At 61.0% G+C, this 48893-nt stretch carries 38 protein-coding genes (1 of these 38 cut by a window edge); 10 read left to right on the plus strand and 28 right to left on the minus strand.

All coding sequences use genetic code 11. The features are described 5' to 3' along the window. From AC1RJ3_RS24730 to AC1RJ3_RS24755, 6 genes are all read right to left on the minus strand, one after another. On the minus strand, positions 1-1655 hold the 5' portion of the coding sequence (locus AC1RJ3_RS24730) for an FUSC family protein (protein WP_493081011.1). 424 nt of this gene lie to the left of the window's left edge; only the first 1655 of its 2079 coding nucleotides appear in the window; its start codon is at positions 1653-1655; the stop codon falls past the left edge of the window. Next, a complete protein-coding gene (locus AC1RJ3_RS24735) occupies positions 1652-2083 on the minus strand; it encodes a MarR family winged helix-turn-helix transcriptional regulator (protein WP_054598214.1) in 432 nt (143 codons plus the stop codon). Before AC1RJ3_RS24735 ends, AC1RJ3_RS24730 begins: the two co-directional genes overlap by 4 nt. Positions 2084-2458: 375 nt before the next feature. Then, complete coding sequence (locus AC1RJ3_RS24740; RefSeq protein ID WP_493081013.1) at positions 2459-2629, minus strand: hypothetical protein; 171 nt, start codon at positions 2627-2629, stop codon at positions 2459-2461. Positions 2630-2838: 209 nt separating this feature from the next. After that, positions 2839-3084 (minus strand): type II toxin-antitoxin system Phd/YefM family antitoxin, encoded by a 246-nt coding sequence (locus tag AC1RJ3_RS24745; RefSeq protein WP_103319493.1) that lies wholly within the window; start codon positions 3082-3084, stop codon positions 2839-2841. Between the two features lie 126 nt (positions 3085-3210). After that, entirely contained in the window at positions 3211-3456 is a 246-nt protein-coding gene (locus AC1RJ3_RS24750; protein ID WP_019691148.1) for a DUF2789 domain-containing protein, read from the minus strand. A 147-nt stretch (positions 3457-3603) separates the two neighbouring features. Beyond that, positions 3604-4065: an aminoacyl-tRNA deacylase gene (locus tag AC1RJ3_RS24755; RefSeq protein WP_054595018.1), complete on the minus strand. Its 462-nt coding sequence runs from the start codon at positions 4063-4065 to the stop codon at positions 3604-3606. A gap of 214 nt (positions 4066-4279) precedes the next feature. On the opposite strand from AC1RJ3_RS24755, the gene AC1RJ3_RS24760 reads away from it, so the two are divergent. Together AC1RJ3_RS24760 and AC1RJ3_RS24765 are read left to right on the plus strand one after the other, a co-directional pair. Then, positions 4280-4816 (plus strand): NfeD family protein, encoded by a 537-nt coding sequence (locus AC1RJ3_RS24760; RefSeq protein WP_054595017.1) that lies wholly within the window; start codon positions 4280-4282, stop codon positions 4814-4816. 2 nt (positions 4817-4818) lie between these two features. Then, a complete protein-coding gene (locus AC1RJ3_RS24765; protein ID WP_493081016.1) occupies positions 4819-5577 on the plus strand; it encodes a slipin family protein in 759 nt (252 codons plus the stop codon). Positions 5578-5690: 113 nt separating this feature from the next. Here AC1RJ3_RS24765 and AC1RJ3_RS24770 read toward each other — a convergent pair whose 3' ends face one another. From AC1RJ3_RS24770 to AC1RJ3_RS24800, 7 genes are all read right to left on the minus strand, one after another. Further along, a complete protein-coding gene (locus tag AC1RJ3_RS24770) occupies positions 5691-6680 on the minus strand; it encodes a sulfotransferase family protein (RefSeq protein WP_493081018.1) in 990 nt (329 codons plus the stop codon). Then, positions 6668-7459, minus strand: a complete 792-nt coding sequence (locus AC1RJ3_RS24775; protein WP_493081060.1) for an aspartyl/asparaginyl beta-hydroxylase domain-containing protein — start codon at positions 7457-7459, stop codon at positions 6668-6670. The genes AC1RJ3_RS24770 and AC1RJ3_RS24775 overlap by 13 nt, the downstream gene beginning before the upstream one ends. Next, positions 7456-8061: an adenylyl-sulfate kinase gene (gene cysC / locus AC1RJ3_RS24780; protein WP_103319487.1), complete on the minus strand. Its 606-nt coding sequence runs from the start codon at positions 8059-8061 to the stop codon at positions 7456-7458. The genes AC1RJ3_RS24775 and cysC overlap by 4 nt, the downstream gene beginning before the upstream one ends. Next, a complete protein-coding gene (locus AC1RJ3_RS24785; RefSeq protein WP_054595013.1) occupies positions 8045-9559 on the minus strand; it encodes a TolC family protein in 1515 nt (504 codons plus the stop codon). The genes cysC and AC1RJ3_RS24785 overlap by 17 nt, the downstream gene beginning before the upstream one ends. A 42-nt stretch (positions 9560-9601) precedes the next feature. Further along, positions 9602-18115, minus strand: a complete 8514-nt coding sequence (locus AC1RJ3_RS24790) for an Ig-like domain-containing protein (RefSeq protein WP_493081021.1) — start codon at positions 18113-18115, stop codon at positions 9602-9604. Between the two features lie 52 nt (positions 18116-18167). Beyond that, positions 18168-19013 carry a sulfotransferase family protein gene (locus AC1RJ3_RS24795; RefSeq protein WP_103319940.1) on the minus strand — a complete coding sequence of 282 codons (846 nt, stop codon included), beginning with the start codon at positions 19011-19013 and terminating at the stop codon, positions 18168-18170. Between the two features lie 285 nt (positions 19014-19298). After that, positions 19299-20891, minus strand: a complete 1593-nt coding sequence (locus tag AC1RJ3_RS24800; protein ID WP_493081023.1) for a glycosyltransferase family 39 protein — start codon at positions 20889-20891, stop codon at positions 19299-19301. A 172-nt stretch (positions 20892-21063) separates the two neighbouring features. Here AC1RJ3_RS24800 and AC1RJ3_RS24805 point away from each other — a divergent pair, with 172 nt between their 5' ends. Continuing rightward, a complete protein-coding gene (locus AC1RJ3_RS24805; RefSeq protein ID WP_054595009.1) occupies positions 21064-21684 on the plus strand; it encodes a phage tail protein in 621 nt (206 codons plus the stop codon). 52 nt (positions 21685-21736) lie between these two features. After that, entirely contained in the window at positions 21737-22048 is a 312-nt protein-coding gene (locus AC1RJ3_RS24810; protein ID WP_054595008.1) for a DUF6916 family protein, read from the plus strand. Here the strand turns inward: AC1RJ3_RS24810 and AC1RJ3_RS24815 are convergent. From AC1RJ3_RS24815 to AC1RJ3_RS24830, 4 genes are read right to left on the minus strand one after another with little or no spacing between them, the layout of a single operon-like run. After that, complete coding sequence (locus tag AC1RJ3_RS24815; RefSeq protein WP_347928553.1) at positions 22041-22556, minus strand: GNAT family N-acetyltransferase; 516 nt, start codon at positions 22554-22556, stop codon at positions 22041-22043. The two genes, AC1RJ3_RS24810 and AC1RJ3_RS24815, sit on opposite strands and share 8 nt — an antisense overlap. A gap of 16 nt (positions 22557-22572) precedes the next feature. After that, a complete protein-coding gene (locus AC1RJ3_RS24820; protein WP_493081026.1) occupies positions 22573-24669 on the minus strand; it encodes an efflux RND transporter periplasmic adaptor subunit in 2097 nt (698 codons plus the stop codon). Then, entirely contained in the window at positions 24670-25989 is a 1320-nt protein-coding gene (locus AC1RJ3_RS24825; protein ID WP_493081028.1) for an efflux RND transporter periplasmic adaptor subunit, read from the minus strand. After that, positions 25986-26768, minus strand: a complete 783-nt coding sequence (locus AC1RJ3_RS24830) for an efflux RND transporter periplasmic adaptor subunit (RefSeq protein ID WP_347928550.1) — start codon at positions 26766-26768, stop codon at positions 25986-25988. Before AC1RJ3_RS24830 ends, AC1RJ3_RS24825 begins: the two co-directional genes overlap by 4 nt. A 163-nt stretch (positions 26769-26931) precedes the next feature. Here AC1RJ3_RS24830 and AC1RJ3_RS24835 point away from each other — a divergent pair, with 163 nt between their 5' ends. The 5 genes from AC1RJ3_RS24835 to AC1RJ3_RS24855 all read left to right on the plus strand — a co-directional run bounded on the left by AC1RJ3_RS24835 (position 26932) and on the right by AC1RJ3_RS24855 (position 32027). Beyond that, positions 26932-29100 (plus strand): PA5441 family protein, encoded by a 2169-nt coding sequence (locus AC1RJ3_RS24835; RefSeq protein ID WP_493081030.1) that lies wholly within the window; start codon positions 26932-26934, stop codon positions 29098-29100. 3 nt (positions 29101-29103) lie between these two features. Then, positions 29104-29820 carry a DUF3142 domain-containing protein gene (locus AC1RJ3_RS24840; protein ID WP_493081032.1) on the plus strand — a complete coding sequence of 239 codons (717 nt, stop codon included), beginning with the start codon at positions 29104-29106 and terminating at the stop codon, positions 29818-29820. 109 nt (positions 29821-29929) lie between these two features. Continuing rightward, positions 29930-30640 carry a hypothetical protein gene (locus AC1RJ3_RS24845; RefSeq protein ID WP_493081034.1) on the plus strand — a complete coding sequence of 237 codons (711 nt, stop codon included), beginning with the start codon at positions 29930-29932 and terminating at the stop codon, positions 30638-30640. Further along, the gene (locus tag AC1RJ3_RS24850) at positions 30640-31341 is read left to right on the plus strand and encodes a hypothetical protein (RefSeq protein WP_493081036.1); all 702 of its coding nucleotides are present in this window, start codon (positions 30640-30642) and stop codon (positions 31339-31341) included. The genes AC1RJ3_RS24845 and AC1RJ3_RS24850 overlap by 1 nt, the downstream gene beginning before the upstream one ends. Positions 31342-31427: 86 nt before the next feature. After that, positions 31428-32027 carry a protein phosphatase 2C family protein gene (locus AC1RJ3_RS24855; RefSeq protein ID WP_493081038.1) on the plus strand — a complete coding sequence of 200 codons (600 nt, stop codon included), beginning with the start codon at positions 31428-31430 and terminating at the stop codon, positions 32025-32027. Between the two features lie 5 nt (positions 32028-32032). On the opposite strand, the gene AC1RJ3_RS24860 is transcribed toward AC1RJ3_RS24855, so the two are convergent. The 11 genes from AC1RJ3_RS24860 to AC1RJ3_RS24910 all read right to left on the minus strand — a co-directional run bounded on the left by AC1RJ3_RS24860 (position 32033) and on the right by AC1RJ3_RS24910 (position 46337). Beyond that, a complete protein-coding gene (locus AC1RJ3_RS24860) occupies positions 32033-33640 on the minus strand; it encodes an efflux transporter outer membrane subunit (protein WP_493081040.1) in 1608 nt (535 codons plus the stop codon). Continuing rightward, entirely contained in the window at positions 33637-34707 is a 1071-nt protein-coding gene (locus AC1RJ3_RS24865) for an HlyD family secretion protein (RefSeq protein ID WP_347928547.1), read from the minus strand. The genes AC1RJ3_RS24860 and AC1RJ3_RS24865 overlap by 4 nt, the downstream gene beginning before the upstream one ends. A gap of 25 nt (positions 34708-34732) precedes the next feature. Beyond that, entirely contained in the window at positions 34733-36271 is a 1539-nt protein-coding gene (locus AC1RJ3_RS24870) for an MFS transporter (RefSeq protein WP_493081042.1), read from the minus strand. A 143-nt stretch (positions 36272-36414) separates the two neighbouring features. Continuing rightward, positions 36415-37335 carry a LysR family transcriptional regulator gene (locus tag AC1RJ3_RS24875; protein ID WP_493081044.1) on the minus strand — a complete coding sequence of 307 codons (921 nt, stop codon included), beginning with the start codon at positions 37333-37335 and terminating at the stop codon, positions 36415-36417. Positions 37336-37412: 77 nt separating this feature from the next. Continuing rightward, complete coding sequence (locus tag AC1RJ3_RS24880) at positions 37413-38279, minus strand: ABC transporter permease (protein WP_347928545.1); 867 nt, start codon at positions 38277-38279, stop codon at positions 37413-37415. Positions 38280-38298: 19 nt separating this feature from the next. Continuing rightward, positions 38299-39159, minus strand: a complete 861-nt coding sequence (locus AC1RJ3_RS24885; RefSeq protein WP_347928544.1) for an ABC transporter ATP-binding protein — start codon at positions 39157-39159, stop codon at positions 38299-38301. Positions 39160-39164: 5 nt separating this feature from the next. Continuing rightward, positions 39165-40190 carry an ABC transporter substrate-binding protein gene (locus tag AC1RJ3_RS24890; protein WP_493081047.1) on the minus strand — a complete coding sequence of 342 codons (1026 nt, stop codon included), beginning with the start codon at positions 40188-40190 and terminating at the stop codon, positions 39165-39167. A 26-nt stretch (positions 40191-40216) separates the two neighbouring features. After that, positions 40217-41113: a TauD/TfdA dioxygenase family protein gene (locus tag AC1RJ3_RS24895; RefSeq protein WP_493081049.1), complete on the minus strand. Its 897-nt coding sequence runs from the start codon at positions 41111-41113 to the stop codon at positions 40217-40219. Positions 41114-41433: 320 nt separating this feature from the next. Next, positions 41434-42801, minus strand: coding sequence for an HlyD family type I secretion periplasmic adaptor subunit (locus AC1RJ3_RS24900; RefSeq protein ID WP_103319975.1), 1368 nt, complete (start codon positions 42799-42801; stop codon positions 41434-41436). After that, a complete protein-coding gene (locus AC1RJ3_RS24905; RefSeq protein ID WP_347928541.1) occupies positions 42791-44947 on the minus strand; it encodes a type I secretion system permease/ATPase in 2157 nt (718 codons plus the stop codon). The genes AC1RJ3_RS24900 and AC1RJ3_RS24905 overlap by 11 nt, the downstream gene beginning before the upstream one ends. A 37-nt stretch (positions 44948-44984) precedes the next feature. Continuing rightward, positions 44985-46337: a TolC family outer membrane protein gene (locus AC1RJ3_RS24910; protein WP_103319979.1), complete on the minus strand. Its 1353-nt coding sequence runs from the start codon at positions 46335-46337 to the stop codon at positions 44985-44987. 354 nt (positions 46338-46691) lie between these two features. Here AC1RJ3_RS24910 and AC1RJ3_RS24915 point away from each other — a divergent pair. Then, positions 46692-48893 (plus strand): retention module-containing protein (locus AC1RJ3_RS24915; protein WP_493081052.1); only part of this gene is annotated, 2202 nt, incomplete at its 3' end.

Raw genomic sequence — 48893 nt, forward strand, 5'->3', positions numbered from 1 at the left:
CCCAAGTGACGGTGTTCAGCGAGGTTCGCCGGCTCGGTCATGCCGACGATGTCGCGCCAGCTGAAACGGGTCAGACGCTTGGCCGCCAGCTCCGAACCGAAGGGCCGCGCTACGAGAGTCCAGATAAAGGCAAACAACAAGCCCATGGGCCCGGCCAGGTTGGAGTTCGCGAAGCTCAAAAAGTCCGCGTCGTAGGCGCCCTGGATGCTGATAAACGACGAGGTGTTGACGATGGTCAGCAGCATGCCGAGGTAGAAACGCGGCTGTACGGTCAGGGTGCCGACGCAGATAAACGGCACGGCAAACGCCAGCACCAGCATCGGAAAGTCATGCAGGTTCGGCAGGATCAAAAACAGGTAGAGGCTGGCAAACAGCACCGACATCGCGGTCCAGAAAAAGAACCGGTAAATCTGCGGTGCCGGGTCGTCCATCGCGGCGAAAAAGCTACACGCCACCGCCGCCAGAATCACCGCGCTGCCACCGTCGGTCCAGCCGAGCAGAATCCACAGCACCGAGGCGACGATGATCGCCAGCACCGTCGATGCCGCCGAATAGAGCATCAGCCCACGGTCGAGAAACGGTGTCAGCCGGCCCAGCCGCCAATGACGGTAGACCGCACGCCAGTTGTCCTGGCTTTCGCAGCGAATCGCCTCTTGCAGGCTGCGCAGGTCCTGCCACAAATCGATCCATTCACCGAGGCGATACAGCGCGTTGGAAAACAGCAATTGCTTGCGATCATCCAGCGCTTCGGCACTCGGTTGCAGGGCTTCAAGTTGAGCGCGCAGGGCTTGCCAGTGCTCGACCGAAGCGTCTGTGCGGTCAAGCCATTCAACGGTCGCGGCCAGCAGCGGCGCGAACTTGTCCACAAGCTCGGGCGTGCGCCGCTGCAAGGCGTACAGCGCATCGTCCAGCGCATCCACCACCGGCAGCAGGTGAATCATCCGCCCGCGCAGTTCTTTGATGTTGCGCACGGTTTGCGGCCGCGCACCTTCGTGGGGCAACTGGCCGATCATCAATTCCAGGGAGTTGAACGTGGCCACCATCGAGGCGCGCAAGGTGCTGACTTCGTCGGGTTGCACGTTGCGGGTCAGGAAGCGCTGGCTGTAGGTCACCGCGTCGCTGAACCACTTGCTCACCGCACCATCGAACACCGGCGCCAGCCGTCGGGGCCAGAACAGACTGCCAACCACCGCTGCGCAGACGATGCCGAGGAAGATCTCTTCAGTCCGCGCCTCTGCCACATCCCATATCGCCAAAGGGTTATCCACCACCGGCAGGGAAATCAGCGGCAAGGTGTAACCGGCGAGCATCAGCGCGTAGTTATTGGCGGTGCGCAAATGCATCGACAGAAACAACAGGGTGCCGGTCCACAGCGCGATGACCAGCACCAGCACATACGGGCTCTGGACGAACATCGGCACAAACAGCAACGCCGCTGCTGCCCCGGTCAAGGTGCCGATGGCACGGTACAGGGCCTTGGAACTGGTCGGCCCGACGAACGGGCTGGAAACGATGTACACCGTGGCCATCGCCCAATACGGACGCGGCATTTGCATGAGCATGGCGATGTACAGCGCGATCATCGACGCGGCGAAGGTACGCACGCCGTAAAACCAGTCGCGGGCCGGCGGTATGCCGCTAAAAAATCCGTTCATGAGGGGGTCACCGGTAACTGCTGCTCTGCCGTCTCGAACGCGCGAATCACCCGCAGCGCCGCCTCCAGATCCGCCGGATCGATGCCTTCAAGCACCACACGGCGCAAGCGCACCAACTCGGCTTCCACCGCTTGCACCAACTCACGGCCAGCATCGGTCAGGCTCAGGCACTTGGCGCGACGATCAAGGGGATCTTCAGTGCGGCAGACATACCCGGACTGGCACAACTGGTCGAGCAAACGCACCAGCGACGGACTCTCCATCCCCGCCGCCTGCGCCACCGTCACCTGCCGCACGCCCTCGCCCAGCCGCCCGATCATCAGCAACGGGACCGCGCAGGCTTCGGAGATGCCGTAGTTGACCAGCGTGGTCTGGCAGATTTTCCGCCAATGCCGCGCGGCCACCACCATGGCACTGCTGATGTTCATCTGAAGGGCGTCGAGGGTCTGGGACACAGGAGAATTCGCACACTGTTAGTTTGCTAACTATCAATATCGCACTGGAGGGGAAATTCAGTCAAGTTTTGAAACAAATTAGCCTAGCGGGCAAAACACAACACCTGTGGCGAGGGGGCTTGCCCCCGCTCGACTGCGGAGCAGTCGCAATGGCGGCGCCCGTCGTATATGGCTGAAGAAATATGGTGATCGCTCAGGGCCGCTACGCGCCCCAACGGGGGCAAGCCCCCTCGCCACAGGTTTGGTGTTCACCTCGAATGGGGGGGGGCTTAAAGGTGTTGCAGCTCTTCCATAAGATTCAGCCCATCGCGCAATGACATACGCGGCATAGATCAGGCGATAGAAGTCTTAGTCGTTGAGATCGCGAAGGGTGATCGAGGTGAGGGTTTCCAGCAGATCGGTGCCGATGCGGATTCGGCTACAGGCAGTTTCGTGGAGAAAATGGGTCGGTGCGAGGATGTTGTAGGCCAGAACGCAGCCGGGGGTTGGGTTGGTTGTCAGTGGACGATATGGGTGCATAGGGAATATCTCGTAGATAGTTTTAGGAACAGCCTCTACGTAGAATTAGGATCGCCAAATCCTGTCGCCGATGTGTGCAGTGGTCAACTATAGGGGGGGGTCGGGGGGCGCAACCGAGCAAAACCGTTACGGACTTTTCCTATCGTTTTTTAGCCCGTTCGTACACGGGCATTGAGCTCATGCTTGTCGACAGCCCCATCGAAACGAGTTTAAAGATCATCCAACGTTACCGGGACCGGGGTTTCGTGGATTCGAGCCCGAACCAGCTCGGTAAGCTCAAGATCGTCCAAACGTTCCACCATGGACTCGAACTCCTCGGTGGGCACCATGTAGCCCATCACCCGGTTGCGATAGAGCACGGCAACCGACCCACCGTTTGCACCGCTGAGTACGGCAGACGGGTTCTTCTTCAATTCGGAAACGCTGACAGCCTTGTCGGCCAGAACACGTTGCATCATCAAGACCTCTATTCAGACCGTTAATCTGGTCTATCGCTCCCTGTTAAACAACCCCAGAAAAAACTGACAAACACAGTGTTCCCTCAGATTTTTTTACATTTCGCCCTTTTCTCTCAGCTTTTTTTACACCCCCCGTCCCTTCCTCAGCAGCACATCCAGTTGATCCACCACCTCCGCCCAATCGGAATCGTCGAGGATGTCTTCGCGCAGGAAGTCCGCCTGGCTCTTGGTCCAGAAAAACGCGTCGGCCAGGTGCAGCTCGGGTTTGAGTGGTGAGTGAGTGGCGATGAATTTGTCGATGCTTTCGGCGTCGTCGGGCAGGCCGAGTTGTTTGAACAGGTTGGGGAGGCTGTGGGTAGGTGATTCCATGGAAATTGGCTCCTGCGTTTTTAGAGGTCGGGGGGACTGCTTCGCAGTCCATCGCGGGCAAGCCACGCTCCCACACACGGCGGTTTCCTGTGGGAGCGCGGCTTGCCCGCGATGGCGGCGGTGCTTTCACCGCCAATAATGTAATGGCTACTGACTCAACTCGCATACCTCGGCATGAGGCACCATTTTCAGGTACTGGTCCATGCTCAAGTGTACGAGGTTGTTGTGGTTGCCGGCTTCGACGTAGATCTCTTTCTGGCGGGTCAGCATCGGGTCGATGACCATGTCCAGGCCATAGGATTCGCCCAGGGCCGGAACGGCGCCGCGTTCACAGTCGTTGAACAGGTGGGCCAGGGTGCTTTCGCGGGTGACTTGCCATTCACCGCTGCCACGCACTTTGGTCAGGTCCAGATGTCGGCTGGCTGGCAACACGGCCATCAGGTAGTGGCCGTGGTGGTCGTCGAGGATCACCGATTTCGCCACGCGCTCAGCAGGAATGCCCGCGACCCGGGCGGTTTCCAGGCTGCTGGCCGAATGTGGGTGAGAGACTACGTCGAATTCGCAGTGCGCCTCTTCCAGGCTGCGCTGCACGGTTCTTGCCATACGCATGATGCACCTCGGTGTCCGTCGCAAGGCGGGCGGACGATGATTAAACAGGTTGGCGTCTCCTCTAAAGTCTAGGCCTGCTGCCGGTACCCGGTGATAAATCTGCTCACTGGAAACTCGCAAAAAATGATCAAGAATCATCCAGCCAAAGGCTCAACTAGACTATAAGCAGGGCCACCGTGTGGCTCGCGGACGGATGACTCTCCTGGAGGGTCAAGTGAACACTCGCTGGTGGTATGTGGTTGCGCTGTTGTTGGGTTTGAGCGGATCGGCTTTCGCGACAGACACGGTTGTGGTGGTCGTCCCCAACCCGCTTGGCGTCTGGCTGATGATGGTGGGTATCGCGCTGCTCGTGGCGGAGGTGGTGCTGCCCAATTACGGTGTGGTCGGGCTGGGCGGCATCACGATGTTCGTGATCGGCGCGGTGATGGTGAGCAATGCCGACGTCCCTGCGCCACTGATCATCGGTCTTGGACTGATCAGCGCCCTGCTGTTGATCGCCCTGCTGTTCCACGCGCTGAAAACCCGACCGCGCCACATTGTCAGTGGCGATGCCGGGCTGCTCGGCAGCGTCACGCAGGTGACCGCGTTGCAGGGTCACAACACGCACAAGGGCTGGGTGCATTTGCAAGGTGAACGCTGGCAGGTGCACTGCAAGACACCCTTGCATTCCGGGCAACGGGTGCGAGTGGTGGCACGCAAGGGAACGCTGCTGGAAGTGGCCGCGGCTGACGCGGCGCCGCAAGGAGAATGATCATGGGTCTGCAACTGGGTTTTGCCGCGCTGCTGGTGCTGATGATTGCACTGGCAGGATCGACCTTCCGCATCCTGCGCGAATACGAGCGCGGCGTGGTGTTCCAGCTCGGACGCTTCTGGCAGGTCAAGGGCCCGGGGCTGATCCTGTTGATTCCGGTGGTGCAGCAAATGGTTCGGGTCGATCTGCGGACCGTGGTGCTCGACGTACCGCCGCAAGACGTGATCACCCGCGACAACGTCTCGGTGAAGGTCAACGCCGTGTTGTACTTCCGTGTGCTCGACTCGCAGAAAGCGATCATCCAGGTCGAAGACTTCCTCATGGCCACCAGCCAACTGGCGCAAACCACCTTGCGGGCGGTGCTCGGTAAACATGAACTGGACGAATTGCTGGCCGAACGCGAGCGCTTGAATTTCGACATCCAGCAAGTGCTGGACGCCCAGACGGATGCCTGGGGAATCAAGGTCGCCAACGTCGAGATCAAGCACGTCGACCTCAACGAATCGATGATCCGCGCGATCGCCAAACAGGCCGAAGCCGAACGTGAACGGCGGGCGAAAGTGATCCACGCCGAAGGTGAATTGCAGGCCTCGGAAAAGCTCATGCAAGCCGCCGAAATGCTCGGTCGCCAACCCGGCGCCATGCAGTTGCGTTACATGCAGACCCTGAGTTTGATTGCTGGCGACAAGAGTTCGACTATTGTCTTCCCGCTGCCGATCGAATTGCTCAAGGGCATGGCGGAATTGTCGTCGAAGAATTGAGCTGTTGTTTCACCTGCGGCGAGGGAGCTTGCTCCCGCTCGGCCGATCCACGTTCGGGCGAAGCCGTCGTTATTCAGCAGACGAGGTGCGCCTGACAAAATACCGTTGCCAGTTCAGGGCCGCTCCGCGGCCCAGCGGGAGCAAGCTCCCTCGCCACAAGAAGCGGTTCGCCATTGCTCTAATGCTTCGTATGGCCCGCGCGCCCAACACTCAACGCGTTCTCTGAGCTGAGCCGAAGCCTCTTGTTGTTTGCCTTCGCTGTCGGCCACAAACGTTTCGGCCGGTTGTTTGGCGTGCTGACTCACGGCGCTGAACACGCAGGTCCGCTGCTCGGCATTCAACGCAAAAAACGCCGCCAAACGGCCCTCCATGGCGCCCGGCAACTCACGATAGTTGACCGCCAGTCCGGCAAATTCGTGGCAACGTTCAACGCCTAATTGCAGCAGTTTGCCCAAGCGCCGCGCGATGAAATCCTCTCGCCCCTCGAATGCTGCCCCATAGTCCAATGCACTGGTGCCGATCAGCCCTGGCACCATGTGCAGGCCCGGACGACGCAGGTGTGAGACGGCGATTTCCAGCGGATCGCGGTAGACAAACAACCAGGGCGTATCAGGGAAACACTCACGCAACCGCTTCAGCTCACCGATGTTCCAGGCGTCCAGCTTGATCACCAAGCGTTGTTCCACACCTCGGCGCGGCTGGCCATAGGCCGAGAGCAAACCGCGAATCGCCGCGTTGCGTTCTGCAGGCGGAAGTTCGCTGCGTAGCAAGGCATCCAGAGGTGGTGGTTCGGAAATGACGATGTGGTTGTCGAGTTGCGCCAGCATCTGGCTGATCAGCGTCGAGCCACAGCGCGAGGCGTGAAAAATGAACGCACTCGGCACCAGCCCAAGGCTGATCGTCTGCCAATCACTTAGCGTTCTCAGCGGCGTTTGACGGCGGAAGGCCTGGTTGAACGGCAGGCGCAGCGCCTCCTCCACCGCATCGCGGAAAAACGGCTGTCGCAACGGCTGATCACCAAACCAGCACCAATCGACCCGCCACTCCCCGGCCTGCTGCCAGACGCGAATCGGCAACCAGCCGTCGAGGTTCAGGCGCTGCATTGTTCATTCCATTGGCGACGGCCATTGCGCATCGCAGCACGCAACTCTTCACGGGAGAACGCCAGGCCATGTTCGGCAGCCAGCTTCAGGGTGGTGGCGATAAAGGTTTCGTTGTCGGTCACGCCCTGCAAGCTCTTGCAGAGCTGCGGATCGTTTTCCAACAGCCGTCGAAACTGTGCCAGCGCTTGCGCTGCATGACCGACGCCAGGCGCCGGCGTGGTTGAAACGCCCTCGACAATCGCCTGTTCCAACCAAGGGTCGGGCCTGCAATCGATCACCAGATGCACCCGCTCGCGGCTATCGCGATTGTCGACGCTGTGAGGCCGCGACAGGTCGAGAAACCAGCATTCGCCGGCCTCCATCGGCATCCGCAAACCGTCGAGCAGAAAGTCGACGTTCGGTGGGCTGAGTAATGGAATATGCAGCCGCAGATCGGCCTCTGGCCCCTCAAGGTCATAGTCGCGGTGCTCGTGAATCCGACTGCCGGGCCCCAGCTTCAGCAATCTTGCCGAGACGATGTCCAACGGTAATTCCTGCAATGCACGCTGCCATCGACCATCGAGCAGCCACGGCGCTCGCAACACCGGTTTTCCATGGCCAGGGGATAGCTCCGTCAGCGCATCAGCCGCGCTGATCAGCGCCACCCCGCTCCAGTCGCCACTGAAATAGTGGCTGTTGAAATGGCTATGCCAGTCGCTGTCCTTGATTTGCGCCAATGCCTGCAACAGTAACGGCAGAGGCACCGTCACCGGCAGGCGGGAAAACGCCGGTCGAGTCATCGGTGCGGTAGCACCGCGCATTCGCCGAGCCAGGTCAGTAAGCGATCGAGGCAGGCGTCCACCGACAGCACGCCGGTGTCGAGCACCAACGCCGCCGACGCGGGTGGCTCGTAAGGTGCGGAGATACCGGTAAAGCCCGGCAGTTCACCGCTGCGCGCACGGGCGTAATGACCTTTCGGATCACGCTGCTCGCAAACGTTGAGCGCAGCACTGCACCAGACTTCGCGGTAGTCCTCACCCAAACGCCGGGCGAAGATTTCTCGCAGTTCAACCAACGGCGCAATCATCGCCAAAATAACGATTTGCCCATTCTCCACCAGCAACGCTGCGACCTCGCTGGCGCGGCGGATATTTTCCTGACGATCCTTGTCGGCAAACCCGAGGTCGCGATTGAGCCCGACCCGCAGTCCATCGCCATCGAGCACCAGGCTGTGTAGGCCGCGTTCGAACAACGCGGCGTGCAGTGCCTGGGCCAGGGTCGACTTGCCTGCCGCCGGTAAACCGGTCAGCAGGATCGCCGCTCCGCGATGGCCATGGCGCTCTTCGCGTTGCGCCCGGCTGATGCTGGCCGTGGGCGCCAGCAGATTACTTGCTTTGGACATGGGCTGTCGGCACCGTGATGTTGCCGGCGGCCCACGCATCCTCGCGGCTGGCCAGTTCCGTGGCGATCGACTGCACTTGGGTCGACTGCACCTGATCCGGCAGTGGGTCGAGCCCGGCACTGGCGAAGATCTGCCCGTAAGCGTTGCGCAAATCCGCGTACGACAGGTCGCGGCGCAGGTCGGCTTGCAGGGTGTTCAGTTCGCCCTGGATCAGCTCCAGTTCGCCGATGCCCGCGGCCTGATGACGGTTACGCAACTGGCCAAGAATCTGCCCGTCGATGTTCGACAGCTGCTGGTTGGTCTCGAACTGGCGCAGCGCTTCGCGGTAGTTGGCGTTGGCCACGTAGAGCTGCGCCAGCACCGCGATCGACATTGCCTGACGGCGTGCCTTGGCCACTTCTTCACCGGCCTTGGCCACGTCGATGGCGGCCGGGGCGGAAATCACGTTGAACAGGTTCCAGGTGATTTTTACCCCGTAGTCGGCCCACTTGTCGTTGACCAGAAACGAGTTGCTGTCGTAATGCCCGCCAGCCGAGAGTTCCAGCCCCGGCAGCAGCCGCAGCATGGCTTTGCGGGTTTCGGCGGTGCTGATGCGCGTCTGATAATCCTGCTCGCGCAGTTCCGGGCGGCTGGCCAGGGCTTCCTGCTCAAGGCTGGCCATGCCGACCTTGAGTTCCGGAATCGGGTAATCCTCCGGCGTCGCCAACGTCAACTCGGTGCCCATCGGCAGGTTGATCAGGGTCGCCAGTTCGGTTTTCGCCAGCGACAGTGCCCGCCGCTGTTCTTCGAGCTGGCGCGTGGCTTCGATCAGCGAACGTTGGTAACCCAAGGCCTGCACCGGGTCGCCAATACGCTGCTCGCTCATGCTCTGGCTGTTGTCGCGCGCGGCATCGACCCGCGCCATCAGGCTATCGATCTGCTTGAGCAGGCGTTCAGCGGCCACCGCCCGCCAATACGCCGAGCGCACGTCCTGAACGATGGTATTGATGACCTTGCGCCGGCGTTCCTGAACGATCAGCCGTTGATCGCCCTGCTGCTTGGCGTTGATGTAGCTGACGCCGAAGTCGAGGACGTTCCAGACCATGGTCAGGTCGGCGACTCTGCGGTCGCGGTCCTGTGAGGTCGAAGGTTCCAGGGACTGGGTGCCGGTGCGCACGCTCTGGCTGCTGGAGGCGCTGGTGTTGTTTCGCCCCACGTAACCGGCGTCCAGGGCCATGCGCGGCAGCATGTCGAAGCTGGCGAGGTCGAGTTGGCGCTTGGCCAACGCCTCTTCCATGATTTTCAACCGGCCCTCAAGGTTGTATTTCACTGCGCGGGCCATGGCTTGATGCAGCGTCAGTGGGCCGCTAAGGGGCTCCTGATCCTTGTACATGCTCGCCAAATCGCTTCTGGCGCGCTGCTCGCTGACACTGCGTTCAATCGGCTCACTGGTTACCGCACATCCGCTGATTGCAAGCGCCAGCAGGCTGGCGCCGAATAGTTTCTGACTTTTTTTCATCCTTGGACCGCCCCTAGGTACCGCACAATTTCAGGTTTTTAGTCAGGCCTGCATTTCGCTGATGCCAACCTGTTGCAACGCTGCAGCCAACGCCTGGATCTGCTGCTTCTCGGCGTTTTCAAGTTGTTGAAGTTGCTCGCCCAAGGTCAGTGCGCCATAGACACCGTGCAGGCCTTGAGCGGCATCGCCGCCGTGCTGGATCGACTTGTCGCCGAACGCATTGAACGAACTGTCGCCATTGCCCGACTCATGACTGAACAGACTCGACAGCGTGCTGCTGCCAAACACCCCGCCATCACCCCCGCCAAAACCCAGGAAGCCGTGAGCGGAGCCATTCCCGCCGCTGTCGCTGCTAGTGAACACCTGAGCGATATAGCTGGGGCTCAGTGCGCCGCGGTTGATGAAAATATCCCCCAGTGGGCGGATGCCATCGCCCAATACCCGCTGTTCGAACAACGGCGCAAAAGTCAGCGGTGAGCCGAGATTGCCGGTCGGCGGTGCGAAGACAATCGGCTGCAACGGTATGTTCGGAGTACTTTGCGGCGGTGTCGGGTCGCTGACCAAGACCACGACGGCCGGCACCGTGTTGACTGTGAAATTGTTGGAGATCGCGACCCCAGTACCCGCGTTCCCGGCGCGGTCGGTCACGTTGCTGGAGTCCAGCCCGATGAAGTTGGTCGCATCGCTGATGTTGGCCGCCGGGGTCAGGGTGGCAGTCCAGGTCTTGCCGCCGTTGCTGCTGCTCAGGTTGGTGAGGGTGCCATTGGCCACGCTGATGTCGGACAAATCGAAATGCTTCACCGCCTCGCTGAAGCTGAAGGTCACCTGCGAGGTCTGCCCAACGCCCAGGTTCGGGTTGGCGACGACGATGGTCGCGGTGGGGCGATCACTGTCCAGAGCGTAGTTGTTGGAGATGGCCAGCCCCGTCCCGGCATTACCTGCGGCGTCGTTGACATTGCTGTTGTCGAGCACAATCAGGTTGCTGGGGTCGGTCACGTTCGCCGTCGGCGTGAACGTCGCGGTCCAGGTCTTACCGCCATCACTGCTGGCCAGGTTGGACAACGTGCCGTTGGTCACGCTCAGATCGGACAGGTCAAAACCGCTTACCGCTTCGCTGAAGGTGATGGTCACCCCCGAGGTCTGACCGATGCCCAGCAGCGGTTTGGCCACCACAATGCTTGCCGTTGGACGTTGCGTGTCGATGGCGTAGTTGTTCGAATCTGTGGTGCCCACACCAACGTTGCCAGAGGCGTTGTGCACCCCCGTGTTGTCCAGGGTGATCAGGTTGGTGGTGTCGGTAATATTCGCGGCCGGGGTGAAGGTCGCGGTCCAGGTAATACCGCCATCGCTTGAACTGACCGCGCTCAACGTACCGTTGGCGATGGTCAAGTCGGCGTTGGTGAACCCGCTGACCGCCTCGGAGAAGGTGATGGTCACCAATGAGGTTTCGCCCACCTTGATTGCGTTGTCGGCCACCACGATAGTCGCCGTTGGACGCACGGTGTCGATGGTGAAGTTGGCGGAATCGGTGGTGCCGCTACCGGCGTTACCGGCCAGGTCGGCCACTCCGGTGTTGGCCAGGGTGATCAGGTTGGTGGTGTCTTTTATGCCGGCAGTCGGGGTGAAGGTGGCCGTCCAGGTGATGCCTCCATCGCTGCTGCTGACGCTGGTCAGGGTGCCGTTGGGCACGCTCAGGTCACTGTTATCGAATCCAGTCACCGCTTCGCTGAAGGTGATGGTCACCAACGACGTTTCACCGACCGTGAGGGTACCGTCAGCTACAACAATGGTCGCGGTCGGACGCGCGGTGTCGATCGCATAGTTGTTCGAGTCGGAGGTCCCGCTACCGGCGTTGCCAGCCAGATCGGCCACGCCGGTGTTGTCCAGGGTGATCAGGTTGGTCGCATCGGTGATGCTGGCGCTCGGGGTAAAGGTCGCCGTCCAGGTGATCCCGCCGTCGCTGCTGCTCACGGCGCTGAGGGTGCCGTTGGCGATCGTCAGGTCGGCGTTGGTGAAACCGGTCACCGCCTCGCTGAAGGTGATGGTCACCAGTGAGGTTTCACCGATTTTCAAGGCGTTGTCCGCGACCACGATGGTCGCCGTTGGACGCTGGGTATCGATCGCGTAGTTGTTGGAATCGGTGGTGCCGCTGCCAACGTTACCAGAACCATTCTGCACGCCGGTATTGTCCAGGGTGATCAGGTTGGTGGTGTCAGTGATGGCGCTGGTCGGGGTAAAAGTCGCCGTCCAGGTGATCCCGCCATCGCTGCTGCTGACCGCGGTCAGCGTGCCGTTGGCAATCGTCAGGTCGGCGTTGGTGAAGTCGGTCACCGCCTCGCTGAAGGTGATGGTCACCAGCGAGGTGTCACCGATTTTCAAGGCGTTGTCGGCCACCACGATGGTTGCCGTTGGACGCACGGTGTCGATGGTGAAGTTGGCGGAATCGGTGGTGCCGCTACCCGCGTTGCCGGCCAGATCGGCGACGCCAGTGTTGGCCAGGGTGATCAGGTTGGTGGTGTCTTTTATGCCCGCAGTCGGGGTGAAGGTGGCCGTCCAGGTGATCCCGCCATCGCTGCTGCTGACCGCGCTCAGTGTGCCGTTGGGGATCGTCAGGTCGGCGTTGGTGAAGCCGGCCACCGCCTCGCTGAAGGTGAAGGTCACCAAAGAGGTTTCACCGGCGGCCAGCGTCGGGTCGGCAAACACAATGGTGGCGGTCGGGCGCTGACTATCGATAGCGTAAGTATTGGAATCGGTGGTTGCGACACCGGCATTACCGGCCAGGTCGGCAATCCCGGTATTGTCCAAGGTGATTACGTTGCCGCTGTGGGTGATGCCGTTCACCGGCGTCAGTGTGGCGGTCCAGGTCACACCGCCATCGCTGCTGCTCACCGCACTCAACGTACCGTTGTCGATTGTCAGGTCGGCGTTGGTAAAACCGGTCACCGCTTCACTGAAGGTGATGGTCACCAACGAAGTCTGGCCGATCCCCAGCGCGGTGTCCGTCACCACGATGGTCGCCGTCGGACGCTGGGTGTCGATGGCGTAGTTGTTGGAATCGGTGGTGCCCGCGCCGACGTTGCCGGAACCGTTCTGCACGCCGGTGTTGTCCAGGGTGATCAGGTTGGTGGCGTCGGTAATGGCGCTGGTCGGGGTGAAGGTCGCCGTCCAGGTCACACCGCCATCGCTGCTGCTGACCGCGGTCAGCGTGCCGTTGGCAATCGTCAGGTCGGCGTTGGTGAAGCCGGTCACCGCCTCGGAGAAGGTGATGGTCACCAGTGATGTATCGCCCACTTTAAGTGCGTTGTCGGCGACTACGATGGTCGCGGTCGGCCGCACGGTGTCGATGGTGAAGTTTCCGGAGTCGGTGGTGCCGCTGCCGGCGTTACCGGCCAGGTCGGCCACGCCGGTGTTGGCCAGGGTGATCAGGTTGGTGGTGTCTTTTATGCCCGCTGTCGGGGTGAAGGTGGCGGTCCAGGTGATCCCGCCATCGCTGCTGCTGACTGCGGTCAGTGTGCCGTTGGGGATCGTCAGGTCGGCGTTGGTGAAGCCGGTCACCGCCTCGGAGAAGGTGATGGTCACCAGCGAGGTTTCACCGGCGGCTAGCGTCGGGTCGGCCAGCACAATGGTCGCGGTCGGGCGCTGACTATCGATAGCGTAAGTATTGGAATCGGTGGTCGCGGTACCGGCGTTGCCGGCCAGGTCGGCAATCCCGGTGTTGTCCAGGGTGATCACATTGCCGCTGTGGGTGATGCCGTTCACCGGCGTCAGGGTGGCGGTCCAGGTCACGCCGCCATCGCTGCTGCTCACCGCGCTCAGCGTACCGTTGTCGATTGTCAGGTCGGCGTTGGTAAAACCGGTCACCGCTTCGGAGAAGGTGATGGTCACCAACGAGGTTTGACCGATTCCCAGCGCGGTGTCTGTCACCACGATGGTTGCCGTCGGACGTTGGGTGTCGATAGCGTAGTTGTTCGAGTCGGTGGTGCCGCTACCCGCATTACCGGCCAGGTCGGCGATCCCGGTGTTGTCCAGACTGATCAGGTTGGTCGCGTCGGTGGTGCTGGCGTTCGGGGTAAAGGTCGCCGTCCAGGTGATACCACCATCGCTGCTGCTCACGGCGGTCAGCGTGCCGTTGATAATGGTCAGGTCAGCGTTGGTGAATCCAGTCACCGCCTCGCTGAAGGTGATGGTCACCAGTGAGGTGTCGCCAATCTTCAGCGCGTTGTCGGCCACCACGATGGTCGCCGTCGGGCGTGCGGTGTCGATGGCATAGTTGTTCGAATCTGTCGTACCTGTGCCCGCATTACCCGACAGATCGGCGATTCCAGTATTGGCCAGGGTGATCAGGTTGGTCGCGTCAGTGGTGCTGGCGCTCGGCGTAAAGTTCGCGGTCCAGGTGATCCCGCCATCACTGCTGCTGACAGCGGTCAGTGTACCGTTGGTAATCGTCAGGTCGGCGTTGGTGAAACCAGTCACCGCCTCGCTGAAGGTGATGGTCACCAGCGAGGTGTCGCCGATTTTCAACGCGCTGTCCGCGACTACGATGGTCGCCGTCGGGCGTACGGTGTCGATGGCATAGTTGTTCGAATCGGTAGTCCCGCTGCCCGCATTACCGGCCAGATCGGCGATCCCGGTGTTGTCCAGGGTGATCAGGTTGGTCGCGTCAGTGGTGCTGGCGCTCGGCGTAAAGGTCGCGGTCCAGGTGATGCCGCCATCACTGCTGCTGACGGCGGTCAGTGTACCGTTGGTAATCGTCAGGTCGGCGTTGGTGAAACCGCTCACCGCCTCGCTGAAGGTGATGGTCACCAGCGAGGTATCACCGATTTTCAGGGCGTTGTCCGCGACCACGATAGTCGCCGTCGGGCGCACGGTGTCGATAGCGTAGTTGTTCGAGTCGGTGATGCCGCTGCCGGCGTTGCCGGAACCGCCCTGCACACCGGTATTGTCCAGGATGATCAGGTTAGTCGCATCGGTAGTGCTGGCACTCGGGGTAAAGGTCGCGGTCCAGGTCACACCGCCATCGCCGCTGCTGACCGCGCTCAGCGTGCCGTTGGCAATCGTCAGGTCAGCGTTGGTGAAGCCGGTCACCGCCTCGGAGAAGGTGATGGTCACCAGTGATGTATCGCCCACTTTAAGTGCATTGTCGGCGACCACGATGGTCGCGGTCGGGCGCACGGTGTCGATGGTGAAGTTGCCGGAATTGGTAGTTCCGCTACCGGCGTTGCCGGCCAGGTCGGCCACGCCAGCGTTGGCCAGGGTGATCAGGTTGGTCGTATCGTTGATGCCCGCAGTCGGGGTGAACGTGGCCGTCCAGGTGATACCCCCATCACTGCTACTGACCGCGGTCAGCGTGCCGTTGGGGATCGTCAGGTCGGCATTGGTGAAACCGGTCACCGCCTCGGAGAAGGTAATGGTTACCAGCGACGTTTCACCGGCCATCAGGGTGCTGTCGGCGACCACGATGGTGGCGGTCGGACGCTGGGTGTCGATGGCGAAGTTGTTTGAGTCGGTGCTGCCGCTGCCAGCGTTGCCGGCCAAATCGGCGATCCCGGTGTTGTCCAGAGTAATCAGGTTAGTGGCGTCGGTAGTGCTGGCGCTCGGGGTAAAGGTCGCCGTCCAGGTGATACCGCCGTCACTGCTGCTCACCGCGGTCAGTGTGCCATTGGCAATCGTCAGGTCGGCGTTGGTGAAGCCGGTCACCGCCTCGCTGAAGGTGATGGTTACCAGCGAGGTGTCACCGACTTTCAAGGCATTATCCGCCACCACGACCGTTGCGGTCGGGCGTACGGTGTCGATAGCGTAGTTGTTCGAGTCGGTGATGCCGCTGCCGGCGTTGCCGGAACCGCCCTGCACACCGGTATTGTCCAGGATGATCAGGTTAGTCGCATCGGTAGTGCTGGCACTCGGGGTAAAGGTCGCGGTCCAGGTCACACCGCCATCGCCGCTGCTGACCGCGCTCAGCGTGCCGTTGGCAATCGTCAGGTCAGCGTTGGTGAAGCCGGTCACCGCCTCGGAGAAGGTGATGGTCACCAGTGATGTATCGCCCACTTTAAGTGCGCTGTCGGCGACTACGATGGTCGCGGTCGGGCGCACGGTGTCGACGGCATAGTTGTTCGAATCGGTGCTGCCGCTGCCGGCGTTGCCGGCCAGATCGGCGATCCCGGTGTTGTCCAGGGTGATCAGGTTGGTGGTGTCGGTGATGCTCGCGGTCGGGGTGAAGGTCCCGGTCCAGGTGACCCCGCCGTCACTGCTACTGACCGCGCTCAGCGTGCCGTTGGCAATCGTCAGGTCGGCGTTGGTGAAACCGCTTACCGCCTCGGAGAAGGTGATGGTTACCAGCGACGTTTCACCGGCCATGAGGGTGCTGTCGGCGACTACAATGGTCGCCGTTGGCCGCACGGTGTCGATGGTGTAATTGTTGGACGTGCTGGTGCCAACCCCGGCTGTGCCCAGCGACACGCTCTGGACACCGGTGTTATCCAGGGTGATCAGGTTAGTGGTGTCAGTAATGGCGTTGGTCGGGGTGAGCGTCGCCGTCCAGGTAATACCGCCGTCACTGCTACTGACCGCGCTCAGCGTGCCGTTGGCAATCGTCAGGTCGGCGTTGGTGAAACCGGTCACCGCCTCAGTGAAGGTAATGGTCACCAGCGAGGTCTGGCCGATGTGCAGGGCGCTGTTTGCCACCGCGATGGTAGCGCTCGGTGTCGGTGCATAGGCGGTGTTCACGGTGCCGCCGTCGTTGAAGATATTGTTCACGGCCGCCACGCTGGCACCGGTACTACCGCCGCCCAGCGCCGGACCGCCGGAGCCACTGCCGCCGACGTTAGCGGACAGCGCCGCGAAGTTGGCGGCGGTCATCAGTACCGTACCTTTGTTCCAGATCGCACCGACGCCTTTACCGGCTGCACCACCGGAGTCGGCGGAACCGCCCAGGCCACCACCGCCGCCACCGCCACCACCGGCGGCGATGTTGCCGGAAATCACCGAGGTGCCAATAACCGTCAGGGTGCCGCTACTGGCGTTGTAAATACCACCGGCAGCCGACGCCCCGGCCCTGCCGGGCTTGTCCCAACCGGAGCCGCCACCGCCACCGCCGATGGAAATCGTGCCGTTGTTCGCCGTACCGCCCGCGCCACCGCTGCTGTAGTTGGCAGCCCCTACGCCGCCCGCGCCACCGCTGCTGCTACCGCCGCGACCGCCCATGTAGTTGGGGTTGTAGCCGCCACCGTTACCGCCCGTGTTGGCACTACCACTCGTACCGCCGTACACACCCGTGCCGAAACCGGAGGTGCCACCATGACCGCCGCTTTGCCCGCCCAACGCACCGCCACCGCCGCCACCGCCGCCGACCGCGCCACCGACGTAAGGTGAGGTGACCCCGCCACCGCCACCGCCGCCCGAAGCAGCGTTGCTGGTCACGGTGACGTTCTTGAGAGTCAGGTTGCCGGCGTTGAAAATACCACCGCCCATGGACGCCGTGCCGTCCGTACCGGCGGCAGCACCATTGCCGGCCACCAGGCCTTGTTTGATGATCAACCCGTCGAGGGTCGCAGTGACCCCGGAAGCGACCTGAAGCACCCGGGTCTTGTACTGACCATTGAGGGTCACATCGGCAATGCCGTCGTGGTTCAGGTCACCTTCCAGCGTGACGTTCTTGGTAATGGTCAGTTGCGAATTCAGATTGACCGTCATGGTGGTGCTGAACGTCACCGTGTCACCCACCACCGAATCGCTCAGCGCCTGGCGCAATGAGCCGACCCCACTGTCACCGTTGTTGGTGACCGTCAGGGTCGCCAGGCTGTACTGATACGCAGCCATGGACTGGGCCGACAGCACGTTATGGCTCTCGATGCTGCCGGTGGCGATTTCCAGATCCCAGTCACCGCTCACACCGGTACGGTTGTTCGACGCGGCGATATCACGCCCGGTAAGTTGCGCCAGCGAGTCGACAAAGCTGATACCCTTGTCGCCTGCAGCGGTGTTACAGGCGTAGATCAAAATGTCGCCGCCGACGTTCATGTCATTGCCGATGCGCGCCAGCACCGCGCTGCGAGCCGCCACGTTATCGGCCGACAGGTAAGTGTCGCCCAGCCACAAGTCGCCGCTATTGCCGTGGGCGATGATTTCCACGGTACTCACGCCGTGGTGGGTATCCAGATAATCGGCGATTTGTTGCAAGCCGTCCTTGGTCGCGTCGAGCTGGACCACCTGGGTGCCAGGCGCCACACCTTTGAGCAGGCTATCGGCGTCCTTGATGCGCGAATCGACGAACACCACGCTCTGACCGGGCACCGCGGTGGGCGTCGCAGCGGGCGCGGGCGTAGCCGCTGACGAGTTGTCCGCTTGGCCGTGGGTGTCCTTGCTGGCCACCGGGTGGTCGGCAACCGGTGCCTTGGCAGCGTCCGCCGTGGCGTGGCTGTCAGCTTGGGCGGCAGTATCGGCAACCGTGGCCGCCACTGCGCCGTCGAACAGCATTCGCGGTTCCAGGGGCATGATCATTGGCGATGCCAGAACGCGTGCGCCTTGGAATGTTTGCGACTTGCCTTTGCTCCACCACATGCTGCTCACCCGGATTCGAACTTTTATTACCGCGCAAATAAAAACGCCGCAATCAACTGATAGCGGCGTCGGCTTTCATGCGAATAACGTTGGCGGCGCTGGCTGAGCCATCGTGCCAAAAGGACAATTCTGCGTATTTGTCGAACAGGTCCGGCGGCAGGATCGTGCGCCGAGGCTCCAGTGCGACCGAGCGCTTGACCTTGTGCAGCCCCGATACCCCGAGTGCCTGGTCGAATTCCGGCGCATCGTAGGCGAGGTTGTTGAAATCGTGCTCGAACCAGGGTTCGCCAATGAAATCGTAGATCAACCGCATGACCCGGTCAGGCGCCTGGCTCAGCAGGTCGTAATCGACGATCAGAAGCGAGTCGGCGTTTTCGCCGTAATAAGCCTCTTTCAGCGCGGTCCAGGCAAAGCCCACCAGACGATTGCGCTGGGCCAGGGTTTCACAACGACTGTAAACGGTATGGCGCTCGATTTCGTCATTGAACAGCTTGGTGTTCTCGAACGGATTGGCGCGGTACAGACGCTCAAGGCTGTCCATCACCCAGGCGACATTGCGCACACAGGCAATGGTTTTGGCCTCGGGAAACAGTTCCCGTAGCGCAGGCTGACGCGAGCACCATTGGCGATTGGTATCGAAGATAACGGGAGTATCTGCCTGATCGGCATAGAAGGAGTCGAACAGACCGCGCAATAGACGACGGCGTAGCGGAGTGTCGATCACCGCGCCAAATTCGCTGCCGGCACTGCATTGCTCCAGGACGCTGGTGAACAGCGAGCCGACGGGGCTGGTCATGCCGGCATGGAAACGCGGGTTCTGCAACAGAATTGCAGAAAGCAGGGTCGAGCCCGAGCGCGGCAAGCCGGAGATAAAGTGGAATTTCTGCAATCCCTTCACCGTAGTCGTCAGTCCTTTGTAGGACAAAGCGTAGCCTACGATTTTGGATCCGACTAGTGGGCTTTTGATATCAAATCGGAGCAAAAACCTTGTAGAAGGTGTGGCTGTAACGAAATCGGACAGAGTGAAACGTTTAAGCTGATCAAGTACGGTCTTCAGCTGTAACGCGCTTCTGTAGGAGCGGGGGGGCGCCTAGCTCTTGCCCGCGATGGGTGCGCCGCGATACTTAAGACATACCGCGTCATCGTTCATCGCGGGCAAGCCTTGCTCCTACGGATTTACAGGTTATTTTTTGGGGCTGTTGATGACAAACAACCGCGCCCGCGCATTGCCGGCGACTTTTTCGCTGATCTTCTGCCAGTCGGCGGGCAACGGTGCGAACTCATCAGGTTGGTCAGCGGTGCTGAACAACCACACACGGTGCGTTTCGGGCGGCAGATCGGTGAGCCGATCGAGGTAAATCTTGTCGGCGGCTTCCTCTACCAGCGTACCGAAACCGTAGGCATTCGGGCGACTGGACGTGCCATTGGCCAGGGGCGGAGTAAAGAGCCGCGGCTGGACGACGGTGCGATCGTAGTAGACGTACGGCATGTACCAGAGCAGATCGCTGATGACGACCTGATCACCCGGCTCGTAATGCTGATTGATGAACTCCACTGTCACATTGAGCTGGTCATTTGGATCGACCGTCGCGTTGTTTTTCAGGCCCACCCCTTCAATACCGATAAACAGCACGAGAAATGCCAGGGCCAGCACCCGAGCTCCTTTTTTCAGGCCATCGACGCTCAGGGCCATGATCAATGGCAGCCCCAGCGCGTAGGCCGTCACGTAGCGCTCGATAAACACCGGCGAAATGAACGACACCAGGAAAACCAGCACCAGCGGCACCACCGCGTAAATCGCCAGCAAGGCGCTCCAACGGTAGACGCTACGATCACGCAGTACCGTCAGCACGATCACACCCAGCAACAGCACCGGCAGTGCGAAAAACACCGACCTGGGCAGGAAGTCATCATCGCTCTGGATCATGAAGGTCCAGACCATGGACGGCAAAGAGCTAAGAGTGACCGGATCTTCCCAGCCCACATCGCCGCTGGCCTTGAGTTCCGGCATATGCTGAACCAGGCTCAGCAACTGCGGGAACCACGGTAGAAACAGCAGCACGATCGCCGCATTGGTCAGCCACCAGCCCGGGCGGTTGATGTGCCGCAACCGCTCGCCTGGCTGCACCCGCAGCACCAGCAGGTACAACCAATGGGCAATCACGCACAGGGCCGTGAAGTAGTGGGTGTAAAACCCGGCGGCCATCAGCACTGCATAGATCACCAGATACCGTGCACGCTGGGGCTGTTTGACCCAATACACCAGTGCAATGGTCGCGCCGAGCAGCAACACGCCCAGCAGCGAATACATCCGCACTTCCTGGCTGTAACGCACCGCCGAGGGGAATAGCGCCAGCAACAACCCGGCCAGCAACGCCGCCCGCGGGTTGGCGATCAACCGTACCAGCCAGACGCCCATAGCCACCGTGGCGATCCCCGGCAGCGCACTCAAGCCGCGAATCGAGAGCATGCTGTCGCCAAACAGTTCGATCCAGCCATGCAACACCATGAAGTAGAGCGGTGGATGCACATCACGGGCCGCGTGGAACCAGATCCCGGCCAGATCGTACTGGCTCATCAGCAGGCTGGAGCCTTCATCGCCCCAAATCGCCGCGGCTGTCAGGTCGTAAAACCGCACGAACGCCGCCAACAGCAAAATTGGCCAGATCCCGTAATCGGTCAGCCATTGAAACAGACGCGCCGAGGCCGCCAGCCGAGTGCGCGCAGCACACGCATCAGGCTTGCCGGCAAGCTCTGTTTCTCTTCGGTATTCCATCTGTCCCCCTGGGTGATTGATAAGGCCCTATAAGGCTTGGACCTCGAATTGGGTGTGGATGCTGCCCCATTCCCTGCACGCACGCAATGTAGCGGCATTCGTCTTTGCGGCTACGCTGATCGGTGGTCGGCAGACACGCCGGCCTCCTCCAAAAAACACAGGGATAACAACCATGGAAGTGTTTACCGGAACCATCCAGACCTTCGCTTTCAACTATCCTCCCAGCGGCTGGGCGTTGTGCAACGGGCAGACCATGCAAGTCGGCCAGTTCCAGGCGCTGTTCGCCTTGCTCGGCACCAATTACGGCGGCAACGGCACGACAAACTTCATGCTGCCGGACCTGCGCGGTCGCCTGCCTTTGTGTCAGGGGTTGGGCTTGAACCTCACTCCACGGGTGATCGGCACCGCCTCCGGCGCCGAAAAAACCTCTGCCACGGTGAGCAACCTGCCCATTCACACACCCACGGCGACCGCCGTCGGCACTCCTAACCTGACGGCCAGCACCACCGTCAACCTGGCCAGTGTCGCTGCCACCCCCGCGAGCGTGCCCTCAACGACCAATGCCTTTATCGGTGCCTCCAGCGGCGGCCCGGGCACGGCCAATATTTACTCCACCGCACAGGGCACTGCGCCCGTGCCGCTGCAAGGTGTCAGCACCTCCGTTGGCGGCACCGTCAACGTCGCCGTCTCCGTAGCGCCCATCGGCGGTGGCGTGCCCATGGACACGATGAACCCGTTCCTGGTGCTGAACTTCAGCATGTGCCTCAACGGTCTTTTCCCGTCTCGCAACTGAACATGCCGCCGGGGCCCAAGGCCCCGGCTCTTTACTTTTCTGGAGCCAGGCCATGCAGCAACAGGTCAACAGCGATCATTTTCGACAGCTATTGGAAACACCCACCAGGCTGTACCTGGAGGATGGCAGCGAACTGTCGGTGATCATCGAATTGGTAGAAGACGTACCAAAGGCACGCTTGTCAGAGGGCAGCCGAATGCCTTTTGGCGTGACCTTGAGCAGCCCGGACCTCACTTCGTTCGTCGATGGACTCTGTGCGATCGACTTGCCTGGGCTGGGCCGCATCGAAGGCATATTCGTATCGCGCACCCTGGCCCTGGGGCGCGACGCAAGCCGGGCGTATTTCTACATCACCTTCAACTGACCAGAATCTGCGGCTGGCCGGGATACCAGACCAGGCGTTCAGCCGCGACACTTTGCTCCTCGACCTGAAACCCCAGCGCCAGATAATGCTGGCGCGCATGGGGGTTACTGGCCCAGACCACCGTGCTCACCGGGCAGCGCACCTGTTCGGCGGCTTTTTGCACGCCTTGCAGCACCGTACGGCCATAGCCCTTGCCGCGGGCCGACGGAATGAACGCCAGGTACAGGACACGAATTTCGTTGCTGCCAAACTCGGCGCTCAAGGCGCCAATCGGGGTGTCGAGTTTCTCGACCACATAATGCATCGCGTTGGGGAAGCGCTCCCCGGTGCCCTGCTCCTGCACCCGAAACTGCTGGGCGATGACTTCCTCGACCAGCTCGCGTTCGCCGTCGATCCATTGCAGATCGGGGCGCGCCGCATGATAGAGGCTTTCCAGAAACGGCCCATCGGTTGCCCGTGAAGGGCGCACCACCAGACCGTCTGCGGCATTCGCATTGTTGTTCAGCATCGTGATGCTCCTTGCGCTAAAAACCACTCTCCCTCACGCCCAACGCCGCCAATCGGCGCCAGGCGGTGCCCAGCAATGATTCACTGCGACCCTGCAACACCACCACGCCGCGCAATGGCTGCACCGGGGTGACAATGCCGTCGAGCACCTTGAGCCGCACCGCGTATTGTGCTTGCACAGGCTCGGCGCGCTGGCTCTGATCGCGGCGCACGGCAATCGGCCCGTGGTGGTCGGAGGTCAGCGCTTCCTGATCGACAACCGCCGCGCCGTTGGTGTCGATTTCAGTCAACTCGACCGCCACCGCCGGGTGCATCGGGTCCTCGGCGATAAACCGTCCCGTCGCACCGGGTGCAACCCGCCACAGCTCGGCTTCGGCCAGATAACCGCGTAGCCGCGCGCCCTCTTCGACAACCCGGGCCAGCGTCTCCTTGGGTGACAACCAGCGGCCAACAGCCAGTTGCGGCAGCAGATCGCGCACCTGACCGGCCTGGGGCGCCCGCAGCAGCAGGCGCTCGCGCTGCGCCGCCAAACCGCGATATTCGGCCACCGCCTCTGCCAGCCGCTGTTCGACGATACCGGCATCGGCGGCGGTTTCGCTGCGTCCGGCCTGACGGCGCATCTGCAATTGCTGGATCTCGATTTCCCGGCGCGCGATGGCCTGACGCGAGTCCAGGTCCGGCGACTCCAGCTCGATCAACACATCGCCCTGGGCGACGATCTGCCCGTCGTGGACATTCAACTGTTTGACCCGAGCCGCCACCGGCGCATGCAAGGCACTGACCCGGCCAGCCTCGAGCATGCTCGGCAATTCCACCGCGCTGCGCCATGGCAGCACCAGCACGGCAATCACCGCCAGCAATCCCAAACCACTGAGCAACGCCCGCGGTGCATGGGCCTGTTCGCGGCGGCTCCACCATTCGCGCCATTCACGCGCAATTGGCAGGAAGATGAACCACACCAACTCGACCATCATCAGGAAGATCCCCAACAATTTGAAGAACAGGTGATACACCGCCAGCGCAATCCCGAAAAACAGCACCGCGCGCCACAGCCACGAGCCGTATCCCCACCACAGCAAACGCCGCTGCATCGACGGCGACCAAGGCTCCGGGGCCGGCGCGCCGTAACCGAACAGCGCCTCGCGCAATCGCCAACGACACAAGGCAAATGCCCGGCCCTGAAGGTTGTCCACTTCCCAGAAGTCGCTGAGCAAAAAATAACCATCGAAGCGCATGAACGGGTTCAGGTTGACCGCAAGCGTAGTGAGCCAGGTCGCGCTGGCGAGCATGAACGCCGCCGTCCGCGCCGGCCCGTCCGGCAACAGCGACCAGGCGAGCAAGGCGACACACGCCAGCAGCAACTCGGCGAGCACCCCGCCCGCGCCGATCAGCAACCGCGCGCGCCGATCATTGACCCGCCAGGCGTCACTGACGTCGGTGTAAAACATCGGCAGCAGCACCATGAACGCCACCCCCATGCTCTGCACCCGACAACCGGCGCGCTTGGCCATGAAGGCGTGGCCGAACTCATGACAGAGCTTGGCAAAGAACAACGCCACCCCGAACGCCAACGCACCGCCAAGACTGAACAAGTGCGGGAAGGTCGCGATAAAGCGCTGCCAGTCCCGCGATACCAGAAATACCCCCAGACCCAGGGTCAGCGGCAAACCATAACGCAGTGCTCCAGGACCAAAACGCGCGAGCCATGGCCAGGCACGATTGAGGAAAGCGTCGGGGCGCCACAGTGGAATCCGGAAGAACAGGTATTGGTGCAGCAAGATCTGCCAGACACTCTGACGTTGTGCCGCGGCCTTGAGGCCATAACTGTCGCGCTGTTGCGGGTCAAGGGCGGAAATCAGGTCGTGGGCGCGCAGAAAACTCAGCAACTGCTCAAGCTCAGCAACGTCCAGAGGCAAGCCCGGTTCGCGATTGGCGGCGCGCAGCACTTGCTCGGGATCGCCCAAAGACCAATGACGCAGCAAGCGCATGGCCGCGGCACCGAGCTTGAAGTAGCGCCCACGCAGCGGGTCGGCCAAGGTCCAGCGCGGTGATCCGTCCAGCGCCGGGGCGGCCATCTGCAACTGTAAATCGGCACGCAGGCTGGGCAATGTCATCTAGAGACCTACACTTTGGCGCAAGCCGGCCAGCGGCTTGCGCAACAGGTACAGCGCCAGCGGCGCGCGATCGCCGAAGATTTTCGCCGTACCGCGCAAGCCGATACGCGGCGGCGCGGCCTCGAAACTGGCATCGAGCCGATACGCCAACTGGCCACCGGCCGTCGGTTGCGCTTCATAGGCCGAGCGTTCGAGTCTGGCCGAATGCCGTTGCAACGGATCGCTGTCGAGAAACAGCGCCACCTGCGCGCCCGACTCCAGTGCAATCGCATCACCCACCGCCAGTTCGATGCGCAACTCCGCCTGGCTCGGGTCGGCGATTTCCATCAGCCGCTCGCCGGTCTGCACCGGTTTGCCGGTCCAGCGTTCGGCGTCGGCGAACACCGCAATGCCATCGCGCTCGGCACGCACTTCGCTGCGTTTGAGCAGTTCATGGGCGTAATCGCGTTCGGCACGCTTCTGCTCGACCCGTGCGGCCAGCAAATCAATTTTCGAACTCGACTCGGCGTCGGTAAAGGCGCGCTGGGCGTTGGCCTTGAGCTCGGCTTCTGCCACACCCAAGGCCCGATCGGCGACATCCGCCTGGGCTTTGAGTGTGGTGCCTTCGAAACGCAGCAACAGGTCGCCGGTCTTCACGCTTTGGTTGGGTTTGACCAGGAACTCGGCGATTACCCCATCCAACGGTGCCGCCACCACCCGACCGCCGAGCGGCACGACTTCGGCCGGCGCCAGCACCGACTGGCGTACCGGAATCAACAAGCCCAGCACCAGCACCGCCGCCAAGGCGACCTGACGTTTGCGGGTCCAGCGCAAGCGCCACGGTTGACGCGGTTGCAGCGCCAGCCAGGCGTGACTGTAGGTGTCACCGAGTTGCGACAACAGCACTTGCTCGGACGGATTCCACGGTACATCGCGAGCCAGCCACACACCGCCGAATACCTGGCCCTGGCGATCAATCAGCGGCAGCCAGAACACCTGAGCGGCAGAAAGACTTTGCCAGTCGGCCTGAATCGGGCCGCTTAACGCAGAGGCCGGTATAACCCGCGCCTGCTTCACCAGCTCGAGCTTGAACAACTGCGCCACCGCTTGCTCGACGAACGCTACAAACGGCGCATTCGGTTCCACGGCACTGACACCGGTGATCGCCCGCACCTTGCCGGCGATCAACAGCGCCGCGTGACGAAAGCCGAACAAGGATTGACCGTCATTGGCCAGGCTGTAAGCCAGTTGGTCGGCAGTGCGCGCGGCGCGAGTCTGGCGCTCCAGCTCCAGAAAGCGCGCGAAGACCTGCTCGGCGCCACCCGTGACGGGCGCGTTCATTTGAGCTCCGCGAAGCGCGCCGTGCCGCTCATCCCGGCCAGTAAGCCACTGGCGTTGGGCACCGTTGCGACCAGCAGCAAGGTCTGGCTGCCTTCGTCGATTCGCGCGCCGAGGCGTTTGACCGTGGCGGCGATGGGCTGGCCGGTTTCATCGGGAACGAAGCTGAAGGTCTGTCCGGGCTTGAGTTTGCCCATCCAGCGCGAGGGCACCAGCAGGTGGATTTCCAGGCTACGGTTGTCGACGATGTCCAACAGCGGCGCACCGGCGGCGACGCTTTCATAACGCTGAACCTTGCGTGCGACGACCTGGCCGTCAAACGGCGCGACGACGCTGCAGCGTTTGACCTGAACCTGATACACCTGAGATTGCGCCTGGGTTTCGCTGAGTTTGGCTTCGGCTCGCGCCACTTCAAAACGCCCAACCGAGTTCAACGAAGCGAGTTGTTTGTTGTGCGCCAACTCTTCGCCGGCACCCCGGCTGGCGGCCTGTGCGGCGTTGAGCTGCGCCTGAAAGGCCGAGCAATCGAAACGCGCCAGGGTGTCACCCTTCTTAAAGGACTCGCCTTCACTGAACGGCAACTCGACAATTCTGCCGGGCAGTTCACTGGCAAGCACCGCTTGATCGCGAGCACGCAACACACCGCGGGCTTCGCTGCTGGTTGTGGCATGACTGCCTGTGCTGGTGCTTTCCAGGAGCGGATCGTCTGGCACGGGCGTTTGCGCCTGTGATACGCCTGCCAGCCCGATCAAACCTAACGCCAAACCACGAAAACGCCGCATAGCCATGTCTCCCTGACAGATGGTCGGAGTCTAAGACAGCTTCGACCAGCGTCAAGCAATTAGCCATCACTGCCCGAAATTGCGGCTCGGCACTGCAAATTCGAGATCAGCGCGCGGTATGATCACGGCCTCGATTTCAGCGTTTGCGGATTAAGGACAATTCATGCGTATCGGTCTTCTGTCGCCCCTCGCTCTGACACTTGCCACAACCTGCGCACTCCCGGCCCACGCCAGCTACGATCAGGACGCCTGTACGCCTGAACTGTCGCTCGGCGGTGACGGACGCTGCAACAATGTGGCTTTCCTCAACCCTGGCAACGACAGCCGCGCCAATTTGCGCTTGCTGCTCTCCGATCAAGGCGCGCTAGCGCTGAACCCGGCGCCATTGAGTGATTTTGACCGCGAGGCCGGCTACGGCCCGGTGCCGTTCGACCTCGGACGTCTCGACTCACCGTCAGCTCCTGCACCTACACCTCCCCCTGAATCAGCCCCGGTTTCAGTGCTCGATGAGCCCCTGCGCCAACTCGGCATCAGCCACGAAGCCTCGACCATTGCCGGCAATCAGTTCATCGAAGGCGAAGGCAGTCGCTGCCGCAGCAACAGTGAAGAGAGCGCCGCCGCGTTCCTCGCGCAACTGCTGAAAACCACTCAATTGCCCGCCGAAGAACGCCAAAGCCTGGCGCAAAGCCGCCTCCAGATGCTCGCCGCATGCAGTTGGGAAGCCGATCAACTGAACAGCCTGCTGCCCGCCTCAATCACCTCGGAACCGGGTAAAGCCTTCCTCACGTACCTGCGCGGCGCAGCGCAGTTCTATGGCGGCCAGTTCGCCGAGGCCACGCAAACCTTCGCCAGCCTGAACAACAGCGAACAGCCTTGGCTCAAGGAAACCGCGCTGTACATGGCCGCGCGCATTGCGCTCAACGCGGCCCAGCAAAACGCTTTCGACGAGATGGGCCTGCCGACGCTCGAACATGTGGATAACGCGAACCTGCAATTGGCCGAAACCGGCTTCGACAACTATCTGAAAACTTATCCACAGGGCGAGTACAGCGCGTCGGCCAAAGGCCTGATCCGCCGCGTGCACTGGCTGGCCGGCGAAGATCAGAAACTCGCCGATGACTACGCCTGGCAACTCACCCAGGCCACTGACGCCCAGCGCAACAAAACCCTGCCGGAACTGGTGGAAGAGGTCGACAGCAAACTGCTGACCCAGCCGGATAACGGTATTCAGGCGCCGCTGCTGCTGGCGGTCAAAGACTTGCTGAGCATCGGCACCTACCAGACGCCTTTCAACCTCAAGACGCTGCAAGCGCAGAAAGCCTCGTTTGCCCAGCAACCAGCACTCTACGACTACCTGCAAGCTGCGGTGCTGGTGTACCTCGAGAAAAATCCCGAGCAGGCACTGAACGTCCTCCCGGGCAGCGTCCCGGACAAACTCGATTACCTGGCCTTCAGCCAACAGATGCTGCGTGGCATTGCCCTGCATGAGCAGCACAAATGGCCGGAAGCCGAAGCGCTGTGGCTGGAGTTGCTGGGCAAGGTCAAACAGCCGTTGCAGCGCGAGCAGGTCGAACTGGCGCTGGCCTTCAACTACGAACTCAGCCAGCGGCTCGGCAAAGTGTTCGCCGCCGACTCACCGATCAAGACACCTGCCGTGCGTTATCGCCTGCAACGGCTAGTGGCCGACGCCCCACTGCTGCGTCAGCAATTCAGCCAGGGCGCGGACGCCACCGAGCGCAACAGCGCGCTGTTCGTGCTGCTCTACAAAGAGTTGCTGCGCAGTCAGTACGCCGAGTTTGCCGAAGACTTCAAACGACTGCCGGCCGAGCCGTCGACGGACAAACTCGGTGTGAGCATTGGCTATTTCTACAGCACCGGCCAACCGCTGACGATGTTCCGCTGGCAGGGCGACAAGGCTGAATCGGGTTACCACTGCCCGAGCATCGCCGAGGTTGCCGCGGCCCTTCAGGCGGACGGCAAGAACCCCAAAGGCCTGAACTGCCTGGGTGAGTTCATCCTGCGCAATGGCCTCGACAGTTCACCGCTGGAAGCCAAACCCAACAAGTCCGAACTCGGTGCCACAGGATCGGCGTTCAAAGACGAGATCTACGCCCGGCACGAAGGTTATCGCCAGGTCATCGACAACGCCAAAGCGCCGAAGGAAGACCGCGCTTACGCTCTGTTCCGCGCCATCAACTGCTATGCGCCCTCGGGCAATAACAGCTGTGGCGGCAAGGATGTCGAACCCGCTGTGCGCAAGGCCTGGTTCCGCCAGCTGAAAAGCGGTTTTGCCGATACTCAATGGGGCAAGTCGCTGCAGTATTACTGGTAAGCCATGAGAGATTTCCTCAAAGGCCTGGCGCTGCTCGCACTGCTGGTCAGCGCCCCGGCCCTTGCGGCCGTCGACGCTGGCGAGTACGACGCCTTTTGGCTGTGGAGCGGGGTCAGCACGCAACCGGTGCTGGCCCAGGCGAAAACCCTGTACGTCCTGCAAGGGCAGATCAGCGAATCACGCCGCACGCCACAACGCGGCGTGCGCTTCATCGCCCAAGGCATCGCTATCCCGCGCCTGACCCAGGGCGAAGTCTGGGTGACCTACCGCGCCCACACGCTACGCTGGCCGGAGCCGGTCTATCAGCAATTGCTGGGGCAGGTGCAGCGCTGGCAGCAAGCGGGTAACCCGGTGGTCGGCATCCAGATCGACTTCGATGCCCGCACCCGTTACCTCGACGAATACGTCAGCTTCCTCAAAGACCTGCGCCAACGCCTGCCCGCCCAGTATCGCCTGAGCATCACCGGCCTGATGGACTGGAGCAGCCACGCCGATCCGCAGGTGATCGGCCAACTCAAAGGCGTGGTCGACGAAGTGGTAGTACAAACCTACCAGGGCCGCCACAGCATCCCCAACTACGCCGCCTACCTGCCAAGGCTGAACAGGCTCGGCCTGCCGTTCAAGGTCGGGCTGATTCAGGGCGGCGAATGGGAGGAGCCGGGGTATTTGAAGGACAACGAGTGGTTTCGCGGGTATGTGGTGTTTTTGCAGAATCGGTAGCAGGCGAAGAAGCCTTTATAATATTCAATCTTCGCTTGACGCCTGGCATCCAAGCGTGCAAAACATAGTCCACCGTTCGTGGACAGTGGACAGCTCGCAAAGAAGCCCTATGAAAAGTCAAGATATCGTATTGATCTTCAAACTTATCAGCCTTGAACTTCGATCTGAAGGCGAACGGACCAGAAAGCGCGAATTCATTGTCAAACGCGAGCTGGAAGATTCCCTGTTCAGCAAACCCCTGGAGCCAGGCCAACTTTGGGAGATCGTCCAGGGTGCCATTGAGACGATTGAACTCTCGAACACACGCGAGTGGGAAGGCTGGGAAGATGCCAACGAGGAGCTACAAAACGTCAATGCCGAAAGTTACTCCGTAAGAGCTTTGGCCGCAGCGTTGGGATTGGGGAAAAGCGAAATATCCAACTCTCTAAACCGCTGCAAGGACATCGGACTGGTCCATACGAATCGGGAAAGTGGACTGCCTGTCGTAAAGAAAGAAGCATTTCTGGACCTGGTGAAATATAGCATCCGTTACATTTTCCCCGCGAAGCTTGGTCCGATCGTCCGAGGAATCCCTACTGCCTTCGCGGCCCCCATCATGGAAGGAAAAGTAATCAGTGGTGGCGACCTCATTCCTGTCTGGCCTGATGCCTACGGCAAGAAAAAGGGGCAGGAGGTCCTGCCGTTGTTCAAGACTGTGCCGGGAGCCGTAAAAAAAGACGAGCTTCTGTATCACTTCCTGGCACTGGTCGATGCCATTCGAATCGGCGGTCCTCGAGAAGCGAAGGTCGCTGATTCCATGCTGCGGGAATGGATCCTCTGATGTCGAACAAGGACGTAATGCTAGACATGCTTGAGGCCGTCGCCAACGCGCTGGGAGATACCTTCAGAGAGCAGGTTGCATTTGTTGGTGGCTGCACGACAGTGCTGCTGATCACTGACGAATACACGCTCGAATCGGTAAGAGGCACAGATGACGTCGATCTTGTTATTCATCTGAGCGGTACACCAGAGTGGTACCGCCTTGAAGAGCAGCTCAAAACTCGCGGGTTCAAAAATACAGGCCAAGACAATGTAACGTGTCGACTTCGGCTCGGCGCTCTGAAAGTCGATTTCATGCCCACTGCAGAAGAGGTACTGGGGTTCTCAAACACCTGGTTTGTCGGCGGACTGAAAAGCGCGTTCTATCATGAACTGCCGAGCGGTACTCGAATCAAGGTGTTCGCAGCCCCCTGGTTTCTTGCGGCGAAACTTGAGGCTTTCGAGGGCCGCGGAAACAAAAACATCCTGATGTCTAACGACATTGAAGATATTGTCGCGTTGCTCGATGGTCGCGAAGAACTGGCTCAGGAACTGAAGCAGGCGCCAAACGACCTCCAACAATTTGTCGCGCAGCGATTGACGGCTCTGATGAGCAATCGTGACTTCCAGTCAGTCGTTCAAAGCACGGCACAGGACCCAGATCGCGAGAATTTGATCTACCAGCGGCTACAAACGCTGACAACCCCGGTGTTGTCGACTTGAGACCTCACACGATCATCACCCGCCAAGGTGTGGGCAGAAGCGAGAATCGAGACGCCACCGGCTATTCAACGAATGCAGACACCTCCATGTATGCAATTGTCGACGGTACGGCCAAACCCGCTAGCGGTGAACTGGCCAGAGCGCTGATTGATTTTCTGGAAACCGGTTTTCGCAACCTGGACGCTTCCAGACTGCACTCAATCAAAGACGCCGAACAAACGATGCTGAACATGCTTGGCCAGGCCAAAAAACGGCTTTGCCCGGATTATCCCGTCAGCTCGGTCAGCTACCTCGTTCTGCTCGTGTCCGGTGACAACGTCCTGTCCATTCACGAGGGTGACTGTTGTGTCGGGGTTCTACATGGGCAGACTCTGCAATGGCTGACTGAGCCGCACTGTCATGCCAACTGGCGAGGTGATTTGACTCACGAGCAGATCGCCGCGAACCCTGCACGCAAGAGACTCTTCAAGTGCCTGAGTCATCGCCGGGCTCATGATCCCTCCATTCAGACATTCGCCATGGAACCCGAGACTATTTGGGTGCTCGCCACTGACGGCTTTTGGGCAGGTCTTGGCCCTCACGCCCAGATGGCAGCCATCATCGAGGGCAAACTGGAGGATCACATACCTGAGGACGATTTAACCTTCATGACACTCAAACCAAAATCCCTGCCTGTAAGCCAATAACGGTTTCACCGTTGCGCAGTCATCGCCAACGGATACACCGACTCCCACCCACCTCCCAGCGCCTTGTACAACCCCACCATCGCCAGCGACACGCCGATCGAGCTTTCCACAAGTTGTTCCTGGGTCGCCAGCAGCGCGCCCTGTACGGTCAGGACGTTGACGAAATCGACCACGCCTTCGACGTATTGCTGTTGCGCGGTATGCAGGGCGATCTGGTTTTGGCGCACGGCTTCGGCAAGGCTGTCGCGGCGTAGCTGGCTGGCGTTGAAGCTCGTCAACTGATCGTCGATTTCATGCCAGGCCCGCAGCACGGTTTTCTGGTAGGCCAGCGCCGCGTCCTGTTGCTGCGCCTCGCGCAAATTGAGCATACCGCGCAAGCGACCACCATCGAACAGCGGCAGGTTGAACTGCGGGCCGATGCCGAATTGACGCGAACCCCAGGAACCAAAATCACTCAATTGCATGGCCTGCGAACCGAGGTTTCCAGACAGTGTGATGCGCGGATAAAAATCGCCCTTGGCCACACCGATGCTGGCGGTGGTGGCATGCAGTCGAGCCTCGGCCTGGCGAATGTCCGGGCGCCGCTCAGCCAGTTGCGACGGCAGGCCGATCGCGACTTGACGCGGGGTTTGCGGCACCGGGGCGTCCTTCGACAACTCGGCTTGCAGCGCTTGCGGCCGTTCTCCCATCAACAGGCTCAAGGCGTTGATCAACTGCACCTGACGCTGCTCAAGCGCGGGCAGGCGCGCTTCGATGCTTGCCACCTGAGCGGCGGCTTCGGCGACATCCAGATCGGTGGCCACACCATCGGCCAGACGCAACTGCGACAACTTCAGGCTGTGCCGCGCGACCTCGAGGTTTTGCTCGGTGACAACCCGGGTGCTTTGCACGCCGCGTAGTTGAATGTAGTCCTGTGCGGTTTCCGCCAACACTGAGAGCAGCACACCCCGGCGATCATTCTCTGCCACTTCCAGAGTCGCGTCGGCGGCTTCGGCTTCGCGCCGCACACGCCCCCAGAAATCCAGCTCCCAGGAGGCTGAGAATCCGCCATCCCAGAGGTTGAACGCCGAGCGGCCGTTGTTGCCGGACGGGTCCATCAAGCCTTGCGCGCTGTTGCGTTTGTGTCCGTAGCTGCCGGTTGCGGCGGTGGTGGGATACTGCTCGGCGGTGATCACCTGGCGAGCCGCGCGGCTTTGCTGCAAGCGGCTGCTGGCAAGTTGCAGGTCGAGATTACCGGTCAATGCACGGCGGCTGAGCGCCGACAGCTGCGGGTCATGAAAGACCTCCCACCAGCGTTCGTTCATTTCGGCCGTCACCGCTTGGCTGGCAGCGGCTTTTTGTGGTTTTGACCATTCTTCGATCTGCGGTGCTTGCGGTCGCACAAAGTCCGGGCCGACGGTGCAGGCCGCCAGCGAAAACAAACCCAGCACAACAATCACTGACTGGCCAAGGCCTTTGTGGCGAGCGAGCTTGCTCCCGCCCGAGTGCGTAGTGCTCGCAAAAAAGCTGTCGCGGTGTACCAAAGGAAACGCGGCGGCAGGTTTTGGGGACGCTTCGCGGCCCAACGGGAGCAAGCCTCCTCGCCACAGAAATAGGTGTTTACCAGTGCTCATCGCTGGGTTACCTCACGCGCACTGGCCTTTGGTCCGACGGTGTCGATACTCGCTTCCACCGACATCCCCACCCGCAAACGCTCTGCCAGCGGTTGGCCGGGATCGAGGACGATCTTCACCGGAATTCGCTGCACGACTTTGGTGAAGTTACCGGTGGCGTTGTCAGGTTTCACGGCAGCGAAGGTCACGCCGGTAGCTGGTGCGACACTCTCGACCCGACCGGTCAAGGTTTCACCACCGAGGCTATCGACGCGCACTTCCACGTTTTGCCCAGACTGTACGTCAGAGAGTTGGGTTTCCTGGAAGTTACCGACCACATACGCTCGCGCCAGCGGCACCACGGCGAGAATCTTGCTGCCCGGCGTGACATAGGCGCCGACCCGTACCGCACGCTCGCCGACCATGCCATCCACCGGCGCCACGATGCGCGTATAGGACAGCTCGAAACTGGCCATTTCCAGCGCTGCATGGGCGCGCTTCAACCCTCCTTCGGCCGCATCACGCTGGGCCGTGAGGATTTCCACCTGCTTGCGTTCTGCCGCCAGCACTGCGGTGGCATTGGCCAGTCGTGCGCCAGCCTGGTCGATGCGGGTGCGCGCTTGCTGGGCGTTTTGCACCGTGCCGGCGCCGACTCCGGCAAGGTGGTTGTAGCGGTTCAGTTCATGTTCGGCGAAAGCCATTTCTGCTTTCGCGGCCACCACCGTGGCCTGCGCCTGAGCGATCACCGACGCCTGGCGTTCGAGGGTTGCCCGAGCATTTTGCAGCTGTGCCTTGGCCACCAGGGTTTCGGCATCCGCGGCTTGCGCTGCGGCGCGCAGATCCCGGTCATCGATCAGCGCCAGCAACTGCCCGGCCTTGACCTGCTGGTTGTCTTCGACCAGCACTTCCTTGATAAACCCGGCCACGCGCGGCGCGACCAGCGTGAAGTCGGCAGCGATAAACGCGTCGTTGGTGGTCTGTTGAGGTTTGTTGCCGAACACGCCCGGCGCCAACAGGTAAACCAGCACGCCAGCCGCCAACACCGCCACGGCTGCACCGGTGAATTTGGATTTCATAGGGATCGTCATAAAAACCTTCTGTTTCAGTAAGCGTTCACGTCGGCGCGCGCGGCGGATAGATCCGCGTCGGCAGCCAGAAAATCAGCAGGATCAGCGCCAGCGCGATCCCGGCCATACACAGGTACAAGTCTGACGAGGTCAGCACCACCGCTTGCTGGTGCAACCGATGCGCGAGACCCGCGCTGTCGCTGTCGGCCAGCGGTGAGTTGCCGAGGTTGTCGACCAGCACCGTTGAGTGGAAATGCAGGCGAACCGTGGTCAGCGCATCCAGCACACCAGTGGCGATCACCGCCGCGAGGCCTTTTACGGTGTTGAACCAAGCCGACGCAAACGGCCCCTCCTGCGGACTGATGCTGCCGGTCGCGAGCATCAACAACGGCAGCACCGCCATCGGCTGGCCGAAAATCTGCAGCAATTGCAGCCCGTAGAAGTCATCGCGAATCCACGCCGACGTCAGCTGCGAACCGCCGATGCAGGACAGCGCCAACAGGCTCAAACCGATGCCCAGTACCCAACGGCAATCGACCCAGCGCACGTTGCACAGCGCCGCCACCAGCGGCAGCGCAATCAGTTGCGGGACGGCCATCAGCAGCATTACCGGGGCGGTCTGAATCGGCCGATAGCCTTGAACCTGCGCCAGGTAACTCGACGGGATGATGATCACCGCCAGCAACACCACCAGCACCCCGGCCAACGTCAACAGGGCGAATGACAGGTTGCGGATGCCGAGCATCTGCAATTTGAAGAACGGCACCGGTTGCGACCATTCGTTGACCAGAAACAGCACCAGCAACAACAGCCCGCCACCGAGCAGCCAACCGATCAGGCTCGACTCGAACCAGTCCAGGCGATTGCCCTGCAAGATCCCGATCACCAGCATGCAGATGGCCGGGAAACCCAGCAGCAGGCCACGCCAGTTGAACTGTTTCAGGCGCTCCAGACGCAGCGGATCCTGTGGCAATCCATACGCCACTGCGACCATCGCCAGCAGGCTCGGCGCAATGATTTGCCAGAAGGTCCAGCGCCAACTCAGGTACTCCGTCCACAAACCCGCCAGCGGCGTGCCCAGTCCGGGGCCGAACGTCGCCGTCAGGGCATAGCCGGCCAGCCCATAGAGTTTCAGGTTGGCCGGCAAAAACCGCAGGGCGACGGTCATCAACATCGGCGGCAACGCCCCACCCGCCAGGCCTTGCAAGGTGCGCATCAGCAGCAGGCTTTCATAGTTCGGCGCGAAGGGACTCAGCACACCGAGTACAGTGAACAGGCTGATAGCGCACAGGGTGAAACGCCGCAGTGAAAAGGTCACCGAACACCAGGGCGCAAACGCCATCGCCGCCACGGAGGTCGCGGTGTAGCTGGCGACGAGCCAGGTGCCTTCGTCGTAACCAATGGCCAAGGCACCGCGAATGTCAGCCAGGGCGAGCTTGGTTACCATGTCGTTCAGGCCCGACACCAGCACCGCCAACAACACACCGACCAGACCGATGATGATGCGTGGACCGAAGATCGGTGGAGTACCGACGGAAGATTTGCTGGCCGCTTCGAGTGTTGCGGGGACAGCGAGGGAGGTCATGTTCAGTACAGCTCCGGATTACAGGAATACCGGGGCAGTTTATGAACGCAGACAGCTGACGAAAACTGACTTATCGACAGGTTATAAGTGCGCCAGACACACGAATCGCGAGGCTCCCTCGCCACAAAAGTAGTCTGCTGCTGTCAGGACGGCTGCGCCACCAGCCATGTCTCATCACAACTGGTTTTCAAGGTTTCGCGCAGCCAGCGGTGGGCCGGGTCCTTGTCGTAACGCGGGTGCCAGGCCTGTGTCAGCATCAAGGTTGGCAGCGGGATCGGCAAAGTAAAGGAGCTCAGCCGCAACCCAAGTCGGGCCACGCTGAGCAATGCCTCTTTGGGAACCGGCAGAATCAGATCGGAGTCTGGCAGCACGAACATCGCCGCGTGAAAGCTGGGAGCGATCAAGGCCACGCGACGCTCCAGCCCCAAACCGTTGAGCGCCGTATCGATCGGCCCTCGGGCAATACCGCGACGAGACATGGAAATGTGCGAAAACCCGGCGAAACGCTCTGCAGTGATTTCGCCTTCAAGCAGTGGGTGACCTTCACGTACCAGACCGACAAAATGCGTGGCAAACAGATTCTGGACCTTAACTTCCGGCGTTCGCGGGCGCGTGTTGCTGACCATCAGATCAATCCGCCCTTCGCGCAGCGCCTCATCGTCACCATCGCCCAGCGGCACAAAGCGCAACTCGCAATGCGGTGCCTGACGGTTCAGCGTGTCGATCAACCGGCCGCCGTAGACCCCGATGAAAAAGTCGTTGGCGCGCACGTTGAAACGTCGGCGTAGGGTGCGCAAATCCACCTTGTCCGCCGAACGAAAGAGCAACGCCGCCTGTTCCACTACATCGCGTACCTGGCTGCGCAACTCCAGCGCCTTGGGCGTCGGCACCAACCCGCGACCGGCACGTACCAGAATCGGATCACCGAGCGCTTCGCGAACGCGGGTCAGGGTCCTGCTCATCGCCGCCGGGCTGAGGTTCATCCGCCGCGCCGCGCCTACCACACTGCCCTCGTCGAGCAAGGCGTCGAGGGCGACCAACAGGTTCATGTCCGGGAGTTGCATGCTGAGCACTCATCGCTGATCAGAATTGATTCAGGCGCAATCCTAGCAAACATCCCTATCACCACAGAACCAGAAGCCTAGCGCTGCATTCCCCAGCGCTTCACCGTGATTCGCTCCAGAGTGTCGAACACCAGGTTCTCCACCAGCAAACCGATGAGGATCACCACCGCCAACCCGGCGAACACCTTGTCGGTGTACAACTCGTTGCGGTTCTGGAAGATGTACCAGCCCAGGCCACCCTTGCCGCTGGTGGCGCCGAACACCAGCTCGGCGGCGATCAGCGTGCGCCAGGCGAAGGCCCAGCCGATTTTCAGCCCGGCAAGGATCGACGGCAGCGCGGCGGGAATCAGGATGAACAGCACAAACCGGATCCCCCTCAAGCCGTAGTTTCGGCCGGCCATGCGCAAGGTTTCCGAGACCCCGAGAAATCCCGCATAAGTGTTCAGGGCCAGTGCCCAGAGCACCGAATGCACCAGCACGAAAATCAGGCTGTTCTGCCCCAACCCGAACCACAGCAGTGCCAACGGCAACAAGGCAATCGCCGGCAATGGGTTGAACATCGAGGTCAGGGTGCTCAGCAGGTCGCGGCCGAACTGGGTCGACACGGCCAGCGTGGTCAGGGCAAACGCCAGGACGATACCGACCAGATACCCCTTGAGCAGCACCACCAGCGAAATCCCGACCTTGCCCAGCAACTCTCCGCTGAGCAACCCGTCGTACAGCGCATGGCCAGTTTGCAGGAAGCTCGGCAGCAACAGGTCATTGTCTTGATAGCGGGCGATGGCCTCCCAGAGCACCGCCAGCAGAATCAGGATCAGGCCTTTACGCAACCAGCCCTGCTGCCAGAGGCGCTGGCCAAGGGGCAATTCGCGCTCCAGCGCAACGCTTAACAAGGGTTGCAACTCAACTTCATATTCTTGTCGCGCAGGTGATGAATGGCTCATCGGGCACTCCTCCAGCCGCTCAATAAGCGATGCGGATATCGTTGAAATCCAGTTCGTGATCGCTCTCGGCAGACTGGCCTTCATCGAACAGCAACCGATGAATGCGTCGTGCCGACTGCTGAAACGCCACGCCGCCAAGGCTCTGCAAATCGTATTGATGACTGTGGATTTCCGCCCGCACCCGACCGGGATGAGGCGACAGCAACAGGATCCGGTTACCCACCACCAGCGCCTCTTCGATGGAGTGGGTGACGAACAACAGGGTGAAACGCACCTCCTCCCAGAGCAGCAATAATTCCTCCTGCATCTTGCGTCGGGTCAGCGCGTCGAGCGCGGCGAATGGTTCATCCATCAGCAGGATTTTCGGCTGCATGGCCAAGGCCCGGGCAATCGCCACCCGCGCCTTCATGCCACCGGACAAGGTATGTGGATAGGCATCGGCAAACGCCGCCAGCCCGACCTTGTCGAGGTAGTGCAACGCCCGTTCTTCAGCCTCGCGACGCTTGAGGGTTTGCGAGGCCAGCAGCGGGAACATTACGTTCTGTTTGACGGTTTTCCACGGTGGCAGTTGATCGAACTCCTGAAACACCACAATCCGGTCAGGCCCCGGCGCACTGACAGCCTGACCTTGCAGGCGGATTTGCCCTTCACAGGGCTGGATGAACCCCGCGACGGCCTTGAGCAAGGTCGACTTGCCGCAGCCGGAGGGGCCGAGCAACACAAAACGATCGGCGGGATCGACCTCGAAACTGACCTGATGTGTTGCCCGCACCACCCGTTGCGGCGTGCGGTATTCGAGGCTGACGTGATCGACCGCGAGCAACGCCTGGGTGCTGGCGGTCGAGCTGCTGGCCGCGTGGCCTTGCAAGCGAGCGTTCATGGCAATCAGCTCCCTTGCAGCGGTTTGGCGTCCTGGAAGAAGTAGTCCTTCCACGAGTCCGGTTTGTTCTTGATCGCGCCGACGCGGTAGAGGAACTCAGCCAGCGGATATGTATTTTTCGGCGTGACGCTGAATTCGAACTGCGGGTTGTCGATGATTTTCAGCAGCGCGGCGCGGTCGATTTTAGCTTTGGTCACCCTCAGGTAAGTGTCCGCCGCTGCGCCCTTGTCGTTCTGGGCAAATTCAGCAGCTTCGGTCAGGGCTTCGATGAAGGCCTTGTAGGTTTTCGGGTTCTCGTTGCGAAACTTCTCAGTGGTGAACAACACGGTCGGCGAATTCGGGCCCAGCAAGTCGTAGGTATTGAGCACGACATGGACGTTGGGGTTTTCCAGTGCCTGATCCTGGAACGGCGGATTGGAGAAGTGCCCGGTCAGTTCAGTGCCGCCAGCGATCAACGCAGCCGTGGCGTCCGGGTGCGGGACAGCGATGGTGTACTTGTCGAGGCGATTGAACTCCTTGTCACCCCACTGCTTGGCCGCCGCGTACTGGAGGAATCGCGACTGTACGGAAACCCCGACCGCCGGCACCGCGATACGGTCCTGCTCGGTGAAGTCGGCGATGGTTTTGACCTTCGGATTGTTGCTCACCAGGTAATACGGGAAGTTGCCGAGCGAGGCGACCGCTTTGACGTTCTGCTTGCCGTGAGTGCGGTCCCAGATGGTCAGCAACGGGCCAACGCCAGCACCGGCAATGTCGATGGACCCTGAGAGCAACGCATCGTTGACGGCCGCGCCGCCGGAGAGCTGGGTCCAGTCGACCTTGATGTCGATGCCCTCTTCCTTGCCGTGCTTCTCGATCAGGTGCTGGTCGCGGACCACGTTGAGCAGCAGGTAAACGATGCCGAACTGCTCGGCGATGCGAATTTCGCCTTCGGCGTGCGCCACAGTCGGTGCGACCAGACTGCCGGCGAGCAGGCTGAAACCCAGACCGATGGCGGCGGCCAGCGGCGCGAATGGAATACGTTTGGACATGGCAGGTATCTCCGAAATGCAGCCGATCAGAAAGGCGCGTCGCCCTGAATGGTGGTGCGGTAGAGCTTGCGGCGCAGATGGCTCGGGCAACCGGCGGCCAGGTGAATCAGCGAGCGGTTATCCCAGAACACCAGGTCGTGAGGCTGCCACTGATGGCGGTAGATGTTTTCCGGCAACACGCTGTGGGCGTAGAGCTCGGCCAGCAGTTGCCGGCTTTCGTCTTCCGGTAAACCGACAATGCGGGTGGTGAAACCCTCGCTGACGAACAGTGCCTTGCGACCGTTTTCCGGGTGAGTGCGAACCACCGGATGCACCACTTCGTTGACCTGAGCGAGTTGCTCCGGGGTCAGGGTCGGGCGCCAGTTGCCTTCGAATTTGTTCTCGCTGTAACGCGCGGTATAGGAGTGCGCGGCAGAGCGTCCTTCAACCGCCTTGCGCAACGCATCGGGCAGGGTGTCCCAGGCTTTGTGCTGGTCGGCGAACAGTGTGTCGCCACCTTCGGATGGCAGCTCCTGGGCATGGAGCATCGAGCCCAGGCTCGGCAGTTCTTTATAGGACAGGTCGGAGTGCCAGAACTTGCCGGCGTCACCGAGGCCGATAGCCTGGCCGTTTTCGATGATGTTGGAAACGATGAGGATTTCCGGGTGATGGGCCAGCAGAAATTGCTTGAGCACATGGATCTGCAACACGCCAAAACGGCGGCTGAAGGCGATCTGTTGTTCGGGGCTGATGCGCTGGTTTCGGAACACCACGACATGGTGATCCAGGTGCGCGCGGTGGATGCGTGCGAAGTCCTGATCGTTGATGGGCAAGGCGAGGTTCAGGCCGATGATTTCGGCACCGACAGCCCCACTGAACGGGCGGATCTCGAACAATTGCGGCGCGAGGGTCGCGGCGCTGGGCGAAGCGGACAGTACAGGCATACATCTCTCCCACGCAGAGCACGCCCAATGGCGTGCGCGTCGATCAGAAACTCACGGAGGTCCCGTGTGGGTTCATTTCGTGCGGCACGCCGATTAGTCGGTGGGTACGCAGGGGTTTGACTTTATAGATATAAGAACGAGTATTTAAATACCGTTAACGAATAACGATATGGCTTTTGAAATGCGTCGCTGCTCAGGCCGTCATCGCGGGCAAGCCTTGCTCCTACAAATACTCTGTATCGACCACGTAATTGTGGTTCGGTGCAGATCCTCTGTAGGAGCAAGGCTTGCCCGCGATGGGGCCATCGGCCCACCAGAGACTAGCGCTCGTGTAGCGCCTCTGCCCGCGCCTTGATGATCGGCTTGAGCAGGTAGCTGAGAATGGTCTTCTTGCCGGTGATGATGTCCACCGAGGCGACCATGCCCGGAATGATCAGCAAGGGTTTTTCGTCGGTGCCCAGGTGGCTGCGCTCGGTGCGCAGCTTGATCATGTAGTAGGTGGTTTTCTTGTCTTCATCGGTGATGGTGTCGGCGCCGATCTGCTCCAGCTTGGCTTTCAGCCCGCCATAGATGGTGTAGTCATAGGCCGTGAACTTGACGATGGCTTCCTGGCCCGGGTGCAAAAACGCGATGTCTTGCGGACGGATCTTCGCTTCCACCAGCAGGGTGTCGTCCAGCGGCACGATTTCGACCATGTCACTGCCGGGCTGGATCACGCCACCGATGGTGTTGACCAGCAGCTGCTTGACGATACCGCGCACCGGCGAGGTCACCAGCGTCCGGCTGACGCGGTCTTCCAGCGCCTTGCCGGTCGCCTTCGCCTTGTTCAGGTCGGTACGGGCCTCGTTGAGCTGGGTCAGCGCCTCACTGCGGAACTTGCCACGGGTCTCGTCGATCTTGCGCTGCACTTCCTTGATTGCCGACTCGGCACGCGGGATCGCCAGGGTGGTAGCGTCCAGTTGGCCACGGGTTTCGACTTCGGCACGCTTGAGTCGCAGCACTTCCACCGGCGACACCGCGCCCTGAGCCACCAGCGGCTCCGACATGTTGATTTCCTGACGTTGCAACGCCAGACCGCTGCGGTACTGCGCCTGCTTGGAGGTGAATTCGCGCAGCTCCTGTTGTTTCTGGATTAGTTGCTCCTGCAGGCCGCCGACTTCATCGTGCAGTTGCTGGCGACGGCTCTCATAGAGTGATTTTTCGCTGGCGGCCTGACCGGGCACAGCTTTCATTGCGTCGTCAGGAAAGCTCAGCGGGCGGTCGTCGACTTCCGCGCTCAAGCGTTCTACACGCAGCAACATCGACAAACGGTCGGCTTCGGTTTCGCCGACGTTGGACTGAAAGCGCGTGTCATCCAGACGAATCAACGGCGCACCGGCTTCGACGATTTGCCCTTCGCGAACGAAGAGTTCTGCGACGATACCGCCCTCCAGGTTCTGGATTTTCTGAAGTTTGGAGGATGGAATCGCCTTGCCATCGCCTTTGGTGACCTCATCGATCACCGCAAAGTTGGCCCACAGCAGCAGGAACAGAAAGAAGCCGATGATGGCCCAGATGGTCAAGCGGACCACCCGCGGGGCGTCTTCGATCAGCGCCTTGTTCACCTCGGGCAAGGGTTGGCCTTGCAGCGATTCTGAGCCTTTGAAGTAGCGGCGGATCGAGTCGCGCATTCCGGACTTAAGCAACACTGATCTGCCCCTTCTTCAACGCTTCCATCACCGAGGCTTTTGGACCATCAGCCAATATTTGCCCGCGATCGATCACCAGCAACCGATCGACCAACGACAACAACGAAGCCCGGTGCGTCACCAGCACCACGGTCTTGTTCTCTACAACGGCTTGCAGGCGTTGTTTCAAGCGTTCTTCACCGGTGTTATCCATGGCGCTGGTCGGTTCGTCGAGCAGCAGGATCGGCGGATTGAGCAGCAGAGCACGAGCCAGGGCCACGTTCTGACGCTGACCGCCGGAAAGGTTTTGCCCGCGTTCGCCGACTTGCAACTCGTAACCTTGCGGGTGCAAACGGGCGAACTCATGCACGCCGGCCAGTTCAGCGGCCTGCAGAACAAGTTCGTCTTCCATGTAGCGGGCGCCGGACACCAGGTTGTCGCGCAACGTACCGGCGAGTAATTGGATGTCCTGCGGTACATAGCCGATGTTGTGGCGCAATTCGCTGACATCGATCTGCCGGATATCCACGCCATCCACCAGCAACGCACCATCGTCCGGCTGATACAGGCCGACCAGCAGTTTGGCCAGCGAGCTCTTGCCCGAGCCGCTGCGGCCGATGATGCCGATCTTTTCACCCGGCTTGATGATCAGGTTGATGTTCTTCAGCGCCGGATTCTGCTGACCCGGGTAGGTGAAGTTCAACTGACGACACTCGATGCCACCCTGCAGGACTTTGCGGCTCAGCGGGCGCTCTTCGAAGTTGCGCTCTTGCGGCAGTTCCATCATCTGGTCGACCGAGGTCATGGTGACCCGCGCCTGCTGATAACGGGTCAGCAGACCGGACAACGACGCCAGCGGGCTGAGGGCCCGACCACTGAGCATGTAGCAGGCGATCAGGCCGCCCATGCTGAGGTTGCCGGCAATGATCTGATAAACCCCGAAGACGATCATGATCACCCCGGCCAGTTGCTGGATCAGCAGGGTGATGTTCATCGCCAGGCCGGAAAGCATCTTCACCCGCAGCTCAAGGCGGCTGAGGGTGCCGATAGTCTGCTCCCACTGGTACTGACGTTCGCTTTCAGCGTTGTTGACCTTCACCGCATCAAGCCCGGCGAGGGTTTCAATCAGGCTCGACTGACGCTCGGCCCCCAGCGCCATGGTTCGCTCCATGGTCGCCACCAGCGGCTTCTGCAAGGCGTAGCCGATCAGCAGGGCAATCGGGAACGCCAGCACCGGAATCCACACCAGGTGCCCGCCCAGCAGGGCGATCACCAGGAAAATCAGCAAGGTGAACGGCAGGTCGATCAAGCTGGTCAGGGTCAGCGAGGCGAGGAAGTCGCGCAGGCTCTGAAACTCGTGGATGTTCTGGGCGAAGCTGCCGACCCGCGCCGGACGGTACTTCATGGCCATGCCGACGATCCGCTCGAACAGCGTCGCGGAAATGATCAGGTCGGTTTTTTTGCCGGCCAGGTCCAGGCACAGACTACGCAGGCTTTTAAGGACCAAGTCGAACAGGTAAGCCCCGGTGATGCCGAGAGCCAGCACCCACAGGGTCGCTTCGGCCTGGTTCGGTACCACGCGGTCGTAGACGTTCATCACGAACAGCGGCGCGGCCATGGCGATGATGTTGATCAGGAAACTCGCGGCGATGGCGTCGGCATACAGCCAGCGCGAGCGCTTGAGGGTATCGCGGAACCAGGAGCGCGCACGCGGGATCAGCGTGCCGTGGTTCACATCGAATTTATGTTGAGGCTGGGCGAAAAATGCTTGCCCGGTGTAATCGTCAGCCAGCAGTTCGCGGCTGACGTGAACTTCACCGCCATCGCTTTCACTGAGCAGCAGACGCGCCTGGTCATCGCCGAGCCAGCCCAGCAGCACGGCACTGCGACCATCCTTGAGCAGCAACAGTGCCGGCATGGCAATCGCCGGAATTTGCGCCAGCTTGCGTTGCAGCACCCGCCCTTGCAGGCCGGCGCGGGCCGCCGCACGCGGGAGCAACTCGACACTCAGGCGCTGCTTGGGCAATGGCAGACCGGTGGTCAGCATCGCCGCGCTCGCCGGTTTCTGGTGCAGCGTGCAGAGGGCTAGCAGGCCGTCCAGTAACGGATCGTCGTGCAACGCGCGTGGATCATGACGGAGATGAACTCGACTGGCTTCTGATTCCACGCTTGGCACTCTTGGCTAACTAACTAGAAGGATCTGCTCAATTCATACCGGGCAGTTGGACCTTGGTCTTCACATCGTTCGACACGACGGAAGCCATGGGTGCAACTACACCCTGACTTTTGAGCAATTCGCCCATGGTCGCCTTGATTCGATATTGAGTAAATAACTGAATGTTTTTGATATCCGCCAGACGACGGGAAGCGGTAAACAGTTCGTTCTCGCTGTCGAGCAAGTCGAGCAAAGTACGTTGACCCAAACTGAACTGTTGCTGATACGCGGTGCGCACGGCACTGCTGCGATCAACATATTGCTGAGCGATCGGCACTTGGGCGTTGGCGTTGTTCAGGGCATTCCATGCCAGGCCCAACTCTTCGTTCAACACGCGCAAGGCGTTGTTGCGGATATCCAGCGCCTGGTTCGACAGATAGGACTTGGATTCCAGATCAGCTTTGTTGCTGCCGCCGGAATACAGGTTGAAGCGCATGCGCAGCATGGCCTGCCATTCATTGTTATGACCAACCGCACCATCCAGATTATTGTCGGCGGTGCGGCCCAGTTCGGCATCGAAACGTGGGTAGAACGTCGACTTGGCAGCATCGTACTGCTTCTCGGCCGCGGCAATATCGGACTCGGCGGAACGCAGTACCGGGCTGTTTTCGAGCATTTGCTGGCGGGCTTCATTCAGGTTCGCCGGCAGCAACGCAAGGAAGGGTGCCGGACGCTCCAGTTGATCGGGCATCTGACCCACGGCGCTGAGGAAGTTGGTCTCGGCGTCCGCAAGATTGGTCTGCTCAGTGATCAGGTTGTTGCGGGCCTGGGCCATACGCGCTTCGGCCTGATCGAGGTCGGCACCGCTGCCCACGCCACGTGAGGTGCGCAGTTTGATCTGGTCAAAAATCCGTTCGTGGCTCTTCAGGTTCTCTTCGGCCAAGCGCACGAACTCGCGACGGGTCAGCACGTCGAGGTAAACTTGGGCCACAGTCAGTGCCGTGCGCTCGGAAGTCCCCAGCAATGAATAGGCGCGGGAGTTGACGGTGGCTTGTTGACGCCCGACTTCGCTGGATGTCGCAAAACCGTCAAAAACCATCTGCTGCAAACGCACGCTCGACTCGCCGCGGTTCAAGGTTTCCCAATGATTGTTGCCGGCGCCAGCACGAGTGGTCGGGTTGTCAGTGCCTTCACGACCATACCCCCCTAGCAGATCGACCTTTGGCAAGTAGCCACCCTGGGCGGCTCTGAGCTGATAGTCCGCGGAAAGGCGACTGTTCACGCCAGCCTGGATTTCCGGGTGGACATCCAGTGCTTGTTGCATGGCTTGAGGCAGGGTTTGAGCTTGTACAAAACTGGCAGCAAGAACAAATGGTAGAGCCTTGAACAGGTGTGAGCGCATATAAGAATTTCCCTGGACTTCTTGTCTCAAATCACAGCAGATCGCAGTGCTGCGACGGAAAATGGCAACCGAAATGACCGTATGTCGGAAAGTTAAAAATCAGAACTGGGTCACACGCTGCCGGCAGGTCGTCACACAAATATCAATGTGACATTACCGGGGCGATTGTTTAGGATGGCACCCAGAAGGTCAATAGTTTGGCACAAAGTTAATCGCGAAAAAAACCAGCCAAATTATTGACGCGGTAGCGTCAAATTAATGCGCCCCACTTTGAAAGTACGTCCAGACTGAATTGGCAGACGGCCTCTTCAGGTCTATGGAAGCCTACTGAACGGAACACTTGGAGAGTCCTCAATGAGCAGTGTTGTTGCCATCGTCAAAAGCATTGTTGGTCAAGTTTTCGCGGTGTCCCCGGAAGGCATCAGACGTGTGCTGATTGAGGGTGACCGACTGTTCACGGGTGACCAGCTCGATACCGGTCCGACGGGCGCGGTGACGCTTGAACTGGCCGACGGTCGCACGTTGGACCTGGGCCGTGATACCCAGTGGAGCGGCAGCGCTCCGGACTCCAGCACTGACTTGGCACAAGCCACTGCGCAAGCCGCGCCTTCGGTAGCAGAACTGCAACAAGCCATCCTCGCGGGCGTCGACCCGACCACTGATATAGAAGCCGCCGCCGCAGGCCCGACTGCAACAGGCACGGGTGCTGCCGGCGGAGGCCACAGCTTCGTGGCACTGGACGAAACAGCTGCCCGCGTAGCCCCGACCATTGGTTTTCCGACCGCAGGCATTGGCGCAACCACTTCCGCCGTCGACGTCACTACCGGTGGCCAGAACACCAATAACGGCACCAACGTGCTGGTTGGCTCGACCCTGAGCCTCAGTGCTACATCGACCATCACCGAAGCCGGTGGTGTGCTGGTTTACACCGCAAACGTCACCCGGGCGCCGCTGACTGACCTGAGCATCACCCTGTCCAATGGCTCGGTCATCGTCATCCCGGCCGGCCAGGTCAGTGGTAGCGTCAATGTTCCGCTGGCACCGAATGACAGTGTCTACAACGACCCGCACCAGATCACCGTCAATGTCACCGGCACCACCGGTGGTGGCGGCCTGGTGCTGACCGTCGATCCGACGCCCGCCGTCACACAGGTCACTGACACGATTGATACCACCACCGTCACCCTGACGGCAGGCTCGACCATCACCGAAGGCGGTCAGATCACCTACACCGCAACCTTGACCAACCCGGCGCAAACGCCGGTCACCGTGACCCTGTCCAACGGCTCGACCATCACCATCGAAGCCGGCAAAACCACCGGTACGGTGAACGTCGACACCCCGGCGAACGATGTTTACAAAAACGGCAGCACGGTCAGCACCACCATCACCGGGGCTACCGGCGGCAACTTTGAAAACCTGGTGCCAAGCACCACGCCAGCCGTTACCACGATCACCGATTCGATCGACAACACCGGGCTGAGCCTGACGGCGACCGGTTCGGTCACCGAAGGCGGCCAGATCACCTACACCGCGACCCTGAGCAATCCGGCCGGCACGCCGATGAGCGTGACCCTGTCGAACGGCGCGGTGATCAACATCGAAGCCGGTAAAACCAGCGGTTCGGTGGTGGTTGATACCCCAGCCAATGACGTTTACAAAAACGGCAGCACCGTCAGCACCACCATCGAAAGCACCACGGGCGGCAACTTCGAACAGTTGACCCCAAGCACCACCCCAGCCGTGACGACGATCACCGACTCGATCGACAATACCGGCCTGAGCCTGACGGCGACCGGTTCGGTGGTTGAAGGCGGCCAGATCACCTACACCGCCACCCTGACCAACCCGGCCGGCACGCCGATGACTGTCACGCTGTCGAACGGCGCGGTGATCAACATCGAGGCCGGCAAAACCACCGGCAGCGTGGTGGTCGATACCCCGGCGAATGACGTTTACAAAAACGGCAGCACCGTCAGCACCACCATCGAGAGCACCACGGGCGGCAACTTCGAGCAGCTGACCCCGAGCACGACGCCGGCGGTCACCACCATCACCGACTCGATCGACAACACCGGGCTGACGCTCACTGCCGACAACACCATTACCGAAGGCGGACAGATCACCTACACCGCGACGCTGAGCAATCCGGCCGGCACGCCGATGACCGTCACGCTGTCGAACGGCGCGGTGATCAACATCGAAGCCGGCAAAACCACTGGTTCCGTGGTGGTCGACACCCCGGCCAACGACGTCTACAAAAACGGCAGCACCGTCAGCACCACCATCGAGAGCACCACGGGTGGCAATTTCGAGCAGTTGACCCCAAGCACCACCCCGGCCGTTACGACGATCACCGATTCGATCGATAACACCGGACTGACGCTCACTGCCGACAGCACCATTACCGAAGGTGGCCAGATCACTTACACCGCGACGCTGAGCAATCCAGCCGGCACCGCGATGAGCGTGACTCTGTCGAACGGCGCGGTGATCAACATCGAAGCCGGCAAAACCACTGGTTCCGTGGTGGTCGACACCCCGGCCAACGACGTA

This window comes from Pseudomonas sp. GW822-FHT04C11 (assembly GCF_058800905.1).

Excerpts from the sequence above, each read along its gene's own strand:
- AC1RJ3_RS24735 (WP_054598214.1), bottom strand. The coding sequence starts at position 2,083 with ATGAACATCAGCAGTGCCATGGTGGTGGCCGCGCGGCATTGGCGGAAA.
- AC1RJ3_RS24740 (WP_493081013.1), bottom strand. The coding sequence starts at position 2,629 with ATGCACCCATATCGTCCACTGACAACCAACCCAACCCCCGGCTGCGTT.
- AC1RJ3_RS24745 (WP_103319493.1), bottom strand. The coding sequence starts at position 3,084 with ATGCAACGTGTTCTGGCCGACAAGGCTGTCAGCGTTTCCGAATTGAAG.
- AC1RJ3_RS24750 (WP_019691148.1), bottom strand. The coding sequence starts at position 3,456 with ATGGAATCACCTACCCACAGCCTCCCCAACCTGTTCAAACAACTCGGC.
- AC1RJ3_RS24755 (WP_054595018.1), bottom strand. The coding sequence starts at position 4,065 with ATGCGTATGGCAAGAACCGTGCAGCGCAGCCTGGAAGAGGCGCACTGC.
- AC1RJ3_RS24765 (WP_493081016.1), top strand. The coding sequence starts at position 4,819 with ATGGGTCTGCAACTGGGTTTTGCCGCGCTGCTGGTGCTGATGATTGCA.
- AC1RJ3_RS24770 (WP_493081018.1), bottom strand. The coding sequence starts at position 6,680 with ATGCAGCGCCTGAACCTCGACGGCTGGTTGCCGATTCGCGTCTGGCAG.
- AC1RJ3_RS24775 (WP_493081060.1), bottom strand. The coding sequence starts at position 7,459 with ATGACTCGACCGGCGTTTTCCCGCCTGCCGGTGACGGTGCCTCTGCCG.
- cysC (WP_103319487.1), bottom strand. The coding sequence starts at position 8,061 with ATGTCCAAAGCAAGTAATCTGCTGGCGCCCACGGCCAGCATCAGCCGG.
- AC1RJ3_RS24785 (WP_054595013.1), bottom strand. The coding sequence starts at position 9,559 with ATGAAAAAAAGTCAGAAACTATTCGGCGCCAGCCTGCTGGCGCTTGCA.
- AC1RJ3_RS24790 (WP_493081021.1), bottom strand. The coding sequence starts at position 18,115 with ATGTGGTGGAGCAAAGGCAAGTCGCAAACATTCCAAGGCGCACGCGTT.
- AC1RJ3_RS24800 (WP_493081023.1), bottom strand. The coding sequence starts at position 20,891 with ATGGAATACCGAAGAGAAACAGAGCTTGCCGGCAAGCCTGATGCGTGT.
- AC1RJ3_RS24805 (WP_054595009.1), top strand. The coding sequence starts at position 21,064 with ATGGAAGTGTTTACCGGAACCATCCAGACCTTCGCTTTCAACTATCCT.
- AC1RJ3_RS24810 (WP_054595008.1), top strand. The coding sequence starts at position 21,737 with ATGCAGCAACAGGTCAACAGCGATCATTTTCGACAGCTATTGGAAACA.
- AC1RJ3_RS24815 (WP_347928553.1), bottom strand. The coding sequence starts at position 22,556 with ATGCTGAACAACAATGCGAATGCCGCAGACGGTCTGGTGGTGCGCCCT.
- AC1RJ3_RS24820 (WP_493081026.1), bottom strand. The coding sequence starts at position 24,669 with ATGACATTGCCCAGCCTGCGTGCCGATTTACAGTTGCAGATGGCCGCC.
- AC1RJ3_RS24825 (WP_493081028.1), bottom strand. The coding sequence starts at position 25,989 with ATGAACGCGCCCGTCACGGGTGGCGCCGAGCAGGTCTTCGCGCGCTTT.
- AC1RJ3_RS24830 (WP_347928550.1), bottom strand. The coding sequence starts at position 26,768 with ATGCGGCGTTTTCGTGGTTTGGCGTTAGGTTTGATCGGGCTGGCAGGC.
- AC1RJ3_RS24835 (WP_493081030.1), top strand. The coding sequence starts at position 26,932 with ATGCGTATCGGTCTTCTGTCGCCCCTCGCTCTGACACTTGCCACAACC.
- AC1RJ3_RS24840 (WP_493081032.1), top strand. The coding sequence starts at position 29,104 with ATGAGAGATTTCCTCAAAGGCCTGGCGCTGCTCGCACTGCTGGTCAGC.
- AC1RJ3_RS24845 (WP_493081034.1), top strand. The coding sequence starts at position 29,930 with ATGAAAAGTCAAGATATCGTATTGATCTTCAAACTTATCAGCCTTGAA.
- AC1RJ3_RS24850 (WP_493081036.1), top strand. The coding sequence starts at position 30,640 with ATGTCGAACAAGGACGTAATGCTAGACATGCTTGAGGCCGTCGCCAAC.
- AC1RJ3_RS24855 (WP_493081038.1), top strand. The coding sequence starts at position 31,428 with ATGTATGCAATTGTCGACGGTACGGCCAAACCCGCTAGCGGTGAACTG.
- AC1RJ3_RS24860 (WP_493081040.1), bottom strand. The coding sequence starts at position 33,640 with ATGAGCACTGGTAAACACCTATTTCTGTGGCGAGGAGGCTTGCTCCCG.
- AC1RJ3_RS24865 (WP_347928547.1), bottom strand. The coding sequence starts at position 34,707 with ATGACGATCCCTATGAAATCCAAATTCACCGGTGCAGCCGTGGCGGTG.
- AC1RJ3_RS24870 (WP_493081042.1), bottom strand. The coding sequence starts at position 36,271 with ATGACCTCCCTCGCTGTCCCCGCAACACTCGAAGCGGCCAGCAAATCT.
- AC1RJ3_RS24875 (WP_493081044.1), bottom strand. The coding sequence starts at position 37,335 with ATGCAACTCCCGGACATGAACCTGTTGGTCGCCCTCGACGCCTTGCTC.
- AC1RJ3_RS24880 (WP_347928545.1), bottom strand. The coding sequence starts at position 38,279 with ATGAGCCATTCATCACCTGCGCGACAAGAATATGAAGTTGAGTTGCAA.
- AC1RJ3_RS24885 (WP_347928544.1), bottom strand. The coding sequence starts at position 39,159 with ATGAACGCTCGCTTGCAAGGCCACGCGGCCAGCAGCTCGACCGCCAGC.
- AC1RJ3_RS24890 (WP_493081047.1), bottom strand. The coding sequence starts at position 40,190 with ATGTCCAAACGTATTCCATTCGCGCCGCTGGCCGCCGCCATCGGTCTG.
- AC1RJ3_RS24895 (WP_493081049.1), bottom strand. The coding sequence starts at position 41,113 with ATGCCTGTACTGTCCGCTTCGCCCAGCGCCGCGACCCTCGCGCCGCAA.
- AC1RJ3_RS24910 (WP_103319979.1), bottom strand. The coding sequence starts at position 46,337 with ATGCGCTCACACCTGTTCAAGGCTCTACCATTTGTTCTTGCTGCCAGT.